This is a genomic window from Streptomyces vastus, from assembly GCF_039532825.1.
GTDB lineage: Bacteria > Actinomycetota > Actinomycetes > Streptomycetales > Streptomycetaceae > Streptomyces > Streptomyces vastus.
Genome location: NZ_BAAASJ010000119.1, coordinates 56,670 through 111,860, shown reverse-complemented (window position 1 = coordinate 111,860; position 55,191 = coordinate 56,670). Strand labels below are relative to the sequence as shown.

Genomic DNA, 55,191 nt, shown 5'->3' with positions numbered 1-55,191 from the left:
CACAACAACAGGCTGTACCTGGTCGGCAGCGGCTTCGTCGGCGGCAGCAAGCAGAGCCTCGTCATCGCGCCGCTCACCAACCCGTACACGCTCGCCGGCAACAACTTCACGGTGATCTCCAGCCCGACGCTGAGCTGGGAGACCCAGGGCGGCACGGTCAACGAGGGCCCGGAGCCGCTCTACCGCAACGGACGAACCTTCCTCGTCTACTCCGCGAGCGCCTGCTGGGGCCCCGACTACAAGCTCGGCCAGCTGGAGCTGACCGGCTCCGACCCGCTCCTCGCCTCCTCCTGGACCAAGAAGCAGACACCGGTCTTCCAGCGCAACGACGCGAACGGGGTCTACGCGCCCGGCCACAACGGGTTCTTCACCTCGCCCGACGGCACGGAGAACTGGATCGTCTACCACGCCAACGACGCGGCGGGCGACGGCTGCGACAACGGCCGTACGACCCGCGCCCAGAAGTTCACCTGGAACGCCGACGGCACTCCGAACTTCGGCACCCCGGCCGCCCTCGGCGCGACGATGCCCGGCCCCTCCGGTGAGACGGCCACGACCCCGACCGCCTACACCATCGTCAACCGCAACAGCGGCAAGTGCCTCGACGTCAACGGCGGCAGCACCGCCGACGGCGCCAACATCTTCCAGTGGACCTGCAACGGCGGGGCCAACCAGAAGTGGCGCATCGAGGACCGCGCCGACGACACCAGCCGCCTCGTCAACGTCGCCACCGGCAAGGTCGCCGACATCGCCGACTGCGGCACCGCCGACGGCGCCGACGTCCGGCAGTGGTCCTGGCTGAACAACAACTGCCAGAAATTCCGCATGGTCTACCTCGGCGGTGACTACGTGCGGATCGTCAGCGCCGCCACCGGCAAGGTCATGGACGTCGCCAACTGCGGCACCGCCAACGGCACCGACGTACGCCAGTGGACCTGGCTCAACAACAACTGCCAGCAGTGGCGCCTCCAGCCCACCACCGCCTGACCACCGCCTGATCGGGAGACCCTCATGAGACGCAGAACCTTCCTTGCCGGGGCGGCCACCGCGATGGCCGCCGGGCCGGCCGTACTGGCCGCGGGCGGCCCCGCCCACGCCGCCGCCCCCGCCTCGCCCGCCGTGACCTTCACCAACCCGATCGCCCTGCAGCGCGCCGACCCGCACATCCACAAACACACCGACGGCTACTACTACTTCACCGCCACCGTGCCCGCGTACGACCGCATCGTGATGCGCCGGGCCACCACTCTCCAGGGCCTTTCCACCGCCCCGGAGACCACCATCTGGACCAAGCACTCGAGCGGTGAGATGGGCGCCCACATCTGGGCGCCGGAGATCCACTTCATCGACGGCAGGTGGTACGTCTACTTCGCCGCCGGTGCCTCCAACGACATCTGGAAGATCCGGCCGTACGTCCTGGAGAGCGGCTCCGCCAACCCGCTGACCGGGACGTGGACCGAGAAGGGGCGTATCGCCCTGCCGCTGGACACCTTCTCGCTCGACGCGACCACCTTCGTCGTCGGCGGCAGCCGCTATCTGAGCTGGGCGCAGAACGATCCGGCCGTGGGCAGCGGCACCAACCTCTATCTCGCGAAGCTGTCCAACCCGTGGACCATCTCCGGCACTCCGGTACGGATCTCCACGCCGACGCACGCCTGGGAGACGGTAGGCCACCGCGTCAACGAGGGCCCGGCCGTCATCCAGCGGGGCGGCAAGGTCTTCATGGCGTTCTCCGCCGCCGCCACCGACGCCAACTACTGCCTCGGTCTGCTGACCGCCTCCGCCTCGGCCGATCTGCTCAACCCGGCGTCCTGGGCGAAGAGTTCGCAGCCGGTCTTCAGGAGCAACGACGCCACCGGGCAGTACGGGCCGGGCCACAACACCTTCACCGTCTCCGAGGACGGCAAGTCGGACGTACTCGTCTACCACGACCGCAGCTACAAGGACATCAGCGGCGACCCGCTCAACGACCCCAACCGGCGCACCCGATACCAGAAGCTGTACTGGAACGCCGACGGCACACCCAACTTCGGCATCCCGGTCGCGGACGGTGTGACCCCGGTCCGCTTCTCCTCGTACAACTTCCCCGACCGCTTCATCCGCCACTGGGAGTACCGGGCGAAGCTCGAACCGAACGTCACCAACCTCGCCGACTCCCAGTTCCGCGTCGTCGCCGGCCTGTCCGGCAGCGGCACCGTCTCCCTGGAGTCGGCGAACTTCCCCGGCTATTACCTGCGCCACAAGAACTACGAGCTGTGGGTGGAGAAGAACGACGGCTCGGCCACCTTCAGGAACGACGCCACCTTCTCGCGGCGCGCGGGCCTCGCCGACTCCGCGAGCGGTGTCTCCTTCGAGTCGTACAACTTCCCGGGCCGCTACATCCGGCACTACGAGAACTTGATGTACATCCAGCCGGTGAGCACCACGCTCGACCGGCAGGACGCGACGTACTACTCGGAGTAGGCCGAGCCGAAGCAACCCCCACGGGATCCAGCCCCGCCCGGCCGTCCAGTACTCAAGAGCCGGGCGGGGCGAAGCCCGTCGTCGTGAAGGTCGTCTTGTCGCGGGACGTCGTGCCGTCGGTGATCCACCAGTGCGTGGGGTGCTGGCCGTAGAACCCGAACAGCGCGTCGGCCGCCCAGTTGAGGATCAGCTCGTCCTTGCCGTCGCCGTCGAAGTCGGCGGCTCCCGCGGGCCGGGCATGGCGCCACTTCGCCGGGATCTTCTTGCCGTCCACCTTCGCCGGTCCTTCGCGGAGGACCGGGGTGCGCTCGTCGCCGTCGATGAGCGTGGCGTTCTCGTACGTGGCGACGAGGATGCCGTCGCGGCCGTCGCCGTCGGGGTCGGCGGCAGCGAAGTCGCCGGGGCCGTAGATGGTCTTCCGGTCCTTGGGTGCCTCGGGCAGCCGGTGCGTGACCGGTGCGGCGCCGACCTGGACGGGAACCAGGAGATCGCGATACCCGTCGCCGTTGATGTCGTCGGGGTCCTTCGATCCCTTCCCCGGCGTCGGCGCCCGGCTCTCGGCAGGCGCGCCGGGGACCCGGGCGGTAGACGTCCCGCCGCCCGAGGGGGACGGCTCGCGGCCCGTTCCGTCGCTGCCGCATCCGGTGAGCGAGGCGAGCACGACGCCCGCGGCGACGGCTGACAAGGCGATACGAGGCTTCATGCGCCTCACCGTCACATCCCGTGCCGAGCCGGCTCCAGCGGATGCGGCGACCGTTGCCCAGTCGTCGCTCAGCCGTTCTGTGAACGGGACCACGGGACCACGGGACCACGGGACCACGGGACCACGGGACCACGCCCGACAGCCGGCCAGGCACCCCGTCGCCGTCAGGCCAACAGCCCGGCCAGGCGGCGCCATTCGGGGCGAGGAAGCCCTGACCGAGCCTGGTCGGTGACCAGTTGGAAGGCCACATGGTCGGCGCCGGCGGTGTAAAAGGCGTCGATCCGCTCGCGGATGCGATCGTCCTCGCCCCAGGCGAAGAGCGTGTCGATCAGTCGGTCACTGCCGCCGTCCGCGAAGTCGTCCTCGGTGAAGCCGAACCGCAGGAAGCTGTTGGTGTAGTTCGGCAGGGTGAGGTACATGGCGAGAGTGCCGCGGGCGAGCGAACGCGCGCGGTCCGGGTCCGTCTCCAGGACGACCTTCAACTCCGGTGCGAGCAGCGGGCCTTCGCCCAGGATCTCGCGGGCGTCCGCGGTGTGCTCGGGAGTGACCAGGTACGGGTGCGAACCGGCGGCGCGATCGCGGGACAGCTTCAGCATCTTGGGGCCGAGGGCGGCCAGGACCCGGCGCTCGGCGGGCACTCCGGCGCCGTCCAAGGCGTCCAGGTAGCCGACCATGGACGCATACGGGCGCCGGTACTGGTCCGCCAGCTTGGCGTGACTCACCCCGAGGCCCAGCAGGAACCTGCCGGGATGAGCCGCGTCCAGCTCGGCGAAACGCGCGGCGGTGTCGGCGGCCTCGTACTGCCAGATGCTCTGGATGCCGGTCGCCACGGTCAGCCGCGAGGTCGCCTCGATGAGCGGCGCGGCGTGCTGCACCGCGCTGTTGCCGCCCAACCAGACGGCGCCGAAGCCGAGTTGTTCGAGCTCGGCGGCGGACTCGGCAAGCTCGCCCCGCTGTGCCGGATCCTCCGAACGCAGCCCGACACTCCAAATGCCGTACCGTCCGACTGCCTCCTTGGGTGAATTGCGAACCCCAGTCGTGACGTCGTCCGTCATCGGCTCCGACTCCTTCCGAAGGCTGTGCACTGTCGTACGAACCTGTCGCAGCAGCCCCAACCGGCGGCTCCTTCTGGATATTCCGTTGATCGGAAGCGTGCGCGGTGCGTTGCACGTGATGCGCGGGGCGGGCTCGCGTCAGGGCTGATGGCGTGCCCGCCCCGCGGTCTGTGGTGCGTACCGTGCGTCAGCAGCAGCGGCTCTGCGGATGGTTCTCCCGGTGGTGCGTCCGCAGGACCTCGTACTCCCGCCGGCTGGGCAGCGGAGCGCCCGGGTGGCGGCGTCGGTGGTGCGCGCAGTAGCGGTCGTACTCCGCCTCGCCGGTCAGCTCGCGCAGATACCAGCGGACCCAGCGCACGCCCCTGGTCCAGTGCCGGACGTTCATGGACGGCATGCTCATGGACGGGCTCCCACCAGCGGTTCGCCGGCCTGCTCGGGGATGTCGAGGCGGGACTCGACGTACGGCGCCTCCGTCGTCGCCGGCGGTCCCGGCGAGCGGATGGCCCGTACGCACACCACCGCCGCGTTGACGATCACCACGGCGACCAGCAGCAGGAACAGGGCGATCAGGACTCCGTCGACCGTGGAGTTGGTGACCACGGTGTGCATGTCGTCGAGGTTCTTGGCGGGCGCGATGACCTCGCCGGCGTCGATGCCGTCGGCGTACCGGTCGCGCTGGGCGAAGAAGCCGATGCGCGGGTCGTCGGAGAAGATCTTCTGCCAGCCGGCGGTGAAGGTGACCGCGACCACCCAGGCCAGCGGGACCGCGGTGACCCAGGCCCAGCGCAGCCGCCCGGACTTGACCAGCACGGTGGTGCAGACGGTGAGGGCGATGGCGGCGAGCAGCTGGTTGGCGATGCCGAAGAGCGGGAAGAGCTGGTTGATTCCGCCGAGGGGGTCGGTGGCGCCGGTGTAGAGGAAGTAGCCCCAGGCGGCCACGACGATTCCGCTGCACAGCCAGATGCCCGGCTTCCAGGTGACCCGGCCGATCGGCTTCCAGACGTTGCCGAGCATGTCCTGGAGCATGAAGCGTCCGACCCGGGTGCCCGCGTCGACCGTCGTCAGGATGAACAGCGCCTCGAACATGATCGCGAAGTGATACCAGAAGGCCTTCATCCCGGCGCCCCCGAACACCCCGGAGAAGATCTCCGACATGCCGACCGCGAGGGTGGGCGCACCACCGGTGCGGGCGATGAGCGTCTGCTCCTCCACGGCCTTCGCCGCCTGCGTCAACTGGTCGGGGCTGATGGTGAAGCCGAGGCCCGCCACCGCCTGCGAGGCGGACTCGGCGGTCGTACCGAGGAGCCCGGCGGGCGCGTTCATCGCGTAGTACAGGCCGGGTTCGAGAGTGGCCGCGGCGATCAGCGCCATGATCGCGACGAACGACTCCATCAGCATGGCGCCGTAGCCGATCATCCGGACCTGCGACTCCTTCTGGATCAGCTTCGGAGTCGTACCGGAGGCGACCAGCGCATGGAAGCCGGACAGCGCGCCGCAGGCGATGGTGATGAACAGGAAGGGGAAGAGAGAGCCCGCGAAGACCGGGCCCGCGCCCGAGGAGGCGAAGTCACTGACCGCCTCCGCACGCATGACGGGCGCGGCCATGACCACTCCGACCGCGAGCAGAGCGATGGTGCCGATCTTCATGAAGGTGGACAGGTAGTCGCGGGGCGCGAGCAGCATCCACACGGGGAGTACGGAGGCGACGAAGCCGTATCCGACCAGGCAGAACACCAGGGTCGTCGGGCTCAGGGTGAAGGTGGCGGCCAGCGAGGAATCCTGGATCCAGCTGCCGCCGATGATCGCGAGCAGCAGCAGCGCCACACCGATCAGGCTGGTCTCGACGACCCGGCCCGGCCGGATCCGGTGCAGCCAGAAGCCCATGAACAGCGCGATGGGGATGGTCATGGCGACGGAGAAAGTGCCCCAGGGGGAGTGGGCGAGGGCGTTGACGACGACGAGGGCCAGCACACCGAGCAGGATGATCACGATGGCGAAGACCGCGATCAGGGCCGCCGCCCCGCCCGCCCGGCCGATCTCGTCACGGGCCATCTGCCCGAGCGACTTCCCGTCCCGCCGCATCGACAGGAACAGCACCACCATGTCCTGCACCGCCCCGGCGAAGATCACGCCGGCCACGATCCAGATCGTGCCGGGCAGATAGCCCATCTGCGCCGCGAGTACGGGCCCCACCAGCGGTCCGGCCCCGGCGATCGCCGCGAAGTGGTGGCCGAGCAGCACCCGCCGGTCGGTGGGCTGGAAGTCGACGCCGTCCTCGAGCCGTTCGGCGGGTGTGGCCCGGCGGTCGTCCGGCTTCAGTACGCGCCGGGCGACGAAGCGGCTGTAGAAGCGGTAGGCGATGGCGTACGAGCCGAGGGCGGCCAGCACCAGCCAGACCGCGGAGATCTCCTCGCCCCGGGAGAGCGCGAGGACACCCCAGCAGACGGCGCCCACCAGGGCGACGGTGGTCCACACGAGGATGGACCGAGGGGTCATACGGGGCCGGGCGGACCCGGAGGGGGGCGGGCTTTCCGGTGCCGGGGGAGCGGATTCGGGCATGGCTGACGTAGGCATGGCGGCTCCTGGCCTTGGTGCTGGGTGATGGTGTGCGGCGCTACGGGGTGATGCGTGGCGCGGCGGGGCTTGTGGGGCGGCGCGTGGGTGGCGGGAAGCGGCTCAGGGATCGGGCCGGTCGTCGCGGTCGTGCCTGGTCAGCGCGTACGCGGCGAGCAGGCACAGTCCGCACCCCGGCACCCAGGCGAGCTGGTACCAGTAGAAGAACGGCGTCCCCGCGAGCCGTGGTTCGTCACCGGCGTACCAGGGGACCCACAGCAGTCCTGCGGCGGGCGCGAGAAGCAGTACGGCGACGGCGAAGCGCCGTAGCCGGTGATGACCAGTGCCCGTATCAGTCGATGTCATGACCTGCGCTCCCCTCCCGTCCCCTCTCCCGATCGCTGTCGGTCTGTGCAAGAGTTGCCCGCCGGCCGGAACTGGTTGACAGGGAATTTTCCAGAAGATTTCCCGCCGGTTTTCCGTCAACCGTGTCAACCGGACGGGCTGCCCGCGCAACTCTCCGGCAAGGGCTCGGGCTGTGGCCTGTCCGGCGGACAGGCCACGGGACCTCAGGCACACCAAGGACGGTGACCCATGGCGGACGGCGCCATGACCGCGACGTTCCTCGCCGTGACCGGCGGAGCGTCGCTTCTGGCCGTCACCGCGCGCCGTCTGCGGCCCAGCGACCGGCTGCCGTCCCTGGAGGGCTGGGCACTGGCCGACCGCAGCCTGGGCCCCGTCTGGACCTGGATGCTCCTCGGCGGCACGATCTTCACCGCGTACACCTTCACCGCCGTACCGGGACTGGCGTACGGGAACGGGGCGCCCGCCTTCTTCGCCGTGCCGTACACGGTGATCGTCTGTCCGCTCGCCTTCGTCCTGCTGACCCGCCTGTGGACGGTGGCCCGCCGGCACGGCTACATCACCGTCGCCGACTTCGTGCGCGGCCGGTACGGTTCACCACCGCTCGCCCTGGTGGTGGCGCTGACCGGGATCCTCGCGACGATGCCCTATCTCGCGCTGCAACTGCTGGGCATCCGCGCGGTGCTCACCGCCGGGGGCGTCTACCCGCGGGGCGCGAGCGGCGATCTGGTGCTGATCGCGCTGTTCGCGGGGCTCGCGGCGGCGACCTACCGGCACGGGCTGCGGGCACCGACCGTCATCTCGGCGTTCAAGGCGGTGGCCGTCTTCGTCTCGCTCACCGCCGTGTGCTGGCTGGTCCTCGCCCGGCTCGGCGGACCCGGCGCGGTCTTCGACGGCGCGGCGCGACGGCTCGGCGGCACCGGAGTCGCGGACTCCGCCCTGCTGCTGTACCCCGAGCAGCAGCCCGCCTACGCCACGCTCGCCCTGGGCTCGGCGCTGGCCCTGCTGATGTATCCGCACGTGCTCACCGCGGGGTTCGCCGCCGACGGCCCGCGCACCCTGCGCAAGGTCTCCGTGGCGCTGCCCGCCTGGACAGGACTGCTCGCCCTCTTCGGCCTCCTCGGCATCGCGGCACTCGCGGCGGGGGTACGGGCACCCGAGGGCGGCGCCGAGACCGCCGTACCGATGCTGGTCGACCGGCTGATGCCGGGCCCGCTCGCCGGACTCGTCTTCGGAGCGATCACCGTGGGGGCGCTGGTCCCGGCGGCCGTGATGTCGATCGCGGCCGCCACCTGCTTCGTACGCAATGTGTACGTCGAGTACTTTCACCCCACCGCCACACCCAAACGACAGGTCCGCATCGCCAAGGCGGTCTCGCTCACCGCGAAGGTGGGGGCGGTGGCGTTCGTGTTCGGGCTGCGCGATCAGGACGCCATCAACCTCCAGCTTCTCGGCGGCGTATGGATCCTGCAGATCTTCCCGGCGGTGGCCATAGGGCTCTTCACAGGCCGGTTGCATCCGCGGGCGCTGCTGGCCGGGTGGGCCGTGGGCATGGTGGCCGGCACCTTCCTGGTGGTCCGCGAGGGCTTCTCGTCCATCGTGCCCTTCGGCGGCGGCGACCAGCCGCTGGAGATCTACGCCGGGCTCGTCGCCCTCCTGCTCAACCTGACCGTCGCGGTGGCCGGCACCGCGGCCCTCGAACGCTTCGGCGTCCCGCGGGGCGCCGACCTCACCGACCTACCGTCCCGCCTGACCGTCAGGCGGCGCCCCGAGACGGGAGCGAGCAACCCGTGAGACGCAGACAGCACACGCGACTGCCGGCGCCGCAGGCCGCTCCGGCCGCCGTCACCGATCCCCGCATCCCGGATCCCCGCATCCCGCGGCCCGCCGCCACCGGCGAGACGACGGCATCCCCGCCGACCGGCGACGAGATGCCGACCGCCGACGATGTGCTGTCCCCGCCCGTGAGTGATCCGGCCGACCTCGAGCGGGAGGCCGCCCTGGCCCGGCTCTTCGAGCTGCACTACGCCTCGATGCTGCGCCTGGCCGTCCTCCTCGGCGCGGACGACCCGGAGAACGTGGTGGCCGAGGCGTACTACCAGATCTACCGGAAGTGGCGGCGCCTCAGGGACGCCGAGGCGGCGGAGGCGTATCTGCGCTCCACGGTGTGCAATCTGACCCGTATGCGCATCCGCCACCTCCAGGTCGCCCGCAAGCACGTCCAGCAGCCGCCGAGCGAGGTCGTCGCCTCCGCCGAGAGCACGGCGCTGCTCCGCGACGACCAGCGCGTACTGATCGACGCCCTGCAGCAACTGCCCGCCCGCCAGCGGGAAGCGCTGGTGCTGCGGCACTGGCTCGGCCTGAAGGAGGGTGAGATAGCCGCCGCGATGGGAATCTCCTGCGGATCGGTCAAGACCCACACCTCGCGCGGTATCGCCGCCCTGACCCAGGCGATGGAGGCCCGGCGATGAACGAAGTCGATCGTACGGAGCAGGCGCTGCGCGAAGCGCTCGGAACGCTGGCCGGCGGTGTCCAGGCCGCCCCCGACGCCTACCGCACGGCCCGCGGCGACTGGCTCCGCCGCGAACGCCGCCGCCGCGTGGTCCTGGCCGTCCTGATAGCGGTGGTCTTCACCCTCGCCACCCTGATCGGCCTCTGGGTGCTGAACCAGGCCCCGTCGGAACCGGGGGTGATCTTTTCTTACGGGGTGAGTGTGCCTCCGGCGGGGGCGGGTTTGTAGGTGACTGTGTCTGGCGTGGCCGTACGCAGGGGTGAGCCCCTGATGGGGTTTCGGGCGAAGCCCCGAGGGGAGACGGCTGTTGCGCCGTCCGGGTGACCAGGGTGACGGACCGTCGCCCCCGATGGCGCATGCTGTCTGAGGCCGAGGGCGGTCGCGGCAAGGCGCCGGGTCGCCACCCCTCATCGGAAAGGACACCCCATGGACGAGCAGGGCGAGCGCTTTGATGTCGTCGTACTCGGAGCGGGCCCCGGCGGCTACGTCGCCGCCATCCGCGCCGCCCAACTGGGCAAGCGCGTCGCGGTGGTCGAGGAGAAGTACTGGGGCGGCGTCTGCCTGAACGTGGGCTGCATCCCCAGCAAGGCCCTGCTGCGCAACGCCGAACTCGCGCACATCGTCACCCGCGAGGCCAAGACCTTCGGCATCAAGATCGACGGGCAGGTCTCCTTCGACTACGGCGAGGCCTACCGGCGCAGCCGCAAGGTGGCGGACGGCCGGGTCAAGGGCGTCCACTATCTGATGAAGAAGAACAAGATCACGGAGCTCAGCGGTCGCGGCACCTTCCTCGACCCGCACACCCTCCAGGTGGCCGACTACGACGGCAACACCCGCACCATCGCCTTCGACCACTGCATCATCGCGACCGGCGCGACCCCCAAGCTGCTGCCCGGCACCCGCCGCACCTCCCGCGTGGTGACGTACGAGGAGCAGATCCTCGCCGAGGACCTGCCGCAGTCGATCGTGATCGCGGGCGCCGGCGCGATCGGCGTCGAGTTCGCCTACGTACTGCACAACTACGGCGTGAAGGTCACCATCGTCGAGTTCCTGGACCGTATGACGCCGCTGGAGGACACCGAGGTCTCCACCGAACTCGCCAAGCAGTACCGCAAGTTGGGCATCGACGTGCTCACCTCCACCCGCGTCGACGCGATCGACGAGTCCGGCCCTCAGGTCCGCGTCACGGTGACGGCCAAGGACGGCACCCAGCAGGTGCTGGAGGCCGACAAGGTGCTCCAGGCGATCGGCTTCGCCCCGAACATCGAGGGCTACGGCCTGGACAAGACGGGCGTACGGGTCACGGACCGCGGGGCCATCGACGTCGACGGACGCTGCCGCACCTCCGTTCCGCACATCTACGCCATCGGCGACGTCACCGCCAAGCTGATGCTCGCGCACGCCGCCGAGGCGATGGGCATCGTGGCCGCCGAGACCATCGCGGACGCGGAGACCATGGAGCTGGAGTACGTGATGATCCCGCGCGCCACTTACTGCCAGCCCCAGATCGCCAGCTTCGGCTACACCGAGGCCCAGGCCCGCGAGCAGGGCTACGACGTCCAGGTGGCCAAGTTCCCCTTCACCGCGAACGGCAAGTCGCACGGCCTGGGCGACGCCACCGGCTTCGTGAAACTGATCAGCGACGCGAAGTACGGCGAACTCCTCGGCGGCCACCTCATCGGCCCCGACGTCACCGAACTCCTCCCCGAACTGACTCTCGCCCAGCAGTGGGACCTGACCGTCCATGAGGTGGCCCGCAACGTCCACGCCCACCCGACACTCGGCGAGGCGGTCAAGGAAGCGGTCCACGGACTCGCCGGACACATGATCAACTTTTGACGGCGGACGTCAGGGGAGCCGACCCGAGCCGAGCGAACGCTTCCGTACCTGCTCCAAGTGGGCCGTGAAGACCTCACGAGCGTCGGGTGTCAGCGTGCGCAGGGCGACGGCTGCCGTGATGATCACGTCGCACAGCTCCGACTGGACGTCGTCCCAGGAGTGGCTCGTACCCTTGCGCGGGTTCTGTCCGGTGGCGCCGATGACCGCCTCGGCGACCTCGCCGACCTCCTCAGAGAGCTTCAACATCCGTAGGAGCAGGGCCTCTTGAGGGGGACGCGAGGGCTGCGCACGTACGAGCCACTCCTGGAGGCGGCTCACCGTGTCCCACATGTCGTCGTACGTGGCCGAGGCCGCCGCTGCGTCGTGATCGCTCATGGCGGCCAGCGTGCCATGCAAGGGCGGCAATTCCCGCGCTCACCCTTGCCTTCGCCTGCGCTCCAACTCCTAGCGTTCGCAGGCATGGAGAGCATCAAGCACAGGAACGGGCACAGAACACTGGGCCGAAGCAACATCGAGATCAGTGCTCTTGGTTTCGGGTGCTGGGCCATCGGCGGGGAGTGGCAGACCGTCGACGGGCAGCCCCTGGGCTGGGGCAAGGTCGACGACGAGGAGTCGGTACGGGCGATTCACCGCGCGCTCGAACTCGGCGTGACCTTCTTCGACACGGCGGACGCCTACGGCACCGGGCACAGCGAGCGGCTGCTCGGCCGGGCCCTCGGCAAGCGCCGTACGGACGTCGTCGTCGCCACGAAGTGGGGCAACGTCTTCGATGAGACGACCCGCACGGCGAGCGGCCAGGACGACACGCCCGAGTACGCCCGCCGGGCCTTGACCGCATCCCTGAAGCGCCTCGGCACCGACTACGTCGACCTCTACCAACTGCACATTTCCGACGCCGACTTGGAGCGTGCGGCCCAACTACGTTACATCTGCGAGGAGTTCGTATGCGAGGGGCTCATCCGCGCGTACGCCTGGAGCACCGACGATCCGGAACGGGCCGCCGTGTTCGCCCAGGGGCCGCACTGCGCGGCCGTGCAGCACCGCCTCAACGTGCTCCAGGACGCGCCCGAAATGCTCGCGCTCTGCGAGGAGTCGGGGCTTGCGAGCATCAACCGCAGCCCGCTCGCGATGGGGTTGCTGACGGGTGGGCGGGCGGCTGGACAGCCCCTGGAAGCCGGGGACATCCGCAGTGCGCCGCCCGCCTGGCTGCCCGGCTTCCAGCGGGGCGAGGGGGCCGACGCGCAGTGGCTGCGCCGCGTCGACGGCCTGCGTTCCGTGCTCACCAGCGAGGGCCGTACGCTCGCCCAGGGCGCCCTCGCCTGGCTGTGGGCCCGCAGCCCGCGCACGATCCCCATCCCGGGCTTCCGCTCGGTCGCGCAGGCCGAGGACAACGCCGGGGCGCTTCGCTACGGCCCGCTCACCGCGGACCAGTTGACCGAGATCGAGGAAATCCTGGCTCGCTGACCGGTCAAGCCACGGCGGTCACCGGCGTTGATGACGGGGCAGCCGTTCCGTCGCCCGGGTCTTTCCCGCGGTCCCGCGCGGGAGCCCGCCCCATCCATGTGGCCCGGAACGGCTGCCCACCCCCCTCCCCCATGAAGATGGATCAGGAAGTCCTGTGCTCCAAATGTGAAGCTTCGGTGGAGGAGTGTCGAGCATAAGCCTGCCACCGGTCTGAATGCGCCGGATGTTTCTATTCCGATTGTGCAGGTTCCGGTTGCGGCGTGCTCATCCGCGGCCGATGAACGGCATCGTCGTCGCGAGAACCGTCGCGAACTGCACGTTCGCCTCCAGCGGCAGCTCCGCCATGTGCCGCACCGTCCGGGCCACATCCGCGACGTCCATCACGGGTTCCGGAACCACCTCGCCGTTCGCCTGCAGGGCTCCCGTCTGCATGCGCTCGGTCATGTCGGTCGCCGCATTGCCGATGTCGATCTGACCGCAGGCGATCCGGTACGGACGGCCGTCCAGGGACAGTGACTTGGTGAGCCCGGTCAGCGCGTGCTTGGTCGCCGTGTACGCGGCCGAGTGCGGGCGGGGCGTATGCGCCGAGATCGAACCGTTGTTGATGATCCGGCCGCCTTGCGGATCCTGCCCCTTCATCTGCCGGTACGCCGCCTGCGCGCACAGGAACGCGCCGTCGAGGTTGGTGGCGACGACGTGGCGCCAGGCGTCGTAGGGCAGTTCCTCGAACGGGACGCCGCCAGGACCGAACGTACCGGCGTTGTTGAAGAGCAGGTCGAGCCGCCCGAAGTGCTCCCGTACGGCGGCGAAGAGTCCGGCCACGTCGTCGGGCTGTGAGACGTCGGCGCGTACGCAGAGGGAGGCGCCCTTCGCCGCCAGGGCTGCGGTTCCCTCCAGAGTTTGTACGCGGCGGCCCGCGAGCGCCACGGACCAGCCGGTGCACAGGAGTTCCAGGGCCACGGCGCGGCCGATGCCGGAGCCCGCCCCGGTGACCAGCGCGATCTTCGTTTCCTTGTCGTTCATGGGCCCGCAGCGTACGGGAGGGCCCGGCATCCGGAACTCATCCTCCCGACACCCGTCTGTTGTGTACACGACGGGTTGCCGTCGACCCCGGCCACTCCAATGCGTCGTACAACAACCGTCAGGGGAGGGCCAGATGACACCCGCAGCCCGTCAACTACCGCCGCAGGAAAGCGTTTCGCGGCACGCCCCCGAGCTCCGCGCCGCAGCCCGTCACCTCGGCCGGCGCCGCTTTCTCACCGTCACCGGCGCCGCCGCCGCGCTCGCCTTCGCCACCAACCTGCCGACCGCGGGCGTGGCAGGCGCCGCCGAACTCGACGCGGCGAAGATCACCGACGACCCCTTCACCCTCGGCGTCGGCTCCGGCGACCCGCAGCCGGGCTCCGTACTGCTGTGGACCCGTCTCGCGCCGGCCCCGTTCGAAGCCGGCTCCGGACTGCCCCGGCAGCGCGTCCCCGTGCAGTGGGAGCTGGCGCACGACGCCAAGTTCCGGCGGATCGCCAGGCGCGGTACGACCGACGCGCACCCCGAGTTCCACCACGCCGTGCATGTCGAGGTGGCCGGCCTCGACCCCGACCGCACCTTCTACTACCGCTTCCGTACGGGCCGTTGGGTCAGCGAGACCGGCCGTACACGCACCGCGCCCGCGACCGGCGCCCGTGTCGCCGAACTGACGCTGGCCGCCGTCTCCTGCCAGGCGTACCACGACGGCTACTTCACCGCGTACCAGCACCTGGCCGAGGACGACGTCGACATCGTTTTCCACCTCGGCGACTACCTCTACGAGTACGCCGTCAACTCCGTCGGCGGCGCCCGCAATTACACGGACCGCACGCTGCCCGACGTCTTCAACCGCGAGACGGTCACGCTGGAGGACTACCGGCTGCGGTACTCCCTCTACAAGTCCGACCCGGATCTGCGGGCCGCGCACGCCGCGCACCCCTTCGTGGTCACCTGGGACGACCACGAGACCGAGAACAACTACGCGGACGACATCCCCGAGAACGACGTACCGCCGGAGGAGTTCCTGCTGCGCCGCGCCGCCGCCTACCGCGCGTACTGGGAGAACCAGCCGCTGCGCCGTCCGCAGCAGCCGCAGGGTCCCGACATGCGGCTCTACCGGCGGCTGGGCTGGGGCAGGCTCGCGCAGTTCGACATCCTCGACACCCGGCAGTACCGCACGAACCAGGCCAACGGCGACGGCTGGAAGACACCCACGCCCGAGTCCGAGGCCGAGTCGCAGACCCTGCCCGGCCTTGAGCAGGAGCGCTGGCTGACCGACGGCTGGCAGCAGTCGAACGCGCTGTGGAACGTCGTCCCGCAGCAGGTCGTCTTCGCCCGCCGCAACCACGCCACCCCCGGCAACACCACCCGCAGCATGGACTCCTGGGATGGCTATCCGGCCTCCCGCGAGCGTCTCCTCAAGGGTGCCGAGGCGGCCGGTGTGGAGAACCTGATGGTGCTCACCGGCGACGTCCATGTCTCGTACGGCTTCGACATCAAGCGCGACTTCGACAACCAGAACTCCCGCACAGTGGGTACGGAGATCGTCACCACGTCGATCAGCAGCGGGCAGAACGGGGCCGCGCAGCCGCCCAACTGGGCGGGGTACCTGGCCGCCAACCCGCACATGAAGCACTACAACGGGCAGCGGGGGTATGCCACGGTCGCCCTTGGCCAGGACGCGGCGCAGGTGGACTTCAAGACGGTGAACGCGGTGACTACGCCGGGGGCGCCGATCACCACGGCCGCGTCCTTTGTGACCGAGGTGGGGGACCAAGGGCTCAAGCCGGCGTAGGCGCTCCGCTGGGAGGGGCGGGGAACTGCGGTCGTTCGTTGGCTGCCGGCCGCCTGTGGCTGGTCGCTCCCCCACTCTCGGCTGCGCTCGAGCGGGGGGACCCCCATCGCGGCGGAGCCGCAAATTGATGCGGCCCCGCGCCCCTGATGGGGCGCCCCTTCAGCCGGCCTCTCCTGGATAGGTGACGCCGATGTGCTTCCGTACCGCGTCGAGCGTCCGCATCACGGCGAGGGTGCCGTCCAAGGGGACGAGGGGAGACTCCGTCTCGCCCGCGCGGAGGCAGCGCATGACCTCGATGGCCTCGTGTTTGAGGCTGGCCCGTGTCGCGTCGGCCGCGGTGAACTCCTCGGGGTCGCGGCCGTCGCGGTGCAGGACGAAGCGGTCGGCGTGGAAGAAGCCGTACGGGATGTCGATACGGCCCTGCGATCCGGTGACCGAGGCGGAGGTGGACGTGCCGCCGACGAGTGAGCAGTGCAACGAAGCGAGAGCGCCGCTCTCCCAGGAGAGCAGCATTCCCGTCTGGAGATCGACGCTCTCGTCGGAGAGCGCCGCTCTCGCGGTCACCTCCGAGGGCTCCCCGAGCAGCAGGTGTGCGAACGACACCGGATACACGCCCAGATCGAGCAACGCGCCACCACCCTGCGCCGGGTCGCGCAGCCGGTGCGTGGGCGGGAAGGGGCCGGACAGACCGAAGTCGGCCTGGACCGTGCGGACTTCACCGATGGCTCCGCTGTCGACGAGTTCCTTGAGGCGTCGGATCAGCGGATTGCAGTACATCCACATGGCTTCCATCAGGAAACTGCCGCGCTCCTTCGCGAGGGCGACCAGTTCCCCGGCCTCACGTGCGTTGAGCGTGAACGCCTTCTCGCACAGCACATTGCGCCCCGCCTCCAGGCACAGCCCGGCCGCGGCCCGGTGCGCGGAGTGCGGCGTGGCGACGTACACCACATCCACGTCCTCGTCCGCCGCGAGGGCGCCCCGGTCGCCGTACGCCCTGGGTATCCCGAACCGGTCCGCGAACGCCTTCGCCGACTCCTCGGTCCGCGAGGCCACCGCCACGACCTCCGCGTCCGGCAGATCCACCAGGTCCGCCGTGAACGCCGCCGCGATCCCTCCGGTCGCCAGCACGCCCCAGCGCACGCGTTCTGCCGCCACTTCCGCCATCCCCGAACCCTCGCTCCACGGATCTGTGATTCGCCACCTTGTCCGAGCTGAGAGCATAGGTCCAGCGTTCAACCGGCAGGGAGGGGCACATGCCCGAGCAGGGCGGCACTAGACGGGACGAAGAGGGGCAGGGTGGCCAGGAGGGCGGAAAGGGTCACATGTCGGGTGCGGTGATTGCTTCGGCCACGGCAGCGACCGACGCGGACGCGACCCCCGCACCTCCATCGCGGGACGCAACGCCCCCACCCCCATCGGGCGTGCAGCGCGACGTGCCGTCGCCGGGCGCCCGCCGCTCCGTAGGCCTGCTCGTCACGCTCATCCTCGGTGGCCTCACCGCCGTACCGCCGCTGTCCATGGACATGTACCTCCCGGCGCTTCCGGAGGTCACCGACTCGCTGCACGCGCCCGCGGCCACCGTGCAGTTGACGCTCACCGCGTGCCTCGCGGGGATGGCGCTCGGGCAGCTGGTCGTCGGGCCGATGAGCGACAAATGGGGCCGTCGGCGGCCGTTGATCGCGGGGCTGCTGGTCTACATCGTCGCCACCGCCGTCTGTGCGTTCGCGCCCACGGTCGAACTGCTCGTCGCCTTCCGGCTGCTCCAGGGGCTCGCGGGCGCGGCCGGGATCGTGATCGCGCGGGCCGTCGTACGTGATCTGTACGACGGCATGGACATGGCGCGGTTCTTCTCCACGCTGATGCTGATCTCCGGAGTCGCGCCGATCATCGCGCCGCTCATCGGCGGGCAGGTACTGCGGATCACCGACTGGCGGGGCGTCTTCTACATCCTGACGGCCGTCGGCGTCGTGCTGACCGCAGTCGTCTGGCGGCTGCTGCCCGAGACGCTCGCGCCCGAACAACGCCACAGCGGCGGCGTCGCGGAGGCCCTGCGCACCATGCGCGGACTGCTCGCGGACCGTGTCTTCACCGGCTACATGCTCACCGGCGGCTTCGCCTTCGCCGCGCTCTTCGCATACGTCTCGGCCTCGCCGTTCGTGATCCAGGAGATCTACGGCGCCTCTCCGCAGACGTTCAGCATCCTCTTCGGAGTCAACTCCGTCGGCCTCGTACTCGTCGGCCAGATCAACGGCAAGGTCCTCGTCGGCCGGGTCAGTCTCGACAAGGTGCTCACGGTCGGACTCGCGATCGTCACCGCCGCGTCCCTCGCGCTGCTGCTGATGGCGGCGGGGGTCTTCGGCGAGGTGAGCCTCGTACCGATCGCCGTCGGCCTGTTCGTCCTGATGTCCGCGATGAGCCTGTGCCTGCCCAACACCAACGCGCTCGCCCTGATGCGCACCCCGCACGCCGCGGGCTCCGCGTCCGCCCTGCTCGGCACCTCCTCCTTCCTCGTCGGTGCGATCGCCACACCCCTCGTGGGCATCGCCGGGGAACACACCGCCGTCCCGATGGCCGTCGTCCAACTGGCCTGTGCACTGGTGGCCGTGGGCTGCTTCATGGGACTGTGCCGTCCCTGGCGGCGACGCGCGGACCTGAAGGGAGAAAGCAGCTGAGCGCACCGAGACTGCGCCCCGGCACACCGGAACGTGCCGGGCTCGATCCTGATGAACTGGCTCAACTCGTACGGGAGGTCCGCGAACTCACCAGCGGGGATCCGCCCTGGGCCGCCGGCGCCGTGGTGATCGCCGGACGCGGCCCCGTGATCGTCGTCGAGGAGGCGGCGGGCTGGGCGGTGCGCTACTCCGCCTACGACGAGGACAGCGGCCGCGGCCTCGAACTGCCGCGCAGCGCCTGGGTGCCGGCGAGTGTGCACACGCCGTTCGACCTCGCGTCCCTCACGAAACTCTTCACGAGCGTCGCCGCCGTCCAGCAGCTCGAACGCGGCACGCTCGGCATCGACGCGCGTGTGGCGGCGTACCTCCCGGACTTCACGGCCGCGGCCGAACACGGCATCACCGTACGGCAGTTGCTCACCCACACCTCCGGGCTGCGCCCCGAACTCCCGCTGTACGACTGCCGGAGCGACGCGGCACGGTTCGCGCTGCTCAAGGCGGAGGCGCCGGTGTCGGAGCCGGGCAGGCTGTACGCGTACTCCGACCTCAACATGCTCTTCCTCCAGCACGTCCTGGAGCGGATCACCGGGCGCCCGCTCGACGTCCTCGTACGGGAGGGGATCACCCGGCCGCTCGGGATGACGGCGACCGGCTTCGGGCCGTGCCCGGGTGCTGCGGCCACCGAGGACCAGCGAAGACCCTGGGCCAAGGCGGACCGCGGCATGCTGCGCGGTGTGGTCCACGACGAGAACGCCTGGGCCGTCGGCGGCGTCGCGGGTCACGCCGGCCTCTTCTCGACGGCCCGCGACCTGGCGGTCTTCTGCCGCACACTGCTGGCGGGCGGCTCGTACGGCACGGCCCGCGTCCTCGGTCCCGACTACGTCGAGCTGCTGTTCATCCCGCCGGGCCTGGGCTTCGCGCTCGACCAGCCTTGGTTCATGGGGGAGTTGGCGGGGCGGGGGGCGGCGGGGCATACGGGCTTCACTGGTACGTCACTGGTACTGGACCCGGCGACGGACACCTTCCTGGTGCTGCTGACGAACGCGGTGCATCCGCGCCGACGATCCGTCCCGGACAACGGCCCGCGAGCCGCGGCGGGGACGCGGCTGGCGGGGGCGGTCCGGGGGATGTGAGCGGTGCTCTCAGGACTGGTACGGCTGCTGCTGTTGCGGCTGCCCCTGTCCGTACGCCTGACCGCCAGGCCCGTTCGCGCCCTGTGCCTGCAGTTGCTCTGCCTGCTCCTTGGTGATGCGCTGCTCCGCTCCGCAGAAGGTGCACTGCGTCATGTACTTCGTCGAGAACGGGAACAGCGGCACGAAGAACAGCGTGAACTTCGTGACGCGCTTCTTGAGGGTGTGTGCCGCGGGGTTGCCGCAACTGCCGCACATGAACGTCAGTATCGCGAGCTGGTAGAGGTATCCCTTGGTGCCAAAGATGATCATGCCTCGGTCCTTCCCGGACTGCTCTCGGTCGTCGTGATGGCCTCAACCCTAGAATCACCGTGTGAACGTCCCACTGTCCCCTGATGACTCCCTGCGCACCGCCCTGGCCGGGCTGGTCGACGGATTGCCGCCGAAGGTGGCCGCGCAGGCGGTCGAGCGGCTGATCACGAACTATCGGGGACGGACGCCGACGGACGCACCGGTGTTGCGGGATCGTTCGGATGTTGTCGCGTATGCGGCGTACCGGATGCCGGCGACGTACCAGGCGGTGTGCTCGGCGCTGGAGGCCTTCGCGGAGGCGGTGCCCGGATGGGTGCCCGCAGGTCATGTGGACATCGGGGGCGGGACCGGGGCGGCGACCTGGGCCGTCAACGCCACCTGGGCCGGGGAGCGGGCGGTCACCGTGCTCGACTGGGCCGAGCCCGCGCTGGCGCTCGGGCGCGAAATCGCCGCCGCCAACCCGGAGTTGAAGGCCGTCGAGTGGCTGCGCTCTCGTATTGGAGCGTCGCTCACAATCGAGAGCACTGATCTCGTAACCGTCTCGTACGTCCTCGGCGAGCTGACCGAGGACGACCGTGCCGCCGTCGTCGACGCCGCGGCGTCCTCCGGCCGGGCCGTCGTGGTCGTCGAGCCCGGCACCCCTGACGGCTACGCCCGCGTCATCGAAGCCCGCGACCGCCTGATCCGCGCCGGCTTCCACATCGCGGCCCCCTGCCCCCACAGCGCGACCTGCCCCATCGTCCGTGGCGAGGACTGGTGCCACTTCCCCGCCCGGGTCAGCCGTTCCTCCCTGCACCGCCAGGTCAAGGGCGGCTCCCTGCCATACGAGGACGAGAAGTTCAGCTACGTCGCCGCTGCTCGCTTTCCGGTGACGCCGGCCCCCGCCCGCGTGGTCCGGCGGCCGCAGATCCGCAAGGGGCAGGTACTCCTTGACCTGTGCGAGACCGAGGAGCACCTGCGGCGCGAGACGGTGACAAAGCGCCATGGTCCGCTCTACCGGGCGGCTCGCAACGCGGACTGGGGCGACCGATGGCCCCCCTCGGAGGCGTAGTGCCGACTCGCGGCATGGTTTTTCGCCCCCGCCGCCCCTACCCGTCCCATACCGAGGCCAGCCCCGAACCCCGCCAAGGGCTCCGCCCCTGGACCCCGCTGGGGCTGCGCCCCAGACCCCCATCGGCCTGAACGGCCTCGTCCTCAAACTCCCCCAGCTACCGCTGGGAGGTGCCCCCAGACGGGCTGATTGATGCCGGCCTGCGCTGACAAGGTTCGGCCGCGCAGAGGGAGCCCGTCCGGCGGAAATTCAGCCCGTCCGGCGTTTGAGGACCGGGGGTCCGGGGGCTGGCCCCCGAATGGGGTCCGGGGCGTAGCCCCGAAGGGGGGCTGGGGGCGCAGCCCCCAGCGGGGTCCAGGGGCGGAGCCCCTTGGTATGGGACGGGTAAGGGCGGCGGGGGCGGATCCCGGCGCCGGAGGCGTCCATGGCGAGACGTCCCGTCTTGCCGCCCTGCTAAGTTCGACGCATGGCCAAGAAGCCCGCCCCCAACTCCACCCGCCGCAGCGAGAGATCCCGCCGCGCCATCTACGATGCCGCCCTCGCCCTCGTCGGTGAGGTCGGTTACGCCAAGACCACCATCGAGGGCATCGCCGCCCGTGCCGGAGTCGGCAAGCAGACGATCTACCGCTGGTGGCCGTCGAAGGCCGACGTACTCCTCGAAGCCTTTCTCGATCTGAGCGAGCAGGCCTCCGAGCCGGCCGTGAAGGAAGGACAGGAGCCCTTCGAGTTTCCGGACACCGGTGACCTCGGGGCCGACCTCAAGTTCGTGCTGCGCGCCACGGTCGACGAACTGCTCGACCCCCGGTTCGAGGTGCCGAGCCGCGCGCTGGCCGCCGAGGGTGTCGTGAACGAACAGCTCGGCGCCGTGTTCGTGACCAAGCTCCTCGAACCCTCGCTCCAGCTCTACGTCCAGCGTCTGCGCTCCGCCCAGGACAAGGGAGAGGTGCGCCACGAAATCGACCCGCGCATCGCCCTGGAGCTCTTCGTCTCGCCCCTCGCCCAGCGCTGGCTCCAGCGCACGGGTCCGATCTCGTACGAGTACGTCGACACACTCGTCGACTACGCCCTCCACGGCCTCGCCCCGCGCTGACCCGCAATTGTGACCAGGGCGACACCTGAGGCACGTAGAACAGGTGGCCAAATCCCCTCAAAGTGCGCGATAGCACCTGATCCCTGTGTCGCGTACGCATCGCCCCACCCACCCCAGGACGGGAGCTTCGGCACCCCGTGCCGCCGGATCGTGGGACCATGAGGCATGCTGTCCGCAACACGCTGTCCGCACAACAGCGAGGCGAGGGGATAGATGAGCGCAGAGTTCGGTCGCCGTTCAGGCGGGCAGGGCAGGATCTCCCAATGGCTGCGCGGCCGCCGACGTCCCTTGATGGCCGAAGCCGCCGACGACACCAGCCGTGAGGAACTGCTCCTCGCCGCCGCCGGAGCCGGGCTGCCGCTCGCGCCCGCCGCCCACCCCTCCGGCTACCGGTGCTCCTGCGACCGCGTCGGCTGTCCCACTCCCGCCCGGCATCCCGTTTCGTTCGCCTGGCAGACCCAGTCCACGACCGACCGCGCGCAGATCGAGCGGTGGGCCCGGCATCAGCCGCAGGCCAACTTCATCACTGCGACGGGCATGGTTCACGACGTACTCGACGTGCCCCTCGAAGCCGGCCGCGAGGCCCTGGAGCGGCTGCTCGCCTCCGGCATCGAGGTCGGGCCCGTCGCCGAGTCCGGCGGTGACCGGATGCTCTTCTTCACGGCGACTCGTGGTACGCCCGAGGACGAGGACGAGTGGTGGCCCTGCGAGCTGGACTGTCATCCCGAGACGATGGATGAGCATCCTGGCCTGAGGTGGCACTGTCGTGGGTCGTACGTGTTGGTGCCGCCCGCGCAGCTTCCCGGTGAACTGGCGGTCACCTGGCTTCGCGGCCCCGAGCATCCGCTTCCGGACCCGCTGACTCTGCTCGAGATCCTGACGGACGAATGCGCGCGGTTCGCTGGCGCTGAGCCTGAGCAGTTGGCGGCGTGGCCCCTGCGGGGCTGACGCCGACCGCTCCGCGCGGGGCTTGTGAATTGTCTGCGGGTCGGTTGTGGCTGGTCGCTCCCCCACTCTCGGCTGCGCTCGAGCGGGGGGACCCCCATCGCGGCGGAGCCGCATAATGTCACGGCCCCGCGCCCCTGAAGGGGCGCTGCCCGCATCCCCCGCTTCCAAGGCGGCCTTACTCGCCCTTCGCCCCCGTAAGCCCCTGAATCCTCGCCAAGAACTCCACCTTCTGGTCTGCCGCGCCCGGTCCCGGGTCCAGTACCGCCTGGTTCGACACCGACTCCAGCGTGATCGACTGTTTGGCCTCGCCTGTCATCAGGGCCTTCACGTTCGCGTCGGAGACGTTCAGTGGGACGCCTTGGGCCGCCGTCTGCTTCTCGTAGTGGCGGGTGGTGAAGAAGACCACGGCGCTGCCGTCCGTGGTGCGCAGGCCCAGGGGGGCGTAGTCGCCGGAGGTCAGCGGCTCGTCCAGGTACTGACGGACCAGGCCCGGTTTCTCCGCGTTCTTCTGGCGGGCGTCCCGCCATGCGGAGGTGTGCGTGCCCGGAGCGAAGGCGGCGCCGCCCTCCTGCAGATATGTCGCGTACGTCTCGGCCAGGTCCTGCGGCGGTACGGCCAGGTCCCCGGCGTTCGCGGTGACCGGCTCGGCCCAGCCGTCCTTGTCCTTCTTGAACTCCGGTACGTCGTCGGCGGCGAGGATCGTCAGATACGACACCTCCCACACCTCGTCCGCGCCACCCCGGGTGAAGACCAGCAGCCAACGGGTGTTGTCGGAGCCCTTGTTGGCCTGCGAGTCGGCGACGAACCAGCGCGGCCAGCCCGCCTTCTTCGGGATGGTGAACTCGGTGTCGGTCAGCTTCAGCGGTGCGTAGTCGGGATTGCCGCCCGGCTGGTTCTTCGCGCCCGCCCTGAGCTTGGCGCCGTCGATGTCGGCGAGCGGGCCGGTGACCCGGTCGGCGTCCAGGGCCTGGTCGTTGGCCGCGTTGGCCTCGTTGTAGGCGGCCGTGAAGTCCTTGAGGGCACGTGCGGCCTCGGTCTTCGTGGCCCCCGGGAGGATCTCCCGCTCCCCGTGCACCACCATGCACCCGCTCGCCGTCACCGACAGCACGGTGACCGCTGCCGCCGACGTGCTCAACCGGCCCCACCTGCGAAGTGTCTGCGGCGTCTTCATCGGTTCGTCTTCACCTTCCCCTTCCCGGAGGCGAACCCTATCGGGGCCGGGAAACGCGCCGCACAGGGGATCACGAACGAGGGCGCACCTCAGGCCGCCTCTCAGGCCTCCTCGACCTTTTCGCGAACCGGGGCAGGCGTCTTCGCCGTCCCGCCGCCGAGCCGCATAGGCGACAGGAAGAGGGCGAGCGTCGGCACCAAGTACAGCGCCCACACGATGACTTGGAGCACGGTCGGGTCCGGCTGGAAGTTGAAGATGCCCTTGAGGAGGGTGCCGTACCAGCTGTCCGGCGGGATGGTGGTGCTGATGTCGAAGGCCTTGTTCGTCAGGCCGGGCAGGAAGTCGGCCTCCTGCAGATCGTGGAAGCCGTACGCGAGAACGCCGGCTGCCACGATCACCAGCATGCCGCCGGTCCAGGTGAAGAACTTGGAGAGGTTGATCCGCAGGGCCCCGCGGTAGAAGAGATAGCCGAGTGCGACCGCGGTCACGATGCCCAACAGGACGCCGATCAGGGGCTCTTGGCTGCCGTCGCCCGAGGCGCGCACGGACGCCCAGACGAACAGGGCCGTCTCCAGGCCCTCCCGGCCGACCGCCAGGAACGCGGTGGCGACCAGCGCGCCCGTACCCATCTGCAGCGCCGCGTCCAGCTTCCCGTGCAACTCGGCCTTCAGGTGACGGGCCGTACGCCGCATCCAGAAGACCATCCACGTCACCAGGCCCACCGCGAAGATCGACAGCGAACCGCCGAGCGCCTCCTGTGCCTTGAACGTCAGCTCCTGGGAGCCGAATTCGAGAGCGAAGCCGAAGCCGAGGGAGAGGCCGACGGCGACGCCGATGCCGATCCAGACGGGCTTCAGCGCGTCCCGCCGGTCCGTCTTCACCAGGTAGGCGACGAGGATGCAGACGACGAGACTGGCTTCGAGGCCCTCGCGCAGGCCGATCAGATAGTTGCTGAACACGGTCTACGCCTCCTCGGTGAACAGCGCCCGGCCCCACCAGTCGCCCTTGTCCCGGACGCCCGGCGGGATCGCGAAGATCGCCGAACCCACGTGCTGGATGTACTCGTTGAGCGGGTCGATCGCCAGGCTGCGCTGCACCGGGATGAAACCCTTGCGCACGTCACGCTGGTACGCGAGGAAGAACAGCCCCGCGTCCAGGCGGCCGAGCCCGTCCGTGCCGTCGGTGAAGGAGTAGCCGCGGCGCAGGAGCGTCGCCCCGTTGTTGGAGTCCGGGTGTGCGAGCCGGACGTGCGCGTCGGGCTTCATGGCCTTCAGGAACGGCTCGTCGCGCTCCTTCGCCTTGCCCACCGGAGCACCCTCGCCCTTGTCGCGGCCGAAGATGTCCTCCTGCTCCTGGAGTGAAGTACGGTCCCAGGTCTCGATGTTCATGCGGATGCGCCGTGCCACGAGGTACGAGCCGCCGGTCATCCAGGACGGTCCCTCCGAGTCCACCCACACGAACTTCTTGAGCCGGTCCGTCTCCGTACCCGCGATATTGCGGGTGCCGTCCTTGAATCCCATGAGGTTGCGGGGCGTCTGTTCCTCCGGAGTCGTCGACGAGGTCTTGCCGAACCCCAGCTGGGACCAGCGGACGACGACCTTGCCGAAGCCGATCCGGGCGAGGTTGCGGACCGCGTGCACGGCGACCTGCGGATCATCCGCGCAGGCCTGGATGCACAGGTCGCCGCCGCTGCGGTTCTTGTCGAGGTTGTCGCCCGCGAACTTCGGCAGGTCCACGAGGGCTTCGGGTCGCCGGCCCTCAAGCCCGAACTTCTCGAACAGCGAAGGCCCGAAGCCGATCGTCAGCGTCAGCCGCGACGGCTTGAGGCCCAGCGCCTCACCGGTGTCGTCCGGCGGCGCCTCGGCCAGACCGCCGTACGCGCCCTCGCCGACCGTGTGCCCGGCCGTCATCCGGCGCGCCGCGGCCGTCCAGTCCTTCAGCAGCTGGACGAACTCGGCCCGGTCCTCGGTCTTCACTTCGAAGGCGGCGAAGTGCAGCCGGTCCTGCACCGGTGTGGCGATGCCCGCCTGGTGCGCGCCGTGGAAGGCGACCGCGGCCCCCGTCCCGGCGGCGGTCGGCTCGGCGTCGTCGCCCGTACGGGCCATCGCCACCGCACCGCCGGCCGCGGCGGCCCCGAGCGCGAGCCCGGCGCCACCCCAGCCGATCAGTGAACGCCGAGAGGGAGTACGGGAGTTGGAGCGCTGTGTCGCATCGGTCCCGTCGGTCGCGTCGTTGCCGTCGGGCTGACCGCTCTCGGCGGTCTGGCCCGCGACTTCTGTGGCTTCCGTGCTGTTCGTGGAGTCCGTCATGGCGGCAGGCCCTCTTACTTGACGACGGCGGCGGCGAGCTTGGACAGCGGCTCGGCGAGCGCGTTCACCGCGTCCGAGAGCTCCTTGCGGTCGGCCTTGCCGACCTTGTCGTACGAGGTGAACTCGTAGGAGTCCTTGTCCGCGCGGTACTTGTCGAGCAGCGTGTTCAGCGCCGCGAACTGTGTGTCGAGCTCCTTGGCCAGCGCCGCGTCGTTCTCCGAGGCGACCGGCTTCAGCAGCTCGTACGACTTCTCGGCGCCCTCGACGTTCGCCTTGAAGTCGACCAGGTCGGTGTGCGAGTAGCGCTCCTCCTCGCCGGTGACCTTGCCGGTGGCGACCTCGTCGAGGAGTTCCTTGGCGCCGTTGCCCATCGAGGTCGGGGTGATCTCGGCCCTGCCGACCCGCTTCTGCCAGTCCGTCAGATCCGTGATCAGCTGGTCGGCGAGCTCGGAGTCGCGGTCGGTGAGCTTCTTGTCCTGCCACAGCGAGCGCTCCAGGCGGTGCCAGCCGGTCCAGTCCTTCTCCAGGTCCTGGCCCTCTTCCAGACCGTCCTCGCGCAGGTCGACCTTCGGGTCGATGTCACCGAAGGACTCGGCGACCGGCTCGGTGCGCTCCCAGCCGATGCGTGAGTCGGCGTACGCCTTCTTCGCGGCCTCGATGTCGCCGGCCTTGACCGCCTCGGCGAAGACCTTCGCCTTGGGCAGCGTCTCGTCGGCCTGCTGCTGGGCGTAGGCGCGGTAGTCGGCGACGGCCTTGTCCAGGCGCGGGTCACGCTTGGCGGCCTTGCCGCCGCCCGTGGCCGTGACGTCCTGGCGTATGCCCTTGCCCTTCATGCCAGGCTTGCAGGCGATCCGGTAGTCGCCCGCCTTCACCTCGGCGGTGACCTTCTGACTGGTGCCGGGACCGATGTTCTCGCGCTCGGTGACGATCCGGTCGTCCGGGAAGAGCAGATAGACCTCGGTGACCTTGGAGCCCTTGTTCTCCACGTCGATCTCGACGTGCCCCGCCGGGAACTCCTTTGTGGACACCTCGCACTTGGTGTCGGTGGCCGTCACCGCGATGGCGCCGTCGCCGCCCGCGGCGTCGCTCTTCTCGGTGCAGCCGGTGACGGCGGTCAGCGCCGCTGCGGTGGCGGCGGCAGTGACGACGGAGAGGCGGACGGCTCGCATACGGGCTCCAAGGAACTCAAGGGAAGTACACCGAGGAGCCGGAGGCTCCAAGTGAGGCTGCCCTAACTTATCTGAGGCTTACCTCAGTGCCGCCTGCCCGTAAAGTGATTCGGCTCTCATGAATGGCGTACGAAAACGGCCAGATCACGGTGGCTCAATCCGCACCCCACGAATCGGTCAATGGGCGGTCAAGAACCCCGCCGGGGAGTAATGAGCACCTCCCCGCTGCGCGGATGCGGGAAAACCTCGACGGGCTGCCGGTAGACGTCCGACAGCAGCCGTCACGCTGCCGGACGTCACCGCCAAGCTCACCGCGGCGGGAGCGGACGCTTTCGGCGGCTTCTACCAGGCCGGCGCCGAACTCGACCCGGTGGACCTCTCGGTGGCCCTTTCGGCCGACGCCGAGCTTCCGTCGGGCGACCCGAGCGCTTCCGCCACCCCGACCTCCGGCTCCGGCTCGGGCACGACCGGCGGCACGGGGGCGGGCACGACCGGCTCCACCACAGGCGGCACCACCGGCGGGGCAACGGGCGGCCTGGCCGCCACCGGCTCCTCCATCCCGGCCGGCGCCCTCGGCGCGGTGGCCGCCGTGACGGTCGCGGCGGGTGCGGGTGTGGTCTTCGCGGTACGCCGGCGGAGGGCGGGGGAGCAGGGCTGATCCGTAGCCGGCCGCGGGGTGGTGTTTGAATGCCCGCGTGACTGATTACGACGTGCTGCGTGTGTTCTGCGGGCCAGGCGGAGGACACGGGAACGCCCTGGCGGTCGTGCGCGACGGCACCCTGATGCCGGAACGCGACGACCGCCAGGCCTTCGCGGCCCAACTCGGCTTCAGCGAGACGGTGTTCGTCGATGACCCCGAGCGCGGGATCATCGACATCTACACGCCCAGCGCGCGACTGCCCTTCGCCGGCTACCCCTGCGTCGGCACGGCCTGGCTCCTCGACGTGCCCGAACTCGTCACTCCGGCGGGCGTGGTGGGCACCCGCCTCGACGGCGAGTTCAGCTGGATCGAGGCCCGCCCGGAGTGGCCGGAGCCGCGCACACTGCGCCGGTACGGGTCGGCCGCCGAGGTCGACGCGCTGGAGGTGCCCCCGCCAGGGGACTGGCTCTACGCCTGGGCCTGGCAGGACGAGGCAGCGGGCCGTGTCCGCGCCCGCGGCTTCCCGGGCCGCGGCGACGGCATAGAGGAGGACGAGGCAACAGGCGCGGCGGCCCTCCAACTGACAGCCCAACTGGGCCGCGCCCTGAACATCACCCAGGGCGCGGGTTCACAACTCCTGACGGCACCACAGCCGGAGGGATGGGTGGAGGTGGGCGGCAGGGTGACCTTGGAACGCTGAGCTGCGGCCGCGCCCCTTCAGGGGCGCGGGGCTGTGACATTTGCGGCTCCGCCGCGATGGGGGTCCCCCCGCTCGAGCGCAGCCGAGAGTGGGGGAGCGACCGGCCACAACGAACCCGCACTTTCAAAGCGCGCCCCCAGCGGAGCGTCATGCGCTTGCGAGGAACTCCGCACTCAGCGCCCGCAGAACCGCAATGTTCAGCCTGAACGCCCCCTTGCACTCCCCGATGATCCGCTGCTTCTCCAGATCATCGGCGAGGATCCCGTCCAGCAGCTCGCGATAACTCCGCTTGAACGCGGCCGGGTTGCTGATGTCCTCGAACACATAGAACCGCACCCCGTCCCCCTTGCGCGCGAACCCCCACGTCGTCTCCGCCCTGCTCCGGAGGACCTGCCCACCGGAGAGGTCGCCGAGGTAGCGGGTGTAGTGATGCGCGACGTACCCACCCGGCCACGTACGCGCGCACTCCTTGATGCGGGCCGTGTACTCCTCCGTGGCGGGCAGTGCGGTGATGCTCTCGCGCCATCCCGCGCCCCGCAGATGCGCGAGGTCCCGCTCCAGGGCGGCCTGTCGCACCAGCTCGGGCCGGATGAACGGCCCCGCCACCGGGTCGTCGGCCAGCTCGCGCCCGCTCTCCTCGATCGCCCGGTAGACGAACCACAGCTGCTCCGTGTACCGCGTGTACGCATCCACGCCCAGTCTGCCGCCCAGCAGGTCACTCATGAACGTCGAGTCGTGCGCCTCCCCGTGCAGCTCGTGCGACGCCGCGCGGATGAGCGTCGAGAACGGTGTACTCGACGAGTTCATGTGGACCTCCGAGGCCGAAGGGGAGACGAGAGCCGGGCTCATTTTCTATGGTTAGGCTTACCTAAGTCAATGGATTTCCCGACGCGCTGTCGGTAAAACCCTACCCCGAATCACCATCACTCCCACATGCCAGACCCACATGAAAAAGCCGCCCGCTCCCGGGGGGAGGGAGCGGGCGGCTCTGGCGTCGTGACGAGGCTGGGCAACGGCTAGGGCAGCGTAAGGACCTCGGCCCCGCTGTCGGTGACGACCAGCGTGTGCTCGAACTGAGCCGTCCGCTTGCGGTCCTTCGTCACGACCGTCCACCCGTCGTCCCACATGTCGTACTCGTACGAGCCCAGTGTGAGCATCGGCTCGATGGTGAAGGTCATCCCGGGCTGGATGACGGTGGTCGCGTTCGGGTTGTCGTAGTGCGGAATGATCAGCCCGGAGTGGAACGACGAGTTGATCCCGTGCCCCGTGAAGTCCCGTACGACCCCGTAGCCGAACCTCTTCGCATACGACTCGATGACCCGCCCGATGACGTTGATCTGCCGGCCGGGCTTGACGGCCTTGATGGCGCGGTTCAGGGACTCACGGGTGCGCTCGACGAGCAGCCGGGACTCCTCGTCCACCTCGCCCACGAGGTACGTGGCGTTGTTGTCGCCGTGCACCCCGCCGACGTACGCCGTCACATCGAGGTTGATGATGTCGCCGTCCCGCAGCACCGTGGAGTCCGGAATGCCGTGGCAGATGACCTCGTTGACCGAGGTGCACAAGGACTTGGGGAAACCGCGGTAACCGAGCGTGGACGGATAGGCCCCGTGGTCGCACATGTACTCGTGGGCGACCCGGTCCAGCTCGTCCGTCGTCACCCCCGGCGCGATCTTCTTCGCGGCCTCGGCCAGCGCCCGCGCGGCGATCCGCCCGGCGATCCGCATGGCCTCGACCGTCTCGGGGGTCTGCACTTCCGGACCCTTGTACGGCGTGGGCGCGGGCTTGCCCACGTACTCCGGACGCCTGATGTTTCCCGGAACGGAACGGGTGGGGGAGAGCTCCCCTGGTACGAGCAGCGACTGGCCAGACATGCCAGCGAGTCTAACCAGCCGCCGCTGGGGGACGATGACCCTGGCGAAAGGAGCCCCAGCCATGGCCCTGTTCAAGAAGCGCACGGTCGGCAAACCGGGTGAGTGGTACTACTGCCTGGAGCACAAGAAGGTCGAAGAGGGCCCCGAGTGCCCCGGCAAGGACCGCTTCGGCCCGTACGCGACCCGAGCCGAGGCCTCCCACGCGATGGAACGCGCTCGCGAGCGCAACGTGGAATGGGAAGCGGACCCTCGCTGGAAGGACGGCGCTCCGCGCGGCGGGGAGGACGACTGATCACCTGCGCAGCCAGTCGCCCGCTGCCCGCAGCCAGGTGCTGAGCAGAGCCTCGTCGCCCAGGACTTCGATGCCCTGGGCGGGGGCCGGGGAGCGGCGCTGGTAGAGGAGGAGCAGAAGGTCCGTGAGCGGGCCGCGCACTGCGGTGGTCGACTTCTTGTGGGCGTGGCTCCAGGTGAAGGGGAGCCCGGTGAGGTCGATCAGCCACTCCCCGGCCCCCTCGGGGGCGTCCGTTGCATGGAAGTGGAGGGTCCTGCCGCCGGGGCCGAGCAGCACCCTTTGCTCGGCCGCCGATGCGTAGGCCTGCGGCAGGGTGCTGAACTCCATCCACTCGTCGAGGCCGTCGAGCGCGACGTCCGCATCGAGGGTGTACGTCGCGCCGACCGCGGCCGTCGCGTCGAAGCGGTGGATCACGGTTTCGTACGTCATGCGGCGTGCCCAGAAGAGCGGGGTGCCGCCTGGCGCCACGGTCCACACCGCGACGTCCGGGCCCGCCTCGCGCAGGGTCTCCGCGAGGCGGGCGGCTCCGTCCGTGAGCCAGTCGGACAGCGTGCCGACGTCTTCGTCCCCGTCCGGCGTGACGAGGTTGACCTGCTCGTCCGAGACGGGTCCGGTGGCCCGGGTCCGCACGACCGTCTCGGCCCACCGGTGCGTGCCGCCGACGTGACGGAGCAAGTGGGCGAGGGTCCAGCCGGGACAGCCGGGCACGGGTGCGGTGGGCTCCGCCCCGTTGACGGTCGCTGTCAACTGGGCGGTCTGGTCGACGATTCGGGCGGCGTAACCGTCGAGGAGAGGGCCAGGACTCGTCATCCCGTCACGTTAACGGGTTGCCTCCGGCGGTTGGGGTCGTTGTGGGGTGCGGGTGTTCCGTGGCTGGTCGCGCCCCGCGACAAGCCACAACGTACCCGCAGTCGAGATACGCACCTCAACCCACCTCCCCCGTAGTCGACAAACCGCCGACAGCCCCTTGTAGGCGGGCTGTCGGCGGTTTGTCAGTGGGCGCTGGCACCGTTGGCGGCATGACGCGAATCGACAACGACCCCAACACCCGCGCACGGAGTGCGGTCACCGTTAGGGGACTGGTCAAGCACTACGGCGAGACCAAGGCACTGGACGGCGTGGACCTGGACGTACGCGAGGGCTCGGTGATGGGCGTGCTCGGGCCGAACGGAGCGGGCAAGACCACCCTCGTACGGATCCTGTCCACTCTGATCCAGCCCGACGCCGGCCAGGCGACCGTCGCAGGCTACGACGTCGTACGACAGCCCCGCCAGCTGCGCCGGGTGATAGGCCTCACCGGCCAGTACGCCTCCGTCGACGAGAAGCTCCCCGGCTGGGAGAACCTCTACATGATCGGCCGCCTGCTCGACCTGCCCCGCAAGGAGGCAAGGGCCCGCGCGGACGAGCTGCTGGAGCGCTTCTCGCTCACCGAGGCGGCGAAGCGCCCGGTGAACACGTACTCCGGCGGGATGCGGCGACGCCTGGACCTGGCCGCGTCGATGACGGGGCAGCCGACCGTGCTGTATCTCGACGAACCGACCACCGGCCTCGACCCCCGCACCCGTAACGAGGTGTGGACGGAGGTCAAGCGCATGGTCGGCGACGGCGTGACCGTGCTGCTCACCACCCAGTACATGGAGGAGGCCGAGCAGCTCGCCTCCGAGCTGACCGTCGTGGACCGCGGCAAGGTCATCGCGAACGGCGCCATCGACGAGCTGAAGGCGAAGGTCGGCGGCCGGTCCCTGCGCATCCGCCCGGCCGACCCGATCGAGCTGCGCCCGCTCGCCGGCGCGCTCGACGAGCTGGGCATCACCGGGCTCGCCACCACGACGGTGGACAGCGCGAACGGCACCCTCCTCGTGCCGATTCTCAGTGACGAGCAGCTCACCGCCGTGGTCGGCGCGGTCACCGCACGCGGTATCACGATCGCCTCGATCACCACCGAACTGCCCAGCCTGGACGAGGTGTTCCTGTCCCTCACCGGCCACCGCGCGAGCGCCCCGCAGGACGCCGTGCCCACCGACGCCCGCGAAGAGGTCTCCGTATGAGTGCCACCACCATCATCACCACCGACGCCGTAAAGGACGTAAAGGGCGATGCGCGGATCGGTCCGCGCGCCCACCTGCGGCACACCGGCGCCCTGATCCGGCGCAATCTGCTGTGGATCCGTCAGGACCCGGAGTCGATGTTCGACGCCATCCTGATGCCGATCGTCTTCACGCTGCTGTTCGTGTACGTCTTCGGCGGCTCGATCGGGCAGGCTCTCGGCGGCGGTCAGGACGACTACGTGCAGTACGTCGTGCCCGGAATGATGGCCATGATGGGCATGAGCATGGCCATGTCGGTCGGGACCGGCTTCAACACTGACTTCAACTCCGGTGTCATGGACCGCTTCCGGTCCCTGCCGATCGGACGTGGCTCGGTGCTCTTCGCCAAGATCGCGGTGGAGCTGCTGCGAATGCTGCTGGCCACCACGATCATGCTGATCGTCGGCGTTCTGGTCGGCTTCGACATCACCAACTGGGGCGGGCTGCTCGCGGCCGTGGCGCTGGCCGCGCTGTTCGGCTCGGCACTGATGTGGGTGTTCCTCACCCTCGGCGTGGTGCTGAAGAGCGCGCAGTCCGTGCAGGGGCTGGGCTTCCTGGTGCTGATGCCGCTCCAGTTCGGCTCGTCGATCTTCGCCCCGACCGACTCGATGCCGGGCTGGCTGCAGTCCTTCACCGACGTCAACCCGCTGTCCTCGCTCGCGGATGCCGCGCGCGGGCTGATGGTGGGCGGTCCGGTCACGCACGACCTGTGGGTGACGGTCGCCTGGTCGGTGGGGCTCACGGCGGTCATGGCACCGATCGCCATCCACAAGTTCCGTACGAAGACCTGACGTCGACGCACCCGGCCCCGCGTCGGTGCCCGTCAGATCAGGGCGGCGGCCTCCCTGTAGGAGAGACCGTCGCCCTCCGCGTACGCGGCCTCGAACACGTCGTCGCCCAGCACGGCGCGCGTGCGCTCCACCGCCCGCTGGTACACCTCGCGGTCCTGGAGCGAGGCGATGTGGCGGGGCGGCAGCAGCACGTCGGCGGCGCCGAGGCAGCGGGCGGCGTCGCGGGCGCGGGAGCCGCCGTCGACGTGGGCGAGGGCGTACGCGGCGGTGGTCAGATACGCGGAGCGCATCTGCGGGGCGATGGCCACGGACAGCGGGTCCTCGGCACGTTCGAGCGCCCGCCTGATCCTGTCCAGGGACTCCGCGTAGCGGCCGTCGGCAGCGTCCACCCAGGCCTCGGAACCGAGGATGTACGCATCGAAGATGACGAAGTAGGCGATCGAGAACTCCTCGCGCAGCAACCGGAGTTGCTCACGCGCCTCTGGGATCCGGTCGGTGATGCTGAGCCATCCGGCCAGGATCAGCCGGGCGAAGGGCATCGCGTGGTCGGTCGCGCCGCCGGCCCGCTCGATGACCTCGCGCAACAGGCGCTCTCCCCGCTCGGCCTCACCCGCCTCGAGCAGTGCGCCGCCGAGCCGGGCGCTGAGCACGGCCATCTGGGCACGGGCCCCGAGGCGTTCGGCACGTTCGATCGCCGCCTCGTAGTCGGCGGCGGCCCTGACGTACTCGCCCTTGCGCTCATGCGCCTCACCGCGCGCTGCGAACGCCTCGGCGGTGCCCCACAGATCGCCGAGACGGCGGTAGATCTCCAGCGACTCGTCGGCGTCGCGGGCGGCATCGCCCGCCCACTCGGTGCGGTTGGCGCGGAGATTGGCGCGCATCTGCAGATTGGCGCCCAGATCCCACTCGTATCCTGGCGTGCCACGGCAGGTGTCGATGGCCGCATCGATGATCGTCCGCACCCGCTTCATGTCACCGGTGAGCATGACGGCGAAGAACCACACGGTGCCGGGGAATCGGCTCACCTGCGGGAGTCCGGGCTCGTACGTCTGGGCGACGGCCCGCAGCTTCGTCTGCGCTTCGGGTGTCTGCCAGGCATCCAACTCGGTGTCCATGCACGCGAGATGGATCAGGTGCACATGGCGCCGGGCCTCCTCGAGGACCTCGCCTTTCCAGGGCGGCGGCGTGTCCGTGCAGCGCTCCCACAGCGGGGCGGCGGGCCGCGCGGGCTCGGTAAAGGGGTCGGGGCCGAGGGCCTGGACCTCGCGGCACCAGTTGCGGGCGACGATCCGCAGGTCACGCATCTGCCAGTACCAGGCCATCGACAGGATGAGACACAGCGCCTCCTGCTCCTCGCGTGCGGTGACGGCGTGGTGCAGGGCGACACGGATGTTCTCGCTCTCGCGCTCGAACCGCTGGATGGCGTCGCGTTGACCGGAGCCGCGCAGTAACGGTTCGGTGGTGCGCGCGAGTTCACGGAAGTACGTCAGATGCGCGCGCTCGGCCTCCGCCCGCCGCCCGGACTCGTCGAGCCGCTCGCCCGCGTACTCGGCGACCGTCTCCAGGAGCCGGTAGCGCATGTCGCCGTCGGGCGAAGGGGCCGCCACGACAAGGGACTTGTCGACGAGCGAGCCGAGCGCTTCGAGCGCTTTCGGCCCGCAGACCGCCTCCGCGGCGGCGAGGTCGCAGCCGCCGGCGAAGACGGACAGCCGCCGCAGCACGTCCCGTTCGCCCTCGTCCAGCAGCTCCCAGGACCAGTCGACGACGGCGCGGAGCGTCTGCTGGCGGGGCAGGACGGTACGACTGCCGGAGGTGAGGAGCAGGAAACGGTCGTCGAGCCGGTCGGCGATCTGCCGGGGCGTGAGCATCCGCAGCCGGGCGGCGGCGAGTTCGATGGCGAGGGGAAGACCGTCGAGGCGCCGGCAGATCTCGGCCGCCGCCTCCGGATCGTCCTCGATCCGGAATCCCGGCCGGGCGGCGGCGCCCCGGTCGGCGAGCAGCCGCAGCGCGTACGGCTCCGGCAGCGGCTCCACGGGCCGCAGCAACTCCCCTGGCACGCCGAGGGGTTCACGGCTGGTGGCGAGCACCGTCAGCTCCGGGCAGCGTTCGAGGAGTTCCTCGACGAGCCGGGCGGCAGCGTCGACGACGTGCTCGCAGTTGTCGAGGATCAGCAGCATCCGCCGCTTGCTGCAGTGCTCGGCGAGCCGCTCGACAGGGTCGTCATGCCGCTCGGATCCGGCCCGCATCGCCTCGGCCCCGGCGCCGTACAGCACGGTCTCGCGAGCCCCGACGGCGGTGAGCACGGCCTCCGGCACGGCGTCCGGGTCATCGACGGGCGCGAGCTCGGCCAGCCACACCCCTTCCCGGACGACATCCCGCACGCTCTCGGCGGCCTCCTGCGACAGCCGCGTCTTCCCCGCCCCACCGGGCCCGAGCAGGGTGACGAGCCGGGCGGTCGCGAGGTCGCCACGGATGGCTTCGATGTCGGACTCACGGCCGACGAAGGAGGTGAGGCGTGCGCGGAGGTTGCCATGGGCAGGGAGTTCGGAGGTGCGGGCGCCGAAGGCGACCGGAGCGGCGGGGGCGGATGTGGCCACGGCGGGGCTGCCCCCCACGCTCAACAACTCCCCGTGCAGCGCCCGCAGTTCCGGTCCCGGGTCCGATCCCAGCCGGTCCGCCAGGAGCTGTCGTACGTCCTCGTAGGCGGCCAGCGCCTGCGCCGTGCGGCCGGCGTCGCGCAGGGCGCGCAGGCGCAGGGCCTGGAGGGGTTCGTCCAGGGGATGGGTGTCGCACAAGGCGGTCAGCTCGGGCAGGGCCTGCTCGGCGTGGCCGAGGGCAAGGGCGGCGGTGTGCCGGGCACGGAGGGCGTCGAGCCGCCGGGCCTCCCAGCGGACCGACTCGGCGGTGCGGTCGGGGAGGTCGGTGAGGGCGGGCTCACGCCACAGGGCGAGGGCGTCGTCGAGCGCGATGGCCGCCTTGGCGGGGTCACGGTCGCCCAACGCGCGCATGCCCTCGCCGACGAGGCGCTCGAACCGGTGCAGGTCGATGTCGTCGGCGGAGGCGGCGAGCCGGTACCCGCCCTGCTCCGACACGACGGCATCCGCCCCGAGCACCCGCCTCAACCGCCCGACCAAGGCCTGCAACGCCCCTGTGGCATCGGCGGGCGGATCCCCGTCCCACACCTCGTCGACCAGCAGCCCCGCGGGCACGGTACGGCCACCCCGCAACGCCAGCACGGTCAGAAGAGCACGCAACCGCGCCCCGCCGACAGGAACGGGGCTGCCGTCGGGGCGAAGTGCCTGGGTGGTGCCGAGGATGCGATAGCGCACGGGGTCCATTGTCTCTGGTGAATTCGGTAGAGGTCACAGGGGTAAGGCGGCGCGGCGCAGCCCCATGCCCCCACCTTGTACGGAACTCACAGCCGACCGCGAGACGTTTTCCGCATACGCCCGGTACGGTCGGGCACGCCCGTTTGTACGAAACCCAGGGAGCCCGACCCCATGACCACCGCCACCACCCGCCACAGCGACCGGCGTATCAGCCCGGTCTTTCTCGGGATCATGGCCGTCATGGCGGTCACGGGCTGGGCCACCTGGACCGGTTTCGCGGATCAGCCCGGCGTCGCCGTGTTCCTGTTCGTGACCGCGGCCTGGGTCGTCTCGCTCTGTCTGCACGAGTACGCCCACGCGCGTACGGCCCTGCACAGCGGCGACATCTCCATAGGCGCGAAGGGCTACTTGACCCTCAATCCACTCGCCTACACCCACGCCCTGCTGAGCATCGTGCTGCCCGTCCTCTTCGTGATCATGGGCGGGATCGGGCTGCCCGGCGGTGCGGTCTGGATCGAGCGGAGCCGCATCCAGGGCCGCTGGAAGCACAGCCTGATCTCGGCGGCCGGCCCCCTGACGAACGTGCTGTTCGCGGTGGTCTGCACGGCCCCGTTCTGGCTGGACGCGCTCGACGGTGTGCCGGCCGACTTCCGGTTCGCCCTGGCGTTCCTGGCACTGCTCCAGGTCACGGCCGCGCTGCTGAACTTCCTGCCGGTGCCGGGACTGGACGGCTACGGCATGATCGAGCCCTGGCTGTCGTACAAGATCCGCCGCCAGGTGGAGCCGCTCGCGCCTTTCGGGCTGCTCCTCGTGATCGCCATCCTGTGGATACCAGCGGTGAACGGTGTGTTCTTCGACGTGATCGACGCGCTCCTGCGCGGCCTGGGGATCGACGAGATCAGTACGTACTGCGGTCAGAACCTCTACCGCTTCTGGACGGAGACCGACCAGTTCTGCGGCGTCGGTTCGTGACCGTCAGTTCGTGACGGAGCCGTCCCGCGCCTTGCCGCGCCGCAGGTAGTACCAGGCCATGTTGGACGCCAGACCCGCGAGCAGTACCCACACGATGCCCAGCCAGTAGCCCTTGGCGAAGGAGACGACGGCCGCGGCGACGGAGAGGACGCAGACGACGAGGGCGTAGAGGGCGAGGCGGGGCATGGGATGGGCTCCTGTCGGGGACACGGCTCTTCGGCCGGGGGACACTGCTCTTCAACCAACCAGTGTCCCCCACCCACTCATACGTCGGTGACGCGCAGGCCCGCATGGGCCTTGTAGCGGCGGTTCACCGAGATCAGGTTCGCGACGAGCGACTCGACCTGGTGAGCGTTGCGCAGCCGCCCGGAGAAGATGCCGCGCATGCCGGGTATACGGCCGGCCAGCGCCTGCACCATCTCGACGTCCGCCCGGTCCTCGCCGAGCACCATCACATCGGTGTCGATCTCCTCGACCTCCGGGTCCTGGAGCAGTACCGCGGACAGATGGTGGAAGGCGGCGGTGACGCGCGAGCCGGGAAGCAGCGCGGCGGCCTGCTCGGCGGCGCTGCCCTCCTCCGGCTTCAGCGCGTACGCACCCTTCTTGTCGAAACCGAGCGGGTTGACGCAGTCGACGACGAGCTTCCCGCTCAACTCCTCCCTGAGCGACTCCAGCGTCTTGCCGTGCCCCTCCCACGGCACCGCCACGATCACGATGTCGCTGCGCCGCGCGCACTCGGCGTTGTCGGCACCCTCGACGCCGTGCCCGAGTTCGTCCGCGGCGGACTGCGCCCGCTCCGCGGCCCGCGACCCGATGATCACCTTCTGCCCGGCCCGGGCCAGCCGGTAGGCGAGGCCCTTGCCCTGCGGTCCGGTGCCGCCGAGCACGCCCACGACGAGCCCGGACACGTCGGGCAGGTCCCAGGGGTCCTTGGCCGGGGCCTTGGCGGCTTGCTGTGCACTGTTGTCGGTAGAGGTCATGGGCCGACTTTACGTCCGTACGTCCGTGGGGAATCGCCCCACCGCCCACGTGAGGTCCGTCACGGGGACTCTGCGGAAGGTGATCGTCTCGTACGCGCTGAAGTCGCCCGTCTCGTAGAGGAGGCCGACGGTCGACGCGTCGAGGCGTACGAGATCGGAGTACGCGGCGGGCAGTCCGTCCACCGTGTGCACGGGCCGCCAGGTGACGCCGGCGTCGTGGCTGGCACGGATCGTCATGAGGGCGCGGTAGCCGGGGGCGGCGGGGCCGGAGAAGAGCAGCACATCGGGGTCGCGGAGCTGGAGAACGCTGCCCTCGCAGACCGGGGCGACCAGGCCCGCCTGCGGCCGGAAGGGCTTCACGAGGGTCTCGCCGCCGTCCGTGGAGTAGGCGTCGGCGCGGGTGCCGGGCGCTGTCGCGTCGTTACGGGTGTTGAAGTAGACGCGGCCGTCGGGGAGTTCGGCGGCGGTCGTCTCGTTCACGTTGATGTAGCCGTCGGTGTTGTCGTCGAGGTAGCCGATGTGCCAGGTCTCGCCGCGGTCGTCGCTGAGCAGACAGTGGCCGCCGTTGTACTTTCCCTCCGTGCCGTTGTCCCTGCCGGCCGGCGGGAGGGAGTGGTTCGCGGGCACGACCACCCGGCCTCCGGCGAGCTGGATCGCGTGGCCCGGTGTGGTGGCGTACCACCGCCAACTCGCCTGCTTCGTCTGTGCGGTGATGTCGCGTGGCGTCGACCAGGTGACGCCGTCGTCGTCGCTGTGCTGTACCCAGACACGACGGCCGTCGGCGGCGTTCACCTTGCCCCTTCGGATGGCGTCCTCGGTGGCGAGGGCGGCGTTGCGTACGTGGACGAGGAGGAGGCGGCCGGTGTCCAGGACGACGGGCGCGGGGTTGCCGGCCAGGTTGTCGCCGTGCTTGGCGGCGACCTCCAGTGGGCCCCAGGTCCGGCCGCCGTCCGTGGACCGCTTCAGCACGATGTCGATGTTCCCGAAGTCGTCGTGGGAGCCGACGCGGCCCTCGCACATGGCGAGCAGGGTTCCGGCCGCGGTGACGACGACGGCCGGGATCCGGAAGCTTGCGTAGCCTTCCTGGCCTGCGCGGAAGGGTACGGACGTTTCTGCCATCGGGGCCTCCACGTGTGGGGTGCTGGGCCCCCTGCCCGCGGCGGGCCAATTTGGGGTGAACGCGGCGTTACGAGTGGGCGGTTGGGGTGGGAGAGGGGTTCTTTTCCCCAAGCCCGCCCCTTCCCGAAACTGGGGCTGCGCCCCAGGCCCCGCCAGGGGGTGGGGCGTGACACTGCGTGTCGCGGCTGCGGGTGCGTTGTGGCTGGTCGCGCCCCGCGGCGGAGCCGCATATGTCACAGCCCCGCGCCCCTGAAGGGCGCGTCCCTGGAGCCGCCAGCCACCATGTGCCCGCAACTTGCCCACCGGCGGGAGGGGTCGTGGGCCGGTGCGTCGTATGCCCGTCGCTCAGGTTCTGTCTCAGGCCACCTGCGCTGTGTACCGACACCGGGCCGTATGCCCACCCTGCGACGGGCTGACGCACCGGCCCACGTCCCCGCACCCACCACGCGCCCAAGGGGCGCGGGGCTGTGACATCAGCTGCTCCGCCGCGGGGCGCGAGCAACCACAACGCACCCGCATCCAACAACGAACCTCCCTGCCCAACCGCCGGAGGCAACCGGCGGCCCGCCGACGGGGGAAGATCGGCGGGCCGCCTTGGTACCGCAGTGGCTCAGTGGACGGAGTGTTCCTCCGTCGGGAACGTTCCGCCGACGACGTCCTCGGCGAACGCCTGCGCGGCCTGCGTCATGACCGACCGGAGGTCCGCGTACTGCTTGACGAAGCGCGGCACCTTGCCGGACGTCAGGCCCAGCATGTCCGTCCAGACGAGGACCTGTGCATCGGTGTCGGGCCCGGCGCCGATGCCGATCGTCGGGATGTGGAGGACACGCGTGACCTCCGCGGCCAGCTCGGCCGGCACGAGTTCGAGGACGACCGCGAAGGCCCCGGCGTCCTGGACGGCTTTGGCGTCACGGAGGAGCTGTTGGGCGGCCTCCTCGCCGCGGCCCTGGACGCGATAGCCCATGGTGTTCACGGACTGCGGGGTCAGACCGACGTGCGCCATGACCGGGATGCCGGACTCGACCAGCAACTCGATCTGGCGGTGCGAACGTTCACCGCCCTCCAGCTTGACGGCACCGACCCCGGCCTCCTTCACCAGGCGGGTGGCCGAGCGAAGGGCCTGCACGGGGCCCTCCTGGTACGACCCGAAGGGCAGGTCGCCGACGATCAGGGCCCGCGAGGTGCCCCGTACGACCGCGGCGGAGAGCATGGTCATCTCGTCGAGCGTGACGGGCACGGTCGTCTCGTACCCGAGGTGGCAGTTGCCCGCCGAGTCGCCGACGAGCATGACCGGGATGCCGGCCTCGTCGAAGACGGACGCGGTCATCGCGTCGTACGCGGTGAGCATGGGCCACTTCTCGCCGCGCTCCTTGGCGGCGTTGAGGTCTCGGACAGTGATGCGGCGTGTGCCCTTTCCGCCGTACAGCGTCTTGCTGCTGTCGGGGCTCTTCTGGGCAGCCGAGAGCTGCGTCATCGCAACGGCTCCTTCTGTCATCTCGAGGCGCCCTGACGGCGTCCCCGGATCCCCTCCATGGTGGCACCTCGTGCCATCGAACGGCTAGTGGGCCACCACGGAACACCACTGTGATCGCTGCAACGCGCCGCAAGCTCTCCCGCGTAAGTTCTCGGTAAAGGATTTTAGATACGAGACCGTCTCGTATCGTTATTCGCTAACCTTGATGGCATGACTACTCCCGCCGCCACCGACTCCCGTGTACCGGAGGCCGTGCATCGGCGTCGCTGGATGATCCTCGGCGTGCTGATGCTCAGCCTGCTGATCGTCGTGCTCGACAACTCGATCCTGAACGTAGCGATCAAGACCATCTCGACGCCCGCACCGACCGGTCTTGGAGCCACCCAGAGCGAGCTCGAGTGGGCCATCAACGCGTACACGCTCGTCTTCGCGGGACTGCTGTTCACCGCAGGCCTCCTCGGCGACCGGCTCGGGCGCAAGAAGGTGCTGCTCGGCGGGCTCGCCGTCTTCGGCGGTGCCTCCGCGCTCGCCGCCTTCTCCGGGTCACCGGAGCAACTCATCGGGTTCCGCGCCCTGATGGGGCTCGGTGCCGCCTTCGTGATGCCCGCGACCCTCGCCGTCCTCATGAACGTCTTCGAGCGCGACGAGCAGCCGAAGGCCATCGGCATCTGGGCGGGTGGCGTCGGACTCGCCATCGCCATCGGGCCCATCACCGGAGGGGTGCTCCTCGATCACTTCTGGTGGGGGTCCGTGTTCCTCATCAACGTGCCGATCGTGATCCTCGCGCTCGGGCTGATGGTGTGGCTGGTTCCCGACTCCCGCGATCCGAAGCCCGGCCGGATCGACCCGGTGGGCGTGCTGCTGTCCGTCATCGGGCTCGTCCTGCTCGTGTACGGCATCATCAAGGGCGGCCAGCTCGCCGACTTCACCGACGCCGAGGTGCTGGCGACCATGGGCGCCGGACTCGCCGTACTCGTCGGATTCGTCTGGTACGAGAAGCGCATCGACCACCCGTCCATAGACGTCACGTACTTCAAGAACCGGGTCTTCTCGGCGGCGATCGGCGCCATAGGGCTGGTCTTCTTCGCGCTGATGGGCGTGACGTTCTTCGCGGTCTTCTACACGCAGACCGTGCGCGGCTACTCGCCTTTCCAGACCGGCCTGTTGATGCTGCCGCTGGCCGCGGCGCAGCTCACCTTCGCGCCACGGGCCCGGCTGGTCGTCGACCGCATCGGCTACCGGGCAACGACCGCCGGCGGCATGCTGCTCATCGCCGCGATGCTGGCCGCGTTCACCGTCCTCGACGCCGATACGCCGATCTGGATCCTGGAGGTCATCTTCTTCCTGATGGGCACCGGGATGGCACATGTCATGACGCCCACCAGCGTCGTGATCATGCAGACCATGCCCCGCGAGAAGGCCGGTTCCGCCTCCGCACTCAGCAACACCTTCCGCCAGGTCGGCGGCGCCCTGGGCATCGCCGTACTCGGCTCGGTCCTCTCCGCGTCGTACCGCTCGGGCATCGAGGACAAGCTCACCCTGCTGCCCGCGGACTTGCGGCACCACGCGGGCGAGTCCATCGAGGCCACCCTCGGCGCCGCCGCGAAGCTCGGACCCAAGGGCGAGGCCCTGGTCACCCCGGCGCACGACGCCTTCCTGCACGCCATGCATCTCACCGCCGTGGGCGGAGCCGGTGTCGCCCTGGTCGGAGCCGTGGTGGTGGCGCTGTTCCTGCCGGGCCGGGACCCGGCCCCGAAGGAGCCCGGGGGAGAGGAAACCGAACTGGTGGCTGCCGAGCACTGAGAGAATCGAGCCCGAACAGGGCGCTGGACGAACGGAGTTGACGTGGACCTCGCGGAGCAGGGGGCCGGACGGGGTGGGACCGTGCGGGGGCGCCCGCGCAGTGAGAGCGTGGAGCGTTCCATCATCGAGGGTGTGATCGGGCTCCTGGAGGACGGTGTCCCGCTCGCGGAGATCTCCATAGAGCGCGTCGCCCGCACCGCAGGGGTGGGCAAGGCCACCATCTACCGCCGCTGGAGCGACCGCGAGGAACTCTTCTGCGACGTCATGCGCGCCGCCGAGCAGGCCGACCCGGAGCTGCCCGGCACTTCGATGCGCGACGACCTGATCGCCCTCCTCGAGTCGATACGCAGACGCGGCCTGGCCAACAGGTCGTCGGTGCTCGTGCACAACGTCTTCGCCCAGATGAAGAGCAGCCCCAAGCTGTGGAGCGCGTACCACGCGAACGTGATCGAGCCACGGCGCCGCCTCACCCACGAGGTGGTGCGCCGCGGGCAGGAGAACGGCGAGATCCGCTCCGACGTCGATGTCGAGCTGGTCGGTGACCTGTTCAGCGGTCCCATGCTCGTACGCACCGCCATGCGCCCCGACGCCGAACTCCCCGACCACCTCGCTGAGGAGATCGTCGACACCGTTCTGGAGGGACTGCGGCCCGCCACGTCGTAAAGGCGCCACGTCGTGAAGGTGCCACGCCCAAAGGCACCAAGTCGTGAAGCCTGGCCGACCCCTGAGTGAATGTGAGGGTTTTGTCACAGACCACTGCCGCCGGGTGGACGATCGGAACTGGGCATGCAGGCAGGCACGTCATCGTGCCCGTACTGCCCTCCCCGGGGCGGCCGGAAGGAACGCGATCATCCCCTAGGGTTTTGGGTGCGGGGATGGTGTGAACGGCATGTTGTGAGGCGAGAGTATGGCGCAGGCGTACAAGACGGAGACGGGCGGCGGCGGCCAGGAGTCCGACCGCAGAGTGCCCCGGCTTCAGCGCCTGCTCGACTCCGTTCGCAGCGACCGGCGTATCTGGCGGCGCGGCATCATCCTTGCCGTGTGCGCGGTCCTCCTCGCCCTCGTGATGGTGCTGCACTCACAGATCCCGAACGCGGTCGGCAACTTCGGCTCTCTCAACGAGACGTTCCTGCCCTGGCTGGGCGTCTTCATCCCGCCGCTGCTCGGCCTCGCGCTGCTGAGGCGGTCTGCGACCGCACTGATCGCCGTGCTCGTGCCCGCGATCGTCTGGCTCAACCTCTTCAGCTCACTGATCTTCGACAAGACCGGCAGCGGCGGCGACCTCACCGTCGCCACCCACAACGTCAACGCGGACAACGCGAACCCGTCCGGCACCGCCCGCGCCGTGGCCGCCTCCGGGGCCGACGTGGTGGCCCTGGAGGAGCTGACGGAGACCGCGGTCCCGGTGTACGAGAAGGCCCTCGCCGCGACGTACAAGTACCACTCCGTGCAGGGCACCGTCGGCCTGTGGAGCAAGTACCCGCTGAGCGGTGTCAAGGCCGTCGACATCAAGCTGGGCTGGACGCGCGCCATGCGGGCGACCGTCACCGCACCCGGCGGGCAGCTCGCCGTGTACGTGGCGCACCTGCCCTCCGTACGGGTGAAGATCGAGGCCGGGTTCACCGCGCGGCAGCGCGACAAGAGCGCCGACGCGCTGGGTGCGGCCATCTCCCACGAGAAGTTGCCGAAGGCCGCCCTGCTCGGCGATCTGAACGGCACGATGAACGACCGTTCGCTCAACGCCGTCACCGCGCAGATGCGCTCCACGCAGGGCGCGGCGGGCAGCGGTTTCGGCTTCAGCTGGCCGGCGTCGTTCCCGATGGCGCGGATCGACCAGATCCTGGTGAAGGGCGTCGAACCGGTCACCTCCTGGACCCTGCCGGAGACGGGCAGTGACCATCTCCCGATCGCCGCCCGCGTGAAGCTTGCGGACACCGCCTCGTAACCCCTGGGAATACTGGGCCTGAGAGAGTTTGTTCCGTACTTGAACATACGCTTTACGGAACTTCGCTCTGCAACTCTGAAAGGCCCTCAATGCCCCTGGCACCCCTGCTCTCGCTCGCCGTGGGCGCCTTCGGTCTCGGCACCACCGAATTCGTGATGATGGGCCTGCTGCCCAACGTCGCCGATGACCTGTACATATCCATCCCCACCGCCGGGCACCTCGTCTCGGCGTACGCGCTCGGTGTCGTCGTCGGCGCCCCGCTGCTCGCCGCGGTGACGGCGAAGATGTCGCGCCGCAAGGTGCTGATCGGCCTGATGGCGCTGTTCGTCGTGGGCAACGCGCTCTCGGCGTTCGCGCCCGACCACCACTGGCTGCTCGCCGCCCGGCTGCTGAGCGGTCTGCCGCACGGCGCGTTCTTCGGTGTGGGCGCCGTCGTCGCCACCAGCCTGGTCGCGCCCGAGCGCAAGGCGCGCTCGGTCTCGCTGATGTTCCTGGGGCTGACCGTCGCGAACATCGCGGGGGTTCCCGTGGCGACCCTCATGGGCCAGCACCTCGGCTGGCGTGCCACGTTCCTCGGCGTCAGCGCGATCGGCCTCGCGGCCATCGCCTCGCTGGCCCTGCTCCTGCCGCACGACCACACGCAGACCCCCGCCACAGGACTGCGCGGCGAACTGGCCGCCCTGCGCCCGCTCCCCGTCTGGCTCGCCCTCGCGACGACGGTCGCCGGCTTCGGTGCGCTGTTCTCCGCGTACAGCTACATCACGCCGATGCTGACGGACTCCGCCGGGTACGCGGACTCCCGGGTGACGGTGCTGCTGGCGCTGTTCGGTGTCGGTGCCACCGTCGGCAACCTGCTCGGCGGGCGGCTCGCCGACCACTCCCTGCGGGGCACTCTCTTCGGCGGCCTCACGGCGCTGAGCGCGGTCCTCGCCCTGTTCCCGCTGCTGATGAGCACGCAGTGGAGTGCCGCGCTGGCGGTGCTCCTGCTCGGCACGGCCGCCTTCGTCACCGGCTCCCCGCTCCAGCTGATGGTCATGGAGAAGGCCTCCGCGGCCCCCTCCCTCGCCTCCTCCGCCAACCAGGCCGCCTTCAACCTCGCCAACGCGGGTGGCGCCCTTGTGGGCGGGGTCGCCCTGGCGGCGGGCTTCGGAGTGACGTCTCCGGCGCTCGCGGGCGCGGCGCTTGCCGTGCTGGGGCTGGGGGTTGCGGCGTTCGCGTACGCGGTGGACCGGCGCCGGGCGGTGCCGGCGGTGCACGTCAGCCGTCTGGTCGCCACGCATGTGCCGCAGCGGCGGGAAGCGGCTCGCCGCTGACCTGCCTGGATACGAGGTGTGGGCGCCCGGTGCACACCGGGCGCCCCCACCTCGCTGCAAGGGGGCGCCCTCCTCCGTACGGGCAACCACACCGGACCCGTCCGTGTCTGCCGGCCGGGCTGATCCCCGCCCTGTCAGTTGGGCTCCGGCAGACGGCCGAGGTGCTTGGTGACGCGGTCGCGCAGCAGGAGGTACTCCTTCCAGCGGCGGGGCAGAGGGCCCGGTGGGCGCTCCACGTGCCGGGCGGCGGTGACGGTCTGGCCGTGCAGGAACTGCTCGCGTGTCAGGTCGAGCTCCACACCGCTGGGCAGCCGGTTCCACCAGTGGAAGCCGTGCTGGGCTCCGTCGAGATACACCTCGCCGACCACGAGGTCGCCGCCGAAGACGTCGTTGACTATCAGGGCAGTGATGTCACAGTGACCCCAGGCCGGGTTGCCCGGCTGCCACTCGGCGCGAGCGAGGTCGTCCGGGGAACAGGTGTCGGCGGCCCAGCCGGATCTCAGGGCCTTGTCCAGATCGAGCAGGTTCCAGGGAGTCATGCCCTCCAGCATCACAGCCACCACTGACATCGGAGCAGAGGCCGGGCGAGACGCCGCAGGGGCGACGGTTCGCGAACCGTCGCCCCTGCGTGGGGTTCCAGCGAGACGCCCCGACCGACCTGCGCCTACAGAACCGGCAGGTTCTTCCGCAGCTCGAAGGCCGTGACCTCGCTGCGGTACTCCTCCCACTCCTGGCGCTTGTTGCGCAGGAAGAAGTCGAAGACGTGCTCGCCCAGGGTCTCGGCGACCAGGTCGCTGCGCTCCATCAGGGAGAGGGCCTCGCCGAGGTTCTGCGGGAGGGGTTCGATGCCCATGGCGCGGCGTTCGGCGTCCGTGAGGGCCCAGACGTCGTCCTCGGCACCCGGCGGGAGCTCGTAGCCCTCCTCGATGCCCTTGAGGCCGGCGGCCAGCAGGGCCGCGTAGGCCAGGTACGGGTTCGCGCCCGAGTCCAGGGAGCGGACCTCGACCCGCGCGGAACCGGTCTTGCCGGGCTTGTACATCGGGACGCGGACCAGGGCCGAGCGGTTGTTGTGGCCCCAGCAGATGTACGAGGGGGCCTCACCGCCGGCGCCGGCGGTGCGTGCGGCGCCGCCCCAGATGCGCTTGTACGAGTTGACCCACTGGTTCGTCACCGCCGCGATCTCCGCCGCGTGCTTCAGCAGACCCGCGATGAAGGAGCGGCCCACCTTGGAGAGCTGGTATTCCGAGCCCGACTCGTAGAACGCGTTCCGGTCGCCTTCGAAGAGCGAGAGGTGCGTGTGCATGCCGCTGCCCGGGTGCTCGGAGAACGGCTTCGGCATGAAGGTCGCCTGGACGCCCTGCTCCAGCGCCACCTGCTTCATGACCAGGCGGAACGTCATGATGTTGTCGGCCGTGGACAGCGCGTCCGCGTACCTGAGGTCGATCTCCTGCTGGCCCGGCGCGCCCTCGTGGTGCGAGAACTCGACCGAGATGCCCATCGACTCCAGCATCGTGATCGCCTGACGGCGGAAGTCCATGCCGACGTTCTGCGGGGTGTGGTCGAAGTAGCCGGAGTTGTCGGCGGGCGTCGGGCGCGAGCCGTCCAGTGGGCGGTCCTTCAGCAGGAAGAACTCGATCTCGGGGTGGGTGTAGAAGGTGAAGCCCAGGTCGGAGGTCTTGGCGAGGGCGCGCTTCAGTACGTACCGCGGGTCCGCGAAGGACGGGGAGCCGTCCGGCATGAGGATGTCGCAGAACATACGGGCCGTACCGGGGGCCTCCGCGCGCCACGGCAGGACCTGGAAGGTCGACGGGTCCGGCTTGGCGATCATGTCGGACTCGTAGACCCGGGCGAAGCCCTCGATCGCGGAGCCGTCGAAGCCGATGCCCTCGTCGAAGGCCTGCTCCAGCTCGGCCGGAGCCACGGCCACGGACTTCAGGAAGCCCAGCACGTCCGTGAACCACAGCCGTACGAACCGGATGTCGCGTTCCTCCAGCGTCCGGAGTACGAACTCCTGCTGCTTGTCCATCTTCCGCTTCCACCCATCCTTGCTGGTCAGGCCGCCTGCTCCCGCGCCAGGGAGGCGGTCGGGCACATGAGCATCCCACCACAACACCATTTCGTGCGCGTTGCGGACCTTGATCGGGCGGCCGACCTCGGTCTGAACGCCTCACGTACGGCAGGTGTCCTGCCCTGCTGCCAATAGTGCCTGCTCACCCGAGCCCCTGTAATGCCGGGGCGGGAAATGTGCGGCCGACAACCAGGGGCCCTACGTATGCCGCTTCCGGCCGGACTACGATCAACCTCACCCGACCGTCTCTCCCCCAAGGCCCCGAAGGACTCACCATGGGTTCCGCGAAGAACAAAGCGTCCGCGTCGCGCAAGGCACGCATAGAGGAGATGCGCCGCGCCGAGCAGACCCGCGAGCGCCGCAACCGGATCCTCACGATCACCGCGAGCGTGGTCATAGTCGGCGGCCTCGTGGCCGGAGGTACGTACCTCATCAACTCGCAGTCCGAGGACGACAGCAGCAGCTCGTCGGCCGGCCAGAAGGGGAAGTTCGTCACGGGCGAGGACGGCGTCAGGACCTGGAACACGAAGCTGACCCAGACCCACGTCAACGGCGACGTCAAGTACGCGATGAACCCCCCGGTGGGCGGCGACCACAACCAGGTGTGGATGAACTGCGACGGCGACGTCTACACCGAGGAGATCAAGAAGGTGAACGCCGTGCACTCCCTGGAGCACGGCGCGGTCTGGGTGACGTACAACAGCAAGGCCTCGGACGCGGACGTGAAGGCGCTCGCGGACAAGGTCGAGAAGACCCCGTACTCGCTGATGAGCCCGGTCGAGGACCAGAAGGACCCGATCATGCTCTCCGCCTGGGGCAAGCAGCGCACGGTGACGAGCGCGAGCGACCCGAATGTGAACAAGTTCTTCGAGACGTACGTACAGGGCGAGCAGACGCCGGAGAAGGGCGCCGCATGCACCGGCGGCCTCGACAAGTAGCAGCCCGTACGCAAGAAAAAGACGAAGCAAGCAGAAAGCCGTGGCAACGATGAAGCACGTCGGCTGGATCGCCGGGGCCGCCGCGGCCGTCCTCGTGGCGGCCGGCGGGATCACATACGCGATCGCCGATGGCGACTCGGGCGTACGGATCCCGGCGGCCGACTCCGCGGACGCGGGCTTCGCGCGCGACATGGCGGTCCACCACCAGCAGGCCGTCGAGATGTCGTACATCGTGCGGGACCGCACCCAGGACGAAGAGGTGCGCCGTCTCGCGTACGACATCGCGCAGACGCAGGCCAACCAGCGCGGCATGCTGATCGGCTGGCTGGACCTGTGGCAGCTGCCGAAGGTGTCCGCGGACCCGCCGATGACGTGGATGGGCATGGGCGACATGCCCTCCGGCGAGGACGGCGCGCTGATGCCCGGGATGGCGACCGACACCGAGCTGAAGTCGCTCGGGAAGGCGAGCGGCAAGGCCGCCGAGATCCGCTTCCTCCAGCTGATGTACGCCCATCACATGGGCGGTGTGCACATGGCCGAGGGCTGCGTGGAGCGGTGCGAGGTCGAGGTGGAGCGCGATCTCGCGCGGGGCATGGTCGAGGCCCAGGAGTCGGAGATGAAGCTGATGACGGACCTGCTGAAGAAACGGGGGGCGAAGCCGCCCGAGTAGCAGGGGCTGCGCCCCGTCAGTGGCGCGGGCGTGGGCTGGCCCACACCCCATCGCGTCTCTTTGACGATTACACTGGGCCGCGTGCCTCAACTACGCCTCGCCCTGAATCAGATCGACTCGACCGTCGGCGATCTCGCCGGCAACGCCGAGTCGATCGTCCGCTGGACCCGGCACTCCGCCGAGCAGGGAGCGCATCTGGTGGCGTTCCCGGAGATGGTGCTGACCGGGTATCCCGTCGAGGACCTGGCCCTGCGGCCGTCCTTCGTCGAGGCCTCTCGGGCGGCCCTGCGGGACCTCGCCGCGCGCCTCGCCGACGAGGGCTTCGGGGAGCTGCCGGTGATCGTCGGCTACCTCGACCGGTCCGAGGCCGCTCAGCCGAAGTTCGGCCAGCCGGCCGGAGCGCCGCAGAACGCCGCCGCCGTGCTGCACGGAGGCGAGGTGGCGCTCACCTTCGCCAAGCACCACCTGCCGAACTACGGCGTCTTCGACGAGTTCCGCTACTTCGTGCCCGGCGACACCCTGCCGATCGTGCGGGTCCACGGCATCGACGTGGCCCTCGCCATCTGCGAGGACCTCTGGCAGGACGGCGGGCGAGTCCCGGCCACCCGGACCGCCGGGGCCGGGCTGCTGCTCTCCGTCAACGCCTCCCCGTACGAGCGCGACAAGGACGACACCCGTCTTGAGCTGGTGCGCAAGCGGGCGCAGGAGGCCGGCTGCACGACCGCGTACCTCGCCATGATGGGCGGGCAGGACGAGCTGGTCTTCGACGGGGACTCGATCGTGGTCGACCGGGACGGTGAAGTCGTCGCGCGGGCCCCGCAGTTCGCCGAGGGCTGCGTCGTACTCGACCTCGATCTGCCGGCCGCGGCCGCCGAGCCGCTGTCCGCCCGCGGCGGAGCCGCTGATGGACGCCTCGTGGACGACGGCATGCGGATCGAGCACCTCGTCATCTCCGAGGACCCGCTGCCCGCGTACGAGCCGGCGCTCACCGGTGGATACGCGGAGCGGCTGGACGACGACGAGGAGGTGTACTCGGCGCTCGTGGTGGGCCTTCGGGCGTACGTCGCGAAGAACGGTTTCCGTTCGGTGCTGATCGGGCTCTCCGGTGGCATCGACTCCGCGCTCGTGGCCGCCATCGCCTGTGATGCGCTCGGCGCGGAGAACGTGTACGGGGTCTCGATGCCGTCCAAGTACTCCTCGGACCACTCCAAGGGGGACGCGGCCGAGCTGGCGCGGCGGACCGGGCTCAACTTCCGGACCGTACCGATCGAGCCGATGTTCGACGCGTACATGGGGTCGCTGGGGCTCACGGGTCTCGCCGAGGAGAACCTCCAGTCGCGGCTGCGCGGCACGATGCTGATGGCGATCTCCAACCAGGAGGGGCACATCGTGCTGGCGCCGGGCAACAAGTCCGAGCTGGCGGTGGGGTATTCGACGCTCTACGGCGACTCGGTGGGAGCGTACGGTCCCATCAAGGACGTCTACAAGTCCTCGGTCTTCCGGCTCGCCGCGTGGCGCAACCGTGCGGCGGCCGAGCGCGGGCAGACTCCGCCGATCCCCGAGAACTCCCTCACGAAGCCGCCGAGCGCGGAGCTGCGCCCCGGGCAGGTCGACACGGACTCGCTTCCCGACTACCCGGTCCTGGACGCGATCCTGGAGCTCTACGTCGACCGTGACACGGGCGCCGACGCGATCGTCGCGGCCGGGTTCGACCGCGATCTGGTCGTGAGGACCCTGCGCATGGTCGACGCGGCCGAGTACAAGCGCCGCCAGTACCCGCCGGGCACCAAGATCTCGGCGAAGGGCTTCGGCAAGGACCGCCGCCTGCCGATAACGAACCGCTGGCGCGAGCACGCGTAAGCGCTCCGCTGGAAGGGCGGCGACAGGCGCGCTCTCGGAGATCGTTCAGAGGGATCTCCGAGAGCGCGCCTGCCCTTCCCGCGCCTGCCCTTCCCGCGCCTGCTCAGCCCTCCCGCTGCCGCCTCTGCTCGGCCAGCAGCTCGTGCAAGGGCTCCGTGGCCCGGCGGCGGTACTCCTGGATGGACCAGCCGTTGCCGTCCGGGTCCTTGAAGCTCATGAAGGTGGCTCCGTCCTCCGGTGTGTACTGCACCGGCTCGGAGACCTCCAGGCCGCGTTCGGTCAGTTCGGCGTGGGCCGCCTTGATGTCCGTGACGCACAGCTGAAGGCCCTGGTACGAGCCCGGGGCCGGCGTCGGGCCGTCCATCGTGTCCCAGAGGGTGTCACCGAGGGCGATCGAGCAGCCGGAGCCCGGAGGCGTCAGCTGGACGATGCGCATGCCGGGCATGACTTCCTGGTCGATGTCGACATGGAAGCCGACCTTGTCCCGGTAGAAGTCCCGGGCCCGGTCGATGTCGCTGACCGGCAGTGGGATCACTTCGAGCGTGTACTCCATCACTGGTGTCCTCCAGTTCGCCCCGACGAAAGAGTCACTCGAACCGCCAGCGGGTCTGACCGAACGGCTCTCCCTTACCGAAGCCGAAAACGATCCGTGGCGCCACCGAAAAGACGAAGGCGTCGCCCGGGCCGTGGTGGAAGCGGCCGTCCCGCACCTCGAAGTGCCAGAAGCTGCCGTACTTGCGCTCCCAGGCGTCGGCCAGTTCGCGCAGCCGGCCGTCGTCCGTGACTCGGACCGCCTCGCCCTCCACGACCAGGTCGTAGCCCTTGTTCCAGGTGTTCGTGCCGGTGGTCAGCACGACGTTCGGATTCCGCTCCAGGTTTCTCGCCTTGCGCTCCTCGGACCCGGTGCAGAAGTGCAGCGCGCCGTCCGCCCACACCGCGGGCAGCGGTGTGACATGCGGCCGCCCGTCGGGCCGTACCGTCGAGATCCAGAACAGCTCGGCCTCGGAGAGCATCGCCTCGGTCTCCGACCAGGGCGGTGCGGTGGCGCCGTCGCTGCTGTACCGGGGGTCGAGTTCGGCTCGTGGTTCCGGTGATGCCATGCGGTTTCGCCTCGTCTTCTTCTCTGTGTCCTCTGTTCCGTGACTTCTCCTCAAGGACAGACTCCGCCGCCCGCCCGAACTCATCGCCCGCACTCCCGTCCGGGCGCTCACCGCAAGCACTCCGGTTAGGCTCATGGCCATACGACCTTGATCCGAGGGGAGGCCGGGGATGGCGACGCCGGGGCGCAGGAGCAGTACCTTCTCGCGGCTGCTGCGGCACGGTTTCACCGATCCGTCGGCCGCCGAGCGGCTTCTGGAGAGCGGCGAGCTGGCGCCGATAAGGAACGACCCGGTGCTGCTCGACGCACTCGGGGAGACCGCCGATCCGGACCTGGCGCTGCTCGGGCTCGTACGGCTCGTCGAAGCGCAGAAGGACCACGCGGGACAGCGCGAGCTGCTGGACACGCTGATCTCGGCGAAGCCGCTGCGCGACCGGCTCCTCGGAGTGCTCGGCGCCTCCGCCGCGCTCGGTGACCATCTCGCCCGGCATCCGCTCGACTGGCAGGCGCTCGTGATGTACGAGCCGCAGGACCTGCACCCCGGGATCGCGGAGTTCGAACGCGGCCTCGCCGAAGCCGCCGACCCGGTGTCCCTGCGCGTCGCCTACCGCCGCTGCCTGCTGTCCATCGCCGCACGGGACGTATGCGGAACCACCGACCTCGCCGAGACCGCCGCCGAACTCGCGGACCTCGCGACCGCCACGCTGCGCGCCGCACTCGCCATCGCCCGGGCCGCCGCCCCCGAGGACGCCGCCATGTGCCGCCTCGCGGTCATAGCGATGGGCAAGTGCGGGGGCCAGGAGCTGAACTACGTCTCCGACGTCGACGTCATCTTCGTCGCGGAGGCCGTGAACGGAGCCGACGAGGGCAAGGCCCTGCGCGCTGCGACCCGGCTCGCCTCCCACCTGATGCGGATCTGCTCCGAGACCACCGTCGAGGGCTCGATCTGGCCCGTCGACGCCAATCTGCGGCCGGAGGGCAGAAACGGCCCGCTGGTCCGTACGCTCTCCAGCCACCTCGCCTACTACCAGCGCTGGGCCAAGACCTGGGAGTTCCAGGCCCTGCTCAAGGCCCGGCCGGTCGCCGGGGACATCGAACTCGGCGAGGAGTACATCGCCACGCTCGCCCCCCTCGTCTGGCAGGCAGCCGAACGCGAGAACTTCGTCCCCGACGTCCAGAAGATGCGCCGCCGCGTCGTGGAGAACATCCCCGTCGCCGAGATCGAGCGCGAGCTGAAACTCGGTCCCGGCGGACTGCGGGATGTCGAGTTCGCCGTACAGCTCCTGCAGTTGGTGCACGGCCGGGCCGACACGTCGCTACGGAGCCGGACCACGCTGGAGGCCCTGAAGGCACTGGCCGCGGGCGGCTACGTGGGGCGCTCCGACGCCGTGCAGCTGGACGAGGCGTACCGCTTCCTGCGCTCGATGGAGCACCGTATCCAGCTCTACCGGCTGCGGCGTACGCATCTCGTGCCGGAGAGCGACGCCGATCTGCGCCGTATCGGCCGCTCGCTCGGCCTGCGCACCGACCCTGTCACCGAGCTGAACCGTCAGTGGCGGCGGCACACCTCCGTCGTACGACGCCTGCACGAGAAACTCTTCTACCGGCCGCTGCT

At 69.9% G+C, this 55,191-nt stretch carries 52 protein-coding genes and 2 pseudogenes (2 of these 54 running past the window's edge); 28 read left to right on the top strand and 26 right to left on the bottom strand.

All coding sequences use genetic code 11. The features are described 5' to 3' along the window. Positions 1–987 carry the 3' portion of a family 43 glycosylhydrolase gene (locus ABD357_RS39335; protein WP_344396195.1) on the top strand. It extends 501 nt beyond the left edge of the window, so 987 of the gene's 1,488 nt are visible here — the last part of the coding sequence; its start codon lies off the left edge, out of view; the stop codon is at positions 985–987. 63 nt (positions 988–1,050) lie between these two features. Beyond that, complete coding sequence (locus tag ABD357_RS39330) at positions 1,051–2,463, top strand: family 43 glycosylhydrolase (protein ID WP_344396274.1); 1,413 nt, start codon at positions 1,051–1,053, stop codon at positions 2,461–2,463. A gap of 52 nt (positions 2,464–2,515) precedes the next feature. Here ABD357_RS39330 and ABD357_RS39325 read toward each other — a convergent pair whose 3' ends face one another. From ABD357_RS39325 to ABD357_RS39305, 5 genes are all read right to left on the bottom strand, one after another. Beyond that, positions 2,516–3,166, bottom strand: a complete 651-nt coding sequence (locus ABD357_RS39325) for a hypothetical protein (RefSeq protein ID WP_344396194.1) — start codon at positions 3,164–3,166, stop codon at positions 2,516–2,518. A 164-nt stretch (positions 3,167–3,330) separates the two neighbouring features. Next, complete coding sequence (locus tag ABD357_RS39320; RefSeq protein WP_344396193.1) at positions 3,331–4,221, bottom strand: LLM class F420-dependent oxidoreductase; 891 nt, start codon at positions 4,219–4,221, stop codon at positions 3,331–3,333. A gap of 187 nt (positions 4,222–4,408) precedes the next feature. Then, a complete protein-coding gene (locus ABD357_RS39315) occupies positions 4,409–4,606 on the bottom strand; it encodes a YbdD/YjiX family protein (RefSeq protein WP_344396273.1) in 198 nt (65 codons plus the stop codon). Positions 4,607–4,617: 11 nt separating this feature from the next. After that, on the bottom strand, positions 4,618–6,795 hold the full coding sequence (locus tag ABD357_RS39310; RefSeq protein ID WP_344396192.1) for a carbon starvation CstA family protein: 2,178 nt from the start codon (positions 6,793–6,795) through the stop codon (positions 4,618–4,620). A gap of 102 nt (positions 6,796–6,897) precedes the next feature. Continuing rightward, positions 6,898–7,140, bottom strand: a complete 243-nt coding sequence (locus tag ABD357_RS39305; protein WP_344396191.1) for a DUF3311 domain-containing protein — start codon at positions 7,138–7,140, stop codon at positions 6,898–6,900. 228 nt (positions 7,141–7,368) lie between these two features. Between ABD357_RS39305 and ABD357_RS39300 the strand changes: the two genes are divergently transcribed. The 4 genes from ABD357_RS39300 to lpdA all read left to right on the top strand — a co-directional run bounded on the left by ABD357_RS39300 (position 7,369) and on the right by lpdA (position 11,488). Further along, positions 7,369–8,931, top strand: coding sequence for a sodium:solute symporter family protein (locus ABD357_RS39300; RefSeq protein WP_344396190.1), 1,563 nt, complete (start codon positions 7,369–7,371; stop codon positions 8,929–8,931). Next, positions 8,928–9,608 carry a SigE family RNA polymerase sigma factor gene (locus tag ABD357_RS39295; RefSeq protein ID WP_344396189.1) on the top strand — a complete coding sequence of 227 codons (681 nt, stop codon included), beginning with the start codon at positions 8,928–8,930 and terminating at the stop codon, positions 9,606–9,608. Before ABD357_RS39300 ends, ABD357_RS39295 begins: the two co-directional genes overlap by 4 nt. After that, a complete protein-coding gene (locus tag ABD357_RS39290; RefSeq protein ID WP_344396188.1) occupies positions 9,605–9,877 on the top strand; it encodes a hypothetical protein in 273 nt (90 codons plus the stop codon). The genes ABD357_RS39295 and ABD357_RS39290 overlap by 4 nt, the downstream gene beginning before the upstream one ends. A 198-nt stretch (positions 9,878–10,075) precedes the next feature. Next, entirely contained in the window at positions 10,076–11,488 is a 1,413-nt protein-coding gene (gene lpdA, locus ABD357_RS39285; RefSeq protein ID WP_344396187.1) for a dihydrolipoyl dehydrogenase, read from the top strand. Between the two features lie 9 nt (positions 11,489–11,497). On the opposite strand, the gene ABD357_RS39280 is transcribed toward lpdA, so the two are convergent. Then, the gene (locus ABD357_RS39280) at positions 11,498–11,863 is read right to left on the bottom strand and encodes a MazG-like family protein (RefSeq protein ID WP_344396186.1); all 366 of its coding nucleotides are present in this window, start codon (positions 11,861–11,863) and stop codon (positions 11,498–11,500) included. Between the two features lie 84 nt (positions 11,864–11,947). On the opposite strand from ABD357_RS39280, the gene ABD357_RS39275 reads away from it, so the two are divergent. Next, on the top strand, positions 11,948–12,952 hold the full coding sequence (locus ABD357_RS39275; RefSeq protein WP_344396184.1) for an aldo/keto reductase: 1,005 nt from the start codon (positions 11,948–11,950) through the stop codon (positions 12,950–12,952). A gap of 264 nt (positions 12,953–13,216) precedes the next feature. Here ABD357_RS39275 and ABD357_RS39270 read toward each other — a convergent pair whose 3' ends face one another. Continuing rightward, the gene (locus tag ABD357_RS39270; RefSeq protein WP_344396183.1) at positions 13,217–13,975 is read right to left on the bottom strand and encodes an SDR family oxidoreductase; all 759 of its coding nucleotides are present in this window, start codon (positions 13,973–13,975) and stop codon (positions 13,217–13,219) included. A gap of 133 nt (positions 13,976–14,108) precedes the next feature. Between ABD357_RS39270 and ABD357_RS39265 the strand changes: the two genes are divergently transcribed. Then, positions 14,109–15,770, top strand: coding sequence for an alkaline phosphatase D family protein (locus tag ABD357_RS39265; protein WP_344396182.1), 1,662 nt, complete (start codon positions 14,109–14,111; stop codon positions 15,768–15,770). 159 nt (positions 15,771–15,929) lie between these two features. On the opposite strand, the gene ABD357_RS39260 is transcribed toward ABD357_RS39265, so the two are convergent. Continuing rightward, positions 15,930–16,934, bottom strand: coding sequence for a Gfo/Idh/MocA family protein (locus ABD357_RS39260; RefSeq protein WP_344396181.1), 1,005 nt, complete (start codon positions 16,932–16,934; stop codon positions 15,930–15,932). Positions 16,935–17,023: 89 nt separating this feature from the next. Between ABD357_RS39260 and ABD357_RS39255 the strand changes: the two genes are divergently transcribed. Next, positions 17,024–18,442 (top strand): Bcr/CflA family multidrug efflux MFS transporter, encoded by a 1,419-nt coding sequence (locus ABD357_RS39255; RefSeq protein WP_344396180.1) that lies wholly within the window; start codon positions 17,024–17,026, stop codon positions 18,440–18,442. Continuing rightward, on the top strand, positions 18,394–19,575 hold the full coding sequence (locus ABD357_RS39250) for a serine hydrolase domain-containing protein (RefSeq protein ID WP_344396179.1): 1,182 nt from the start codon (positions 18,394–18,396) through the stop codon (positions 19,573–19,575). The genes ABD357_RS39255 and ABD357_RS39250 overlap by 49 nt, the downstream gene beginning before the upstream one ends. 9 nt (positions 19,576–19,584) lie before the next feature. Here the strand turns inward: ABD357_RS39250 and ABD357_RS39245 are convergent, their stop codons facing one another. Next, complete coding sequence (locus tag ABD357_RS39245; RefSeq protein ID WP_344396178.1) at positions 19,585–19,884, bottom strand: zinc-ribbon domain-containing protein; 300 nt, start codon at positions 19,882–19,884, stop codon at positions 19,585–19,587. A gap of 61 nt (positions 19,885–19,945) precedes the next feature. On the opposite strand from ABD357_RS39245, the gene ABD357_RS39240 reads away from it, so the two are divergent. The 3 genes from ABD357_RS39240 to ABD357_RS39230 all read left to right on the top strand — a co-directional run bounded on the left by ABD357_RS39240 (position 19,946) and on the right by ABD357_RS39230 (position 22,973). After that, a complete protein-coding gene (locus ABD357_RS39240; protein ID WP_344396176.1) occupies positions 19,946–20,935 on the top strand; it encodes a small ribosomal subunit Rsm22 family protein in 990 nt (329 codons plus the stop codon). Between the two features lie 466 nt (positions 20,936–21,401). After that, positions 21,402–22,025, top strand: a complete 624-nt coding sequence (locus ABD357_RS39235; RefSeq protein ID WP_344396175.1) for a TetR/AcrR family transcriptional regulator — start codon at positions 21,402–21,404, stop codon at positions 22,023–22,025. 213 nt (positions 22,026–22,238) lie between these two features. Continuing rightward, positions 22,239–22,973 carry a bifunctional DNA primase/polymerase gene (locus ABD357_RS39230; protein WP_344396174.1) on the top strand — a complete coding sequence of 245 codons (735 nt, stop codon included), beginning with the start codon at positions 22,239–22,241 and terminating at the stop codon, positions 22,971–22,973. A gap of 175 nt (positions 22,974–23,148) precedes the next feature. Here ABD357_RS39230 and ABD357_RS39225 read toward each other — a convergent pair whose 3' ends face one another. From ABD357_RS39225 to ABD357_RS39205, 5 genes and pseudogenes are all read right to left on the bottom strand, one after another. Next, a complete protein-coding gene (locus tag ABD357_RS39225) occupies positions 23,149–24,144 on the bottom strand; it encodes an SCO2278 family lipoprotein (protein WP_344396173.1) in 996 nt (331 codons plus the stop codon). 101 nt (positions 24,145–24,245) lie between these two features. Next, positions 24,246–25,103, bottom strand: a complete 858-nt coding sequence (gene efeU, locus ABD357_RS39220) for an iron uptake transporter permease EfeU (protein ID WP_344396172.1) — start codon at positions 25,101–25,103, stop codon at positions 24,246–24,248. 3 nt (positions 25,104–25,106) lie between these two features. Beyond that, a complete protein-coding gene (efeB, locus tag ABD357_RS39215; RefSeq protein ID WP_344396171.1) occupies positions 25,107–26,453 on the bottom strand; it encodes an iron uptake transporter deferrochelatase/peroxidase subunit in 1,347 nt (448 codons plus the stop codon). A gap of 14 nt (positions 26,454–26,467) precedes the next feature. Continuing rightward, positions 26,468–27,622 (bottom strand): iron uptake system protein EfeO, encoded by a 1,155-nt coding sequence (gene efeO / locus ABD357_RS39210; RefSeq protein ID WP_344396170.1) that lies wholly within the window; start codon positions 27,620–27,622, stop codon positions 26,468–26,470. Between the two features lie 188 nt (positions 27,623–27,810). Then, a pseudogene (locus ABD357_RS39205) lies at positions 27,811–27,900 on the bottom strand (hemin ABC transporter ATP-binding protein); the annotation flags it as partial. Between the two features lie 8 nt (positions 27,901–27,908). Here ABD357_RS39205 and ABD357_RS39200 point away from each other — a divergent pair. The 3 genes and pseudogenes from ABD357_RS39200 to ABD357_RS39190 all read left to right on the top strand — a co-directional run. Beyond that, positions 27,909–27,953, top strand: a pseudogene (locus ABD357_RS39200) (hypothetical protein); the annotation flags it as partial. A 51-nt stretch (positions 27,954–28,004) separates the two neighbouring features. Beyond that, entirely contained in the window at positions 28,005–28,280 is a 276-nt protein-coding gene (locus ABD357_RS39195) for a hypothetical protein (protein ID WP_344396168.1), read from the top strand. A 37-nt stretch (positions 28,281–28,317) separates the two neighbouring features. After that, a complete protein-coding gene (locus ABD357_RS39190) occupies positions 28,318–28,962 on the top strand; it encodes a PhzF family phenazine biosynthesis protein (RefSeq protein ID WP_344396167.1) in 645 nt (214 codons plus the stop codon). 147 nt (positions 28,963–29,109) lie between these two features. Here the strand turns inward: ABD357_RS39190 and ABD357_RS39185 are convergent, their stop codons facing one another. Next, a complete protein-coding gene (locus tag ABD357_RS39185) occupies positions 29,110–29,769 on the bottom strand; it encodes a biliverdin-producing heme oxygenase (RefSeq protein WP_344396272.1) in 660 nt (219 codons plus the stop codon). Positions 29,770–29,978: 209 nt separating this feature from the next. Next, positions 29,979–30,836, bottom strand: a complete 858-nt coding sequence (gene map, locus ABD357_RS39180) for a type I methionyl aminopeptidase (RefSeq protein WP_344396166.1) — start codon at positions 30,834–30,836, stop codon at positions 29,979–29,981. A 61-nt stretch (positions 30,837–30,897) separates the two neighbouring features. On the opposite strand from map, the gene ABD357_RS39175 reads away from it, so the two are divergent. Continuing rightward, positions 30,898–31,128: a hypothetical protein gene (locus ABD357_RS39175; RefSeq protein ID WP_344396165.1), complete on the top strand. Its 231-nt coding sequence runs from the start codon at positions 30,898–30,900 to the stop codon at positions 31,126–31,128. Here the strand turns inward: ABD357_RS39175 and ABD357_RS39170 are convergent, their stop codons facing one another. Further along, complete coding sequence (locus ABD357_RS39170; RefSeq protein WP_344396164.1) at positions 31,129–31,938, bottom strand: maleylpyruvate isomerase N-terminal domain-containing protein; 810 nt, start codon at positions 31,936–31,938, stop codon at positions 31,129–31,131. It lies immediately after the preceding gene. Positions 31,939–32,147: 209 nt separating this feature from the next. On the opposite strand from ABD357_RS39170, the gene ABD357_RS39165 reads away from it, so the two are divergent. After that, positions 32,148–33,176, top strand: a complete 1,029-nt coding sequence (locus ABD357_RS39165; RefSeq protein ID WP_344396162.1) for an ATP-binding cassette domain-containing protein — start codon at positions 32,148–32,150, stop codon at positions 33,174–33,176. Continuing rightward, complete coding sequence (locus ABD357_RS39160; RefSeq protein ID WP_344396161.1) at positions 33,173–34,006, top strand: ABC transporter permease; 834 nt, start codon at positions 33,173–33,175, stop codon at positions 34,004–34,006. Before ABD357_RS39165 ends, ABD357_RS39160 begins: the two co-directional genes overlap by 4 nt. Before the next feature lie 32 nt (positions 34,007–34,038). Here the strand turns inward: ABD357_RS39160 and ABD357_RS39155 are convergent, their stop codons facing one another. Further along, positions 34,039–37,344 (bottom strand): AfsR/SARP family transcriptional regulator, encoded by a 3,306-nt coding sequence (locus ABD357_RS39155; RefSeq protein WP_344396160.1) that lies wholly within the window; start codon positions 37,342–37,344, stop codon positions 34,039–34,041. A gap of 162 nt (positions 37,345–37,506) precedes the next feature. Here ABD357_RS39155 and ABD357_RS39150 point away from each other — a divergent pair, with 162 nt between their 5' ends. Further along, on the top strand, positions 37,507–38,307 hold the full coding sequence (locus ABD357_RS39150) for a site-2 protease family protein (protein ID WP_344396159.1): 801 nt from the start codon (positions 37,507–37,509) through the stop codon (positions 38,305–38,307). Positions 38,308–38,310: 3 nt separating this feature from the next. Here the strand turns inward: ABD357_RS39150 and ABD357_RS39145 are convergent, their stop codons facing one another. The 4 genes from ABD357_RS39145 to panB all read right to left on the bottom strand — a co-directional run bounded on the left by ABD357_RS39145 (position 38,311) and on the right by panB (position 41,880). Next, complete coding sequence (locus tag ABD357_RS39145) at positions 38,311–38,493, bottom strand: hypothetical protein (protein ID WP_344396158.1); 183 nt, start codon at positions 38,491–38,493, stop codon at positions 38,311–38,313. 77 nt (positions 38,494–38,570) lie between these two features. After that, the gene (npdG, locus tag ABD357_RS39140; protein ID WP_344396157.1) at positions 38,571–39,287 is read right to left on the bottom strand and encodes an NADPH-dependent F420 reductase; all 717 of its coding nucleotides are present in this window, start codon (positions 39,285–39,287) and stop codon (positions 38,571–38,573) included. A 9-nt stretch (positions 39,288–39,296) separates the two neighbouring features. After that, complete coding sequence (locus tag ABD357_RS39135) at positions 39,297–40,406, bottom strand: sialidase family protein (protein WP_344396156.1); 1,110 nt, start codon at positions 40,404–40,406, stop codon at positions 39,297–39,299. A gap of 610 nt (positions 40,407–41,016) precedes the next feature. Then, positions 41,017–41,880, bottom strand: coding sequence for a 3-methyl-2-oxobutanoate hydroxymethyltransferase (panB, locus tag ABD357_RS39130; RefSeq protein ID WP_344396155.1), 864 nt, complete (start codon positions 41,878–41,880; stop codon positions 41,017–41,019). Positions 41,881–42,090: 210 nt separating this feature from the next. On the opposite strand from panB, the gene ABD357_RS39125 reads away from it, so the two are divergent. From ABD357_RS39125 to ABD357_RS39110, 4 genes are all read left to right on the top strand, one after another. After that, positions 42,091–43,683: an MFS transporter gene (locus ABD357_RS39125; protein ID WP_344396154.1), complete on the top strand. Its 1,593-nt coding sequence runs from the start codon at positions 42,091–42,093 to the stop codon at positions 43,681–43,683. A gap of 42 nt (positions 43,684–43,725) precedes the next feature. Next, the gene (locus ABD357_RS39120) at positions 43,726–44,346 is read left to right on the top strand and encodes a TetR/AcrR family transcriptional regulator (protein WP_425585194.1); all 621 of its coding nucleotides are present in this window, start codon (positions 43,726–43,728) and stop codon (positions 44,344–44,346) included. A gap of 244 nt (positions 44,347–44,590) precedes the next feature. Then, the gene (locus tag ABD357_RS39115) at positions 44,591–45,628 is read left to right on the top strand and encodes an endonuclease/exonuclease/phosphatase family protein (protein ID WP_344396150.1); all 1,038 of its coding nucleotides are present in this window, start codon (positions 44,591–44,593) and stop codon (positions 45,626–45,628) included. An 89-nt stretch (positions 45,629–45,717) separates the two neighbouring features. After that, positions 45,718–46,941 carry an MFS transporter gene (locus tag ABD357_RS39110; RefSeq protein ID WP_344396149.1) on the top strand — a complete coding sequence of 408 codons (1,224 nt, stop codon included), beginning with the start codon at positions 45,718–45,720 and terminating at the stop codon, positions 46,939–46,941. A 134-nt stretch (positions 46,942–47,075) separates the two neighbouring features. Here ABD357_RS39110 and ABD357_RS39105 read toward each other — a convergent pair whose 3' ends face one another. Then, positions 47,076–47,480 (bottom strand): YunG family protein, encoded by a 405-nt coding sequence (locus tag ABD357_RS39105; protein ID WP_344396147.1) that lies wholly within the window; start codon positions 47,478–47,480, stop codon positions 47,076–47,078. Positions 47,481–47,605: 125 nt separating this feature from the next. After that, positions 47,606–48,967, bottom strand: a complete 1,362-nt coding sequence (gene glnA / locus ABD357_RS39100) for a type I glutamate--ammonia ligase (protein WP_344396146.1) — start codon at positions 48,965–48,967, stop codon at positions 47,606–47,608. A gap of 317 nt (positions 48,968–49,284) precedes the next feature. Between glnA and ABD357_RS39095 the strand changes: the two genes are divergently transcribed. From ABD357_RS39095 to ABD357_RS39085, 3 genes are all read left to right on the top strand, one after another. After that, positions 49,285–49,947 carry a thioredoxin-like domain-containing protein gene (locus tag ABD357_RS39095; protein WP_344396144.1) on the top strand — a complete coding sequence of 221 codons (663 nt, stop codon included), beginning with the start codon at positions 49,285–49,287 and terminating at the stop codon, positions 49,945–49,947. 49 nt (positions 49,948–49,996) lie between these two features. Next, entirely contained in the window at positions 49,997–50,617 is a 621-nt protein-coding gene (locus ABD357_RS39090; protein ID WP_344396270.1) for a DUF305 domain-containing protein, read from the top strand. Between the two features lie 81 nt (positions 50,618–50,698). Beyond that, entirely contained in the window at positions 50,699–52,477 is a 1,779-nt protein-coding gene (locus ABD357_RS39085; RefSeq protein ID WP_344396143.1) for an NAD+ synthase, read from the top strand. Positions 52,478–52,580: 103 nt separating this feature from the next. On the opposite strand, the gene ABD357_RS39080 is transcribed toward ABD357_RS39085, so the two are convergent. Beyond that, positions 52,581–53,030, bottom strand: a complete 450-nt coding sequence (locus ABD357_RS39080; protein WP_344396142.1) for a VOC family protein — start codon at positions 53,028–53,030, stop codon at positions 52,581–52,583. A gap of 34 nt (positions 53,031–53,064) precedes the next feature. Continuing rightward, positions 53,065–53,577 carry a pyridoxamine 5'-phosphate oxidase family protein gene (locus ABD357_RS39075; RefSeq protein WP_344396139.1) on the bottom strand — a complete coding sequence of 171 codons (513 nt, stop codon included), beginning with the start codon at positions 53,575–53,577 and terminating at the stop codon, positions 53,065–53,067. A 169-nt stretch (positions 53,578–53,746) separates the two neighbouring features. Between ABD357_RS39075 and ABD357_RS39070 the strand changes: the two genes are divergently transcribed. Then, positions 53,747–55,191, top strand: the beginning of a protein-coding gene (locus tag ABD357_RS39070) for a bifunctional [glutamine synthetase] adenylyltransferase/[glutamine synthetase]-adenylyl-L-tyrosine phosphorylase (RefSeq protein WP_344396138.1). 1,567 nt of this gene lie beyond the right edge of the window; only the first 1,445 of its 3,012 coding nucleotides appear in the window; it begins with the start codon at positions 53,747–53,749; its stop codon lies off the right edge, out of view.

Excerpts from the sequence above, each read along its gene's own strand:
- ABD357_RS39150 (WP_344396159.1), top strand. The coding sequence starts at position 37,507 with ATGACCACCGCCACCACCCGCCACAGCGACCGGCGTATCAGCCCGGTC.
- ABD357_RS39160 (WP_344396161.1), top strand. The coding sequence starts at position 33,173 with ATGAGTGCCACCACCATCATCACCACCGACGCCGTAAAGGACGTAAAG.
- map (WP_344396166.1), bottom strand. The coding sequence starts at position 30,836 with ATGTCTGGCCAGTCGCTGCTCGTACCAGGGGAGCTCTCCCCCACCCGT.
- ABD357_RS39145 (WP_344396158.1), bottom strand. The coding sequence starts at position 38,493 with ATGCCCCGCCTCGCCCTCTACGCCCTCGTCGTCTGCGTCCTCTCCGTC.
- panB (WP_344396155.1), bottom strand. The coding sequence starts at position 41,880 with ATGACGCAGCTCTCGGCTGCCCAGAAGAGCCCCGACAGCAGCAAGACG.
- ABD357_RS39315 (WP_344396273.1), bottom strand. The coding sequence starts at position 4,606 with ATGAACGTCCGGCACTGGACCAGGGGCGTGCGCTGGGTCCGCTGGTAT.
- efeO (WP_344396170.1), bottom strand. The coding sequence starts at position 27,622 with ATGCGAGCCGTCCGCCTCTCCGTCGTCACTGCCGCCGCCACCGCAGCG.
- ABD357_RS39125 (WP_344396154.1), top strand. The coding sequence starts at position 42,091 with ATGACTACTCCCGCCGCCACCGACTCCCGTGTACCGGAGGCCGTGCAT.
- ABD357_RS39115 (WP_344396150.1), top strand. The coding sequence starts at position 44,591 with ATGGCGCAGGCGTACAAGACGGAGACGGGCGGCGGCGGCCAGGAGTCC.
- ABD357_RS39290 (WP_344396188.1), top strand. The coding sequence starts at position 9,605 with ATGAACGAAGTCGATCGTACGGAGCAGGCGCTGCGCGAAGCGCTCGGA.
- ABD357_RS39110 (WP_344396149.1), top strand. The coding sequence starts at position 45,718 with ATGCCCCTGGCACCCCTGCTCTCGCTCGCCGTGGGCGCCTTCGGTCTC.
- glnA (WP_344396146.1), bottom strand. The coding sequence starts at position 48,967 with ATGGACAAGCAGCAGGAGTTCGTACTCCGGACGCTGGAGGAACGCGAC.
- ABD357_RS39305 (WP_344396191.1), bottom strand. The coding sequence starts at position 7,140 with ATGACATCGACTGATACGGGCACTGGTCATCACCGGCTACGGCGCTTC.
- ABD357_RS39255 (WP_344396180.1), top strand. The coding sequence starts at position 17,024 with ATGCCCGAGCAGGGCGGCACTAGACGGGACGAAGAGGGGCAGGGTGGC.
- ABD357_RS39170 (WP_344396164.1), bottom strand. The coding sequence starts at position 31,938 with ATGACGAGTCCTGGCCCTCTCCTCGACGGTTACGCCGCCCGAATCGTC.
- ABD357_RS39185 (WP_344396272.1), bottom strand. The coding sequence starts at position 29,769 with ATGAACTCGTCGAGTACACCGTTCTCGACGCTCATCCGCGCGGCGTCG.
- ABD357_RS39080 (WP_344396142.1), bottom strand. The coding sequence starts at position 53,030 with ATGGAGTACACGCTCGAAGTGATCCCACTGCCGGTCAGCGACATCGAC.
- ABD357_RS39270 (WP_344396183.1), bottom strand. The coding sequence starts at position 13,975 with ATGAACGACAAGGAAACGAAGATCGCGCTGGTCACCGGGGCGGGCTCC.
- ABD357_RS39090 (WP_344396270.1), top strand. The coding sequence starts at position 49,997 with ATGAAGCACGTCGGCTGGATCGCCGGGGCCGCCGCGGCCGTCCTCGTG.
- ABD357_RS39105 (WP_344396147.1), bottom strand. The coding sequence starts at position 47,480 with ATGACTCCCTGGAACCTGCTCGATCTGGACAAGGCCCTGAGATCCGGC.
- ABD357_RS39300 (WP_344396190.1), top strand. The coding sequence starts at position 7,369 with ATGGCGGACGGCGCCATGACCGCGACGTTCCTCGCCGTGACCGGCGGA.
- ABD357_RS39235 (WP_344396175.1), top strand. The coding sequence starts at position 21,402 with ATGGCCAAGAAGCCCGCCCCCAACTCCACCCGCCGCAGCGAGAGATCC.
- ABD357_RS39135 (WP_344396156.1), bottom strand. The coding sequence starts at position 40,406 with ATGGCAGAAACGTCCGTACCCTTCCGCGCAGGCCAGGAAGGCTACGCA.
- ABD357_RS39075 (WP_344396139.1), bottom strand. The coding sequence starts at position 53,577 with ATGGCATCACCGGAACCACGAGCCGAACTCGACCCCCGGTACAGCAGC.
- lpdA (WP_344396187.1), top strand. The coding sequence starts at position 10,076 with ATGGACGAGCAGGGCGAGCGCTTTGATGTCGTCGTACTCGGAGCGGGC.
- npdG (WP_344396157.1), bottom strand. The coding sequence starts at position 39,287 with ATGACCTCTACCGACAACAGTGCACAGCAAGCCGCCAAGGCCCCGGCC.
- ABD357_RS39265 (WP_344396182.1), top strand. The coding sequence starts at position 14,109 with ATGACACCCGCAGCCCGTCAACTACCGCCGCAGGAAAGCGTTTCGCGG.
- ABD357_RS39245 (WP_344396178.1), bottom strand. The coding sequence starts at position 19,884 with ATGATCATCTTTGGCACCAAGGGATACCTCTACCAGCTCGCGATACTG.
- ABD357_RS39260 (WP_344396181.1), bottom strand. The coding sequence starts at position 16,934 with ATGGCGGAAGTGGCGGCAGAACGCGTGCGCTGGGGCGTGCTGGCGACC.
- ABD357_RS39175 (WP_344396165.1), top strand. The coding sequence starts at position 30,898 with ATGGCCCTGTTCAAGAAGCGCACGGTCGGCAAACCGGGTGAGTGGTAC.
- ABD357_RS39320 (WP_344396193.1), bottom strand. The coding sequence starts at position 4,221 with ATGACGGACGACGTCACGACTGGGGTTCGCAATTCACCCAAGGAGGCA.
- ABD357_RS39230 (WP_344396174.1), top strand. The coding sequence starts at position 22,239 with ATGAGCGCAGAGTTCGGTCGCCGTTCAGGCGGGCAGGGCAGGATCTCC.
- ABD357_RS39165 (WP_344396162.1), top strand. The coding sequence starts at position 32,148 with ATGACGCGAATCGACAACGACCCCAACACCCGCGCACGGAGTGCGGTC.
- ABD357_RS39325 (WP_344396194.1), bottom strand. The coding sequence starts at position 3,166 with ATGAAGCCTCGTATCGCCTTGTCAGCCGTCGCCGCGGGCGTCGTGCTC.
- ABD357_RS39275 (WP_344396184.1), top strand. The coding sequence starts at position 11,948 with ATGGAGAGCATCAAGCACAGGAACGGGCACAGAACACTGGGCCGAAGC.
- ABD357_RS39225 (WP_344396173.1), bottom strand. The coding sequence starts at position 24,144 with ATGAAGACGCCGCAGACACTTCGCAGGTGGGGCCGGTTGAGCACGTCG.
- efeB (WP_344396171.1), bottom strand. The coding sequence starts at position 26,453 with ATGACGGACTCCACGAACAGCACGGAAGCCACAGAAGTCGCGGGCCAG.
- ABD357_RS39095 (WP_344396144.1), top strand. The coding sequence starts at position 49,285 with ATGGGTTCCGCGAAGAACAAAGCGTCCGCGTCGCGCAAGGCACGCATA.
- ABD357_RS39280 (WP_344396186.1), bottom strand. The coding sequence starts at position 11,863 with ATGAGCGATCACGACGCAGCGGCGGCCTCGGCCACGTACGACGACATG.
- ABD357_RS39330 (WP_344396274.1), top strand. The coding sequence starts at position 1,051 with ATGGCCGCCGGGCCGGCCGTACTGGCCGCGGGCGGCCCCGCCCACGCC.
- ABD357_RS39310 (WP_344396192.1), bottom strand. The coding sequence starts at position 6,795 with ATGCCTACGTCAGCCATGCCCGAATCCGCTCCCCCGGCACCGGAAAGC.
- ABD357_RS39155 (WP_344396160.1), bottom strand. The coding sequence starts at position 37,344 with ATGGACCCCGTGCGCTATCGCATCCTCGGCACCACCCAGGCACTTCGC.